The sequence below is a fragment of the Comamonas sp. E6 genome, from assembly GCF_001010305.1.
GTDB lineage: Bacteria > Pseudomonadota > Gammaproteobacteria > Burkholderiales > Burkholderiaceae_C > Comamonas > Comamonas thiooxydans.
The window spans coordinates 1-56514 of sequence record NZ_BBXH01000014.1; the positions used below are offsets into that span (position 1 = coordinate 1).

Annotated in this window: 56 protein-coding genes and 1 tRNA gene; 32 read left to right on the forward strand and 25 right to left on the reverse strand. The window is 60.8% G+C overall.

Translation table 11 applies throughout. The annotated features are described in order from the left end of the window. The 5 genes from CSE6_RS12960 to CSE6_RS12980 all read right to left on the reverse strand — a co-directional run. Positions 1-248, reverse strand: a 248-nt coding sequence (locus CSE6_RS12960) for an aldehyde dehydrogenase family protein (RefSeq protein WP_152668578.1), incomplete at its 3' end; no start/stop codon positions are given. 114 nt (positions 249-362) lie between these two features. Continuing rightward, complete coding sequence (locus CSE6_RS12965; protein ID WP_034396349.1) at positions 363-1292, reverse strand: dihydrodipicolinate synthase family protein; 930 nt, start codon at positions 1290-1292, stop codon at positions 363-365. Between the two features lie 11 nt (positions 1293-1303). Then, a complete protein-coding gene (locus CSE6_RS12970; RefSeq protein WP_034396352.1) occupies positions 1304-2476 on the reverse strand; it encodes an L-rhamnonate dehydratase in 1173 nt (390 codons plus the stop codon). Between the two features lie 60 nt (positions 2477-2536). Continuing rightward, on the reverse strand, positions 2537-3586 hold the full coding sequence (locus CSE6_RS12975) for a 4-hydroxythreonine-4-phosphate dehydrogenase PdxA (RefSeq protein WP_034396355.1): 1050 nt from the start codon (positions 3584-3586) through the stop codon (positions 2537-2539). A gap of 2 nt (positions 3587-3588) precedes the next feature. Continuing rightward, positions 3589-4566 (reverse strand): tripartite tricarboxylate transporter substrate binding protein, encoded by a 978-nt coding sequence (locus tag CSE6_RS12980; protein ID WP_034396358.1) that lies wholly within the window; start codon positions 4564-4566, stop codon positions 3589-3591. Between the two features lie 115 nt (positions 4567-4681). Between CSE6_RS12980 and CSE6_RS12985 the strand changes: the two genes are divergently transcribed. Next, the gene (locus CSE6_RS12985) at positions 4682-5626 is read left to right on the forward strand and encodes a LysR family transcriptional regulator (RefSeq protein WP_034396361.1); all 945 of its coding nucleotides are present in this window, start codon (positions 4682-4684) and stop codon (positions 5624-5626) included. A gap of 159 nt (positions 5627-5785) precedes the next feature. Here CSE6_RS12985 and CSE6_RS12990 read toward each other — a convergent pair whose 3' ends face one another. After that, on the reverse strand, positions 5786-6730 hold the full coding sequence (locus CSE6_RS12990) for a LysR family transcriptional regulator (protein WP_080746069.1): 945 nt from the start codon (positions 6728-6730) through the stop codon (positions 5786-5788). A 127-nt stretch (positions 6731-6857) separates the two neighbouring features. Between CSE6_RS12990 and CSE6_RS12995 the strand changes: the two genes are divergently transcribed. The 3 genes from CSE6_RS12995 (at position 6858) to CSE6_RS13005 (ending at position 10784) form a co-directional block, all read left to right on the forward strand. After that, positions 6858-8432 (forward strand): MFS transporter, encoded by a 1575-nt coding sequence (locus tag CSE6_RS12995; RefSeq protein WP_034396363.1) that lies wholly within the window; start codon positions 6858-6860, stop codon positions 8430-8432. Positions 8433-9050: 618 nt separating this feature from the next. Next, a complete protein-coding gene (locus CSE6_RS13000) occupies positions 9051-9956 on the forward strand; it encodes a 3-hydroxyacyl-CoA dehydrogenase family protein (RefSeq protein WP_238585692.1) in 906 nt (301 codons plus the stop codon). 12 nt (positions 9957-9968) lie between these two features. Continuing rightward, complete coding sequence (locus tag CSE6_RS13005; protein ID WP_080746972.1) at positions 9969-10784, forward strand: 3-keto-5-aminohexanoate cleavage protein; 816 nt, start codon at positions 9969-9971, stop codon at positions 10782-10784. An 8-nt stretch (positions 10785-10792) separates the two neighbouring features. Here the strand turns inward: CSE6_RS13005 and CSE6_RS13010 are convergent, their stop codons facing one another. Next, positions 10793-11425: a GntR family transcriptional regulator gene (locus CSE6_RS13010; protein WP_238585693.1), complete on the reverse strand. Its 633-nt coding sequence runs from the start codon at positions 11423-11425 to the stop codon at positions 10793-10795. 60 nt (positions 11426-11485) lie between these two features. Then, on the reverse strand, positions 11486-13243 hold the full coding sequence (locus CSE6_RS13015) for an IlvD/Edd family dehydratase (protein WP_034378095.1): 1758 nt from the start codon (positions 13241-13243) through the stop codon (positions 11486-11488). A 110-nt stretch (positions 13244-13353) separates the two neighbouring features. Between CSE6_RS13015 and CSE6_RS13020 the strand changes: the two genes are divergently transcribed. The 11 genes from CSE6_RS13020 to CSE6_RS13070 all read left to right on the forward strand — a co-directional run bounded on the left by CSE6_RS13020 (position 13354) and on the right by CSE6_RS13070 (position 24872). After that, the gene (locus CSE6_RS13020; protein ID WP_034353791.1) at positions 13354-14367 is read left to right on the forward strand and encodes a tripartite tricarboxylate transporter substrate binding protein; all 1014 of its coding nucleotides are present in this window, start codon (positions 13354-13356) and stop codon (positions 14365-14367) included. A gap of 53 nt (positions 14368-14420) precedes the next feature. Beyond that, entirely contained in the window at positions 14421-15338 is a 918-nt protein-coding gene (locus tag CSE6_RS13025) for a LysR family transcriptional regulator (RefSeq protein WP_238585694.1), read from the forward strand. A 176-nt stretch (positions 15339-15514) separates the two neighbouring features. Continuing rightward, a complete protein-coding gene (rpoH, locus tag CSE6_RS13030; protein WP_059440710.1) occupies positions 15515-16459 on the forward strand; it encodes an RNA polymerase sigma factor RpoH in 945 nt (314 codons plus the stop codon). A gap of 141 nt (positions 16460-16600) precedes the next feature. Then, positions 16601-17599: a tripartite tricarboxylate transporter substrate binding protein gene (locus CSE6_RS13035; RefSeq protein ID WP_034353799.1), complete on the forward strand. Its 999-nt coding sequence runs from the start codon at positions 16601-16603 to the stop codon at positions 17597-17599. Between the two features lie 248 nt (positions 17600-17847). Beyond that, a complete protein-coding gene (locus CSE6_RS13040; RefSeq protein WP_034396381.1) occupies positions 17848-18591 on the forward strand; it encodes a sterol desaturase family protein in 744 nt (247 codons plus the stop codon). Beyond that, positions 18592-19524, forward strand: coding sequence for a fatty acid desaturase (locus CSE6_RS13045; protein ID WP_034396384.1), 933 nt, complete (start codon positions 18592-18594; stop codon positions 19522-19524). 17 nt (positions 19525-19541) lie between these two features. Next, the gene (locus tag CSE6_RS13050; protein WP_034396387.1) at positions 19542-21476 is read left to right on the forward strand and encodes a StlD/DarB family beta-ketosynthase; all 1935 of its coding nucleotides are present in this window, start codon (positions 19542-19544) and stop codon (positions 21474-21476) included. Between the two features lie 31 nt (positions 21477-21507). Further along, positions 21508-22446: a hypothetical protein gene (locus CSE6_RS13055; protein WP_034396390.1), complete on the forward strand. Its 939-nt coding sequence runs from the start codon at positions 21508-21510 to the stop codon at positions 22444-22446. Positions 22447-22449: 3 nt separating this feature from the next. Next, on the forward strand, positions 22450-23091 hold the full coding sequence (locus tag CSE6_RS13060; RefSeq protein WP_034396393.1) for a DUF4375 domain-containing protein: 642 nt from the start codon (positions 22450-22452) through the stop codon (positions 23089-23091). Beyond that, positions 23088-23678, forward strand: a complete 591-nt coding sequence (locus CSE6_RS13065) for an immunity 22 family protein (RefSeq protein WP_034396396.1) — start codon at positions 23088-23090, stop codon at positions 23676-23678. Before CSE6_RS13060 ends, CSE6_RS13065 begins: the two co-directional genes overlap by 4 nt. Before the next feature lie 30 nt (positions 23679-23708). Then, on the forward strand, positions 23709-24872 hold the full coding sequence (locus CSE6_RS13070; protein ID WP_034396399.1) for a hypothetical protein: 1164 nt from the start codon (positions 23709-23711) through the stop codon (positions 24870-24872). Positions 24873-24877: 5 nt separating this feature from the next. On the opposite strand, the gene CSE6_RS13075 is transcribed toward CSE6_RS13070, so the two are convergent. The 5 genes from CSE6_RS13075 to CSE6_RS13095 form a co-directional block, all read right to left on the reverse strand. After that, positions 24878-26653 carry a bifunctional diguanylate cyclase/phosphodiesterase gene (locus CSE6_RS13075; RefSeq protein ID WP_034378111.1) on the reverse strand — a complete coding sequence of 592 codons (1776 nt, stop codon included), beginning with the start codon at positions 26651-26653 and terminating at the stop codon, positions 24878-24880. A gap of 226 nt (positions 26654-26879) precedes the next feature. Then, positions 26880-27494 (reverse strand): SCO family protein, encoded by a 615-nt coding sequence (locus CSE6_RS13080; protein ID WP_034353824.1) that lies wholly within the window; start codon positions 27492-27494, stop codon positions 26880-26882. Positions 27495-27500: 6 nt separating this feature from the next. After that, positions 27501-28424, reverse strand: a complete 924-nt coding sequence (gene cyoE / locus CSE6_RS13085) for a heme o synthase (protein ID WP_034396402.1) — start codon at positions 28422-28424, stop codon at positions 27501-27503. 75 nt (positions 28425-28499) lie between these two features. After that, positions 28500-29246 carry a hypothetical protein gene (locus CSE6_RS13090; protein ID WP_080746969.1) on the reverse strand — a complete coding sequence of 249 codons (747 nt, stop codon included), beginning with the start codon at positions 29244-29246 and terminating at the stop codon, positions 28500-28502. Beyond that, positions 29182-29994: an SURF1 family protein gene (locus tag CSE6_RS13095; RefSeq protein ID WP_034396405.1), complete on the reverse strand. Its 813-nt coding sequence runs from the start codon at positions 29992-29994 to the stop codon at positions 29182-29184. The genes CSE6_RS13090 and CSE6_RS13095 overlap by 65 nt, the downstream gene beginning before the upstream one ends. Positions 29995-30008: 14 nt before the next feature. Here CSE6_RS13095 and CSE6_RS13100 point away from each other — a divergent pair, with 14 nt between their 5' ends. Further along, positions 30009-30251, forward strand: coding sequence for a twin transmembrane helix small protein (locus CSE6_RS13100; protein WP_034396408.1), 243 nt, complete (start codon positions 30009-30011; stop codon positions 30249-30251). A 130-nt stretch (positions 30252-30381) separates the two neighbouring features. Here the strand turns inward: CSE6_RS13100 and CSE6_RS13105 are convergent, their stop codons facing one another. The 7 genes from CSE6_RS13105 to CSE6_RS13130 form a co-directional block, all read right to left on the reverse strand. Beyond that, positions 30382-31263, reverse strand: a complete 882-nt coding sequence (locus CSE6_RS13105) for a cytochrome c oxidase subunit 3 (protein ID WP_034353834.1) — start codon at positions 31261-31263, stop codon at positions 30382-30384. Between the two features lie 88 nt (positions 31264-31351). Further along, positions 31352-31549: a DUF2970 domain-containing protein gene (locus CSE6_RS13110; protein ID WP_003071276.1), complete on the reverse strand. Its 198-nt coding sequence runs from the start codon at positions 31547-31549 to the stop codon at positions 31352-31354. Next, the gene (locus CSE6_RS13115) at positions 31546-32160 is read right to left on the reverse strand and encodes a cytochrome c oxidase assembly protein (RefSeq protein WP_034353987.1); all 615 of its coding nucleotides are present in this window, start codon (positions 32158-32160) and stop codon (positions 31546-31548) included. The genes CSE6_RS13110 and CSE6_RS13115 overlap by 4 nt, the downstream gene beginning before the upstream one ends. Positions 32161-32195: 35 nt before the next feature. Next, entirely contained in the window at positions 32196-32306 is a 111-nt protein-coding gene (locus CSE6_RS26475; protein WP_211267687.1) for a cytochrome oxidase small assembly protein, read from the reverse strand. 10 nt (positions 32307-32316) lie between these two features. Next, entirely contained in the window at positions 32317-33960 is a 1644-nt protein-coding gene (gene ctaD, locus CSE6_RS13120) for a cytochrome c oxidase subunit I (RefSeq protein ID WP_003071270.1), read from the reverse strand. Between the two features lie 34 nt (positions 33961-33994). Next, positions 33995-35569: a cytochrome c oxidase subunit II gene (gene coxB / locus CSE6_RS13125; RefSeq protein ID WP_034396411.1), complete on the reverse strand. Its 1575-nt coding sequence runs from the start codon at positions 35567-35569 to the stop codon at positions 33995-33997. Positions 35570-36149: 580 nt separating this feature from the next. Further along, positions 36150-37058: a class I SAM-dependent methyltransferase gene (locus CSE6_RS13130; RefSeq protein ID WP_034353990.1), complete on the reverse strand. Its 909-nt coding sequence runs from the start codon at positions 37056-37058 to the stop codon at positions 36150-36152. An 86-nt stretch (positions 37059-37144) separates the two neighbouring features. Here CSE6_RS13130 and CSE6_RS13135 point away from each other — a divergent pair, with 86 nt between their 5' ends. The 3 genes from CSE6_RS13135 (at position 37145) to CSE6_RS13145 (ending at position 38911) form a co-directional block, all read left to right on the forward strand. Continuing rightward, complete coding sequence (locus CSE6_RS13135) at positions 37145-37885, forward strand: ComF family protein (RefSeq protein ID WP_034353845.1); 741 nt, start codon at positions 37145-37147, stop codon at positions 37883-37885. Positions 37886-37955: 70 nt separating this feature from the next. Continuing rightward, positions 37956-38450, forward strand: coding sequence for a tRNA (uridine(34)/cytosine(34)/5-carboxymethylaminomethyluridine(34)-2'-O)-methyltransferase TrmL (gene trmL, locus CSE6_RS13140; protein ID WP_034396414.1), 495 nt, complete (start codon positions 37956-37958; stop codon positions 38448-38450). A gap of 152 nt (positions 38451-38602) precedes the next feature. Next, positions 38603-38911: a DUF4148 domain-containing protein gene (locus CSE6_RS13145; RefSeq protein ID WP_034353851.1), complete on the forward strand. Its 309-nt coding sequence runs from the start codon at positions 38603-38605 to the stop codon at positions 38909-38911. Between the two features lie 103 nt (positions 38912-39014). On the opposite strand, the gene CSE6_RS13150 is transcribed toward CSE6_RS13145, so the two are convergent. Beyond that, positions 39015-39479 carry a MaoC family dehydratase gene (locus CSE6_RS13150; RefSeq protein WP_034353854.1) on the reverse strand — a complete coding sequence of 155 codons (465 nt, stop codon included), beginning with the start codon at positions 39477-39479 and terminating at the stop codon, positions 39015-39017. 133 nt (positions 39480-39612) lie between these two features. Next, positions 39613-40245: a LysE family transporter gene (locus CSE6_RS13155; protein ID WP_034353858.1), complete on the reverse strand. Its 633-nt coding sequence runs from the start codon at positions 40243-40245 to the stop codon at positions 39613-39615. A 204-nt stretch (positions 40246-40449) separates the two neighbouring features. Here CSE6_RS13155 and kefC point away from each other — a divergent pair, with 204 nt between their 5' ends. Together kefC and CSE6_RS13165 are read left to right on the forward strand one after the other, a co-directional pair. After that, a complete protein-coding gene (kefC, locus tag CSE6_RS13160) occupies positions 40450-42342 on the forward strand; it encodes a glutathione-regulated potassium-efflux system protein KefC (protein WP_034396417.1) in 1893 nt (630 codons plus the stop codon). Positions 42343-42358: 16 nt separating this feature from the next. After that, positions 42359-42811, forward strand: a complete 453-nt coding sequence (locus tag CSE6_RS13165; protein WP_034353992.1) for a DUF1841 family protein — start codon at positions 42359-42361, stop codon at positions 42809-42811. 158 nt (positions 42812-42969) lie between these two features. Here the strand turns inward: CSE6_RS13165 and CSE6_RS13170 are convergent, their stop codons facing one another. Next, positions 42970-43632, reverse strand: a complete 663-nt coding sequence (locus CSE6_RS13170; RefSeq protein WP_034363567.1) for a cytochrome c — start codon at positions 43630-43632, stop codon at positions 42970-42972. A gap of 116 nt (positions 43633-43748) precedes the next feature. Here CSE6_RS13170 and CSE6_RS13175 point away from each other — a divergent pair, with 116 nt between their 5' ends. The 7 genes from CSE6_RS13175 to CSE6_RS13205 all read left to right on the forward strand — a co-directional run bounded on the left by CSE6_RS13175 (position 43749) and on the right by CSE6_RS13205 (position 53149). Continuing rightward, the gene (locus CSE6_RS13175; protein WP_003071243.1) at positions 43749-44591 is read left to right on the forward strand and encodes a MoxR family ATPase; all 843 of its coding nucleotides are present in this window, start codon (positions 43749-43751) and stop codon (positions 44589-44591) included. A gap of 30 nt (positions 44592-44621) precedes the next feature. Beyond that, complete coding sequence (locus CSE6_RS13180) at positions 44622-44843, forward strand: hypothetical protein (RefSeq protein ID WP_003071240.1); 222 nt, start codon at positions 44622-44624, stop codon at positions 44841-44843. An 11-nt stretch (positions 44844-44854) separates the two neighbouring features. After that, positions 44855-45457: a GNAT family N-acetyltransferase gene (locus CSE6_RS13185; protein ID WP_034396420.1), complete on the forward strand. Its 603-nt coding sequence runs from the start codon at positions 44855-44857 to the stop codon at positions 45455-45457. Between the two features lie 18 nt (positions 45458-45475). Continuing rightward, positions 45476-46663 (forward strand): VWA domain-containing protein, encoded by a 1188-nt coding sequence (locus CSE6_RS13190; protein WP_034396423.1) that lies wholly within the window; start codon positions 45476-45478, stop codon positions 46661-46663. A 121-nt stretch (positions 46664-46784) separates the two neighbouring features. Beyond that, the gene (locus CSE6_RS13195) at positions 46785-48575 is read left to right on the forward strand and encodes an autotransporter assembly complex family protein (protein ID WP_080746072.1); all 1791 of its coding nucleotides are present in this window, start codon (positions 46785-46787) and stop codon (positions 48573-48575) included. Positions 48576-48577: 2 nt separating this feature from the next. Next, entirely contained in the window at positions 48578-52816 is a 4239-nt protein-coding gene (locus tag CSE6_RS13200) for a translocation/assembly module TamB domain-containing protein (RefSeq protein ID WP_059440711.1), read from the forward strand. A 57-nt stretch (positions 52817-52873) separates the two neighbouring features. Then, positions 52874-53149 carry a hypothetical protein gene (locus tag CSE6_RS13205; RefSeq protein WP_034396429.1) on the forward strand — a complete coding sequence of 92 codons (276 nt, stop codon included), beginning with the start codon at positions 52874-52876 and terminating at the stop codon, positions 53147-53149. Positions 53150-53187: 38 nt separating this feature from the next. On the opposite strand, the gene CSE6_RS13210 is transcribed toward CSE6_RS13205, so the two are convergent. Further along, on the reverse strand, positions 53188-53463 hold the full coding sequence (locus tag CSE6_RS13210) for a metal/formaldehyde-sensitive transcriptional repressor (protein ID WP_003071225.1): 276 nt from the start codon (positions 53461-53463) through the stop codon (positions 53188-53190). 71 nt (positions 53464-53534) lie between these two features. Here CSE6_RS13210 and dmeF point away from each other — a divergent pair, with 71 nt between their 5' ends. From dmeF to CSE6_RS13230, 4 genes are all read left to right on the forward strand, one after another. After that, entirely contained in the window at positions 53535-54488 is a 954-nt protein-coding gene (gene dmeF / locus CSE6_RS13215; RefSeq protein ID WP_034396432.1) for a CDF family Co(II)/Ni(II) efflux transporter DmeF, read from the forward strand. Positions 54489-54539: 51 nt separating this feature from the next. After that, positions 54540-54614: transfer RNA gene (locus CSE6_RS13220), tRNA-Arg, on the forward strand. Between the two features lie 252 nt (positions 54615-54866). Beyond that, positions 54867-55106, forward strand: a complete 240-nt coding sequence (locus CSE6_RS13225) for a type II toxin-antitoxin system HicA family toxin (protein ID WP_370545705.1) — start codon at positions 54867-54869, stop codon at positions 55104-55106. Between the two features lie 65 nt (positions 55107-55171). Continuing rightward, entirely contained in the window at positions 55172-55600 is a 429-nt protein-coding gene (locus CSE6_RS13230; protein WP_059440752.1) for a type II toxin-antitoxin system HicB family antitoxin, read from the forward strand. Positions 55601-55711: 111 nt separating this feature from the next. On the opposite strand, the gene CSE6_RS13235 is transcribed toward CSE6_RS13230, so the two are convergent. Beyond that, positions 55712-56464, reverse strand: coding sequence for a DUF3800 domain-containing protein (locus CSE6_RS13235; protein WP_083994734.1), 753 nt, complete (start codon positions 56462-56464; stop codon positions 55712-55714). Between the last annotated feature and the right edge of the window lie 50 nt (positions 56465-56514).

Here is a 56514-nt window from a genome sequence, read left to right on the forward strand (position 1 = left end):
CCCAGCTCGGCCTTGCGCGCCAGGATCTCCGTGCCTATCTTGTCCAGGGCGTCGGAGCGCGCCTGTATGCCCGAGGTGGACCAGGCAGGAAACGCGGCAGCGGCAGCAGCCACGGCGGCCTGCACATCGGATGCACCACCCTGGGCATACGCGCCGATCAGATCGGACAGATCGCTGGGATTGGTGTTGGGGGAATAACTGTCAGCAGCCGTCCACTGGCCGTTGATCAGGTTGAGATGTGGGGTCATGGATATGCTCTTGATAGAGAAGCTTGTTGCGCCTGTTATTCATAGATCTCAGCATGAAAAGCATCTGAGTTCCTGAATCAAAAAGCGTAACCAGCTCCTGTATTCATAGTCGACTCAACGGGCCCAGCGCAGCACCAGCGGATCCAGCCGGCGTGCGATGTCGATGAGCTGGCGGCGCACCTCGGGGTGCATGGGCGGCCAGGGCGAGCGCGGCGCATCGCAGGCGATCACGCCGCCTTCCTTCATCAGCGCCTTGGCGGCCAGAAAACCGGCCTGGCGGTTCTCGTGGTTGATCAGCGGCAGCCAGCGCTGGTACTCGGCAAAGGCCTTGTCCTTGTCGCCAGCGCGGTGCGCCTCGATGATGGGGCGGATGCCATCGGCGAAGCCGCCGCCGGTCATGGCGCCTGTCGCGCCGGCCTCCAGGTCGGCCAGCAGGGTGATGGCTTCCTCGCCGTCCCAGGGGCCTTCGATGGCTTCGCCGCCCAGCGCGATCAGCTCGCGCAGCTTGCCCGCCGCACCCGCAGTTTCCATCTTGAAGTAGCTGACCTGCTCGATCTCCCTGGCCATGCGGGCCAGAAAGGCGGGCGACAGTGGCGTGCCCGCGGCCGGCGCATCCTGAACCATGATGGGGATGTCGATGGCGTCGGACACGCCCTGGTAGAAGACCTGCACCTGGGCTTCGCCAAAGCGGAAGGTGGCGCCGTGGTAAGGCGGCATGACCATGACCATGGCGGCGCCCATGTCCTGTGCGCGGCGGCTGCGCTCGGCGCAGATTCTGGTACTGGTGTGCGTGGTGGTCACGATCACGGGCACACGGCCGCCCACATGCTCCAGTGCCGTGCGCGTGAGGGTTTCGCGCTCCTCGTCCGAGACCAGGAACTGCTCGGAGAAGTTGGCCAGGATGCACAGGCCGTCGACGCCCGAGTCGGTCATGAAGTCCAGGCAGCGCTTCTGGCTGGCGAGGTCCAGCCTGCCGTCCTCGTGGAAGGTGGTGGGCACGACGGGGAAAATGCCCCGGTAACGGGGATTGGAGAGTCCGGGCATGCTGCGGCTCCTTACTCGATGATGTGGAACTGGTCGAGGTACTCGGTCTTGAGCGTGAGGCCCAGGCCTGGCACGTCGTCGCGCAGCTGCAAAAAGCCGTTGTCGGCCACCGGTTCGCCGTCGAAGATGTACCAGAACAGCTCGTTGCCGACTTCCACGTCGAAGATGGGGAAGTACTCGGCCATGGGCGAGGCCAGCGTACTCATGGTGAGGTGATAGTTGTGCATCTGGCCCGCATGCGGGATCACAGGCACGGAATAGGCCTCGCACAAGGCATTGATCTTGTGCGCCGCCGTGATGCCGCCCACACGGTTGGTGTCGTACTGCACGACGGAGACGGCCTTCCTGTCCAGCAGTTGCTTGAAGCCGTAGAGCGAAAACTCGTGCTCGCCGCCCGAGATGGGGATGATGTTCATGGCGTTGAGCTCGGCGTAGCCGTCGATGTCGTCGGCGATCACGGGCTCTTCCAGCCAGCGCGGCTCGAACCTGGCCAGCTTGGGCAGCATGCGCTTGGCGTACTCCAGGTTCCAGCCCATATAGCACTCCAGCATCAGGTCGGTGTCGTAGCCGATGACCTCGCGGATGGCCTCGACGGACTTGAGGTTCTCGCGCACACCGTCCTGCAGATGGGCGGGCCCGTAGCCGAAGCGCATCTTGAAGGCCTTGAAGCCCTGATCCAGGAATTTCTGTGCTTCGTCCTGCATGTCTTTCAGGTCGGTGCGGTAGAGCTTGCTGTAGTAGCAGGGAATCTTTTCCTTGGTGCGCCCGCCCAGCAGCTTGAACACGGGCTTGTTAACGCTCTTGCCCAGGATGTCCCAGATGGCCAGGTCCACGGCAGAGATGGCGGCCATGGTCACGCCCTTGCGGCCCCAGGCATGGGTGGCACGGTACATGCGCTGCCACAGGTATTCGTAGTCCCAGGGGTCCTGGCCGATGACCAGGGGCGCCAGGTACTCGTCGATGATGGCCTTGGCGACCTTGGGCGCCAGGGCCACGTTGCCCAGACCGATGATGCCGTCATCGGTTTCGATCTCGACCACGGTCCACGAATGAAAGCGGAAGGTGCTCATGGACTCGGTGTTGGAGTACACCAGATCCATGGCGTTGGAGCAGAAGTTGCCCTGGGGCGGAACGGTCTTGCCCTTCCATTCATAGACACGGGCGCGGACGGACTTGATCTTCATACAGACCTCGAAAGAAAAGAGTGAGTAGGACAGGCGGCCCAGGCCGCCCGGGAAACGGGCTCAGACGGCTGGGGCAGCCTGGCGATCACGGTGGGCGGCCCCCATGCGTGCGGCAATCTGCAGCGCCTGCAAGGTGGCCTCCACATTGGCCTTGCCCTGGCCTGCGATGTCGTAGGCCGTGCCGTGGGCCGGCGTGGTGATGGGAATCGGCAGACCACCCTGCACCGTCACCCCACGTGAGAAGCCCAGCAGCTTGATCGCTATCTGGCCCTGGTCGTGGTACATGGTCACGATGGCCTGGTACTCGCCGGCCTGGGCCTTGAGGAAGATGGTGTCGGCCGGAAACGGGCCGTGGAACGGCGCATCGCTGGGCCAGTCGCGCGCCTGCAGCGCCTGCACGGCGGGCGCGATGATGTCGATTTCCTCGCGGCCGCAGGTGCCGCCGTCGCCGTTATGCGGATTGAAGCCGGCAATCGCCACCTTGGGAGCAGCCAGGCCGCTGGCGCGCAAGGCCTTGTAGATCAGCTCGGCCGCCTGGGTTATGCGCTCCACGCTCAGGTAGCTGGCCACATCCTTGAGCGGCACGTGCGAGGAAATGCGCGAGGTCCAGAGATCACCCAGCGTGTTGAACTCGCAGAAGTAGCCGGTCACGCCCAGGTACTCGGCAAAGTGGTGCAGCTCGTCCTCGTGGCGCAGACCGCCCAGCTTCATGGCCTGCTTGTTCAAGGGCGCAAAGCAGATGGCGTCGATATCGCCGGCCAGGGCCGCATCCATGCATTGGTCAAGCACCTGAAGCACCGAGCGGCCGCCTGCCGCCCCCACCTGCCCCGGCACCACATCGGCCTGAGCGACCGTGTCCACGGCCACAAAGGCCGGCAGCCGCGTATCGGCACGCTCGCGCGCATCGGACAGGCCGGCCAGCGGAACGGTTGCAACCTGCAGGCCGGCGATGCGCTGGCCCTGCTCCCAGAGCCAGGGATCGCCGATCAGCACCAGGTTCGCCTGCTCGGTGGCTTGCGGCCTGGCCAGCAAACGCGCAACAAGCTCGGCGCCGATGCCGGAGGGATCGCCCAGAGTCAGGGCGACAACGGGAAGAGAAGCCTTGCTCATGCTCAGTCCAGCTTGATGTTGTTCTTGCGAATGATGTCGCCGAAGCGCTTGTACTCGGCGAGGTGAAAATTGCCGAAGTCGGCCTGGGGCATGGGCCGCAGCTCGGCACCCACGGCTTCGAGACGGGTCTTGGTCTCGGGCATGGCGATGACCTTGTTGACCTCGTCATGCACTTTCTGCTGAACCGCCTTGGGCGTGGAAGCGGGCATGTAGATGCCGTACCAGGCGCTGATTTCCACGTCGCGCAGACCCGCTTCGGCCATGGTCGGCACCTGGGGCAACTGGGGGTTGCGCTGGGGCGAAGTGACCGCCAGGGCACGAAGCTTGCCGGCCTTGATCTGGCCTATGACCGAGGGCATGGTGTCGAAGCTCATCTGCACCTGGCCGCTGACCAGATCGACCAGGGCCGCGGCGCTGCCCTTGTAGGGTACATGGGTGATCTGAATGCCTGCGGCATCCTTGAACACCTCGGCAGCGATATGCTGGGTGCTGCCCGTTCCACTGCTGGCGAAATTGATCTGATTGGGATTCTTCCTGGCCATGGCCACCAGCTCCGCCACCGTGTTGGCGGCAACGGAGTTGCCCACCACCAGCACATTGGGCACGGAGCCGACAAAGGCCACGGGAACCAGATCCCGGTTGTTGTCGTACCCCAGCTTGAGCAGATGCGGTGCGATGGCATGGGCTGTGACCACGCCCATGACCATGGTGTGGCCGTCCGTGGCCTTGGCCGTCATGTCCACGGCCAGTGTGTTGGAGACGCCGGGCCGGTTCTCCACGATCACCGGCTGCTTGAGCAGCGGCCCCAGCCTGTCGGCCACGGCGCGGGCCATGGCATCGGTGCCGCCTCCGGGCGCAGACCCCACCAGCATGCGCACGGGCTTGACGGGCCAGTTCGCAGAGTCCTGGGCCTGGACCTGCCAGGGCAGCGCGGCGGCGCCGCACACAGCGGCTATGGAAAGTAGATGACGTCTTTGCACATTTGTCTCCTTGGCTTTTTTATTTCATCGCAGCCCGATGCTAGGGAAGGCGCTGATATGCGTAAATTGAAAGTTATTGATTAATCGATAACCTGAAGCAATAAGAAGCCATGCCATGGGATCGATAGACAAGCGCGACAACACGCCACAGTTGCTGAACCGGCTGCGCATGCGCCAGGTGGCCTTGATACTGGCCATCGACGAGCGCCAGACCTTGCGCGCGGCAGCGGCCGAGCTCGGCCTGACCCAGCCTGCCGCCACCAAGATGCTGCAGGAGCTCGAAGACGCCCTGGGTCAGCCCCTGTTCGAGCGCGTGGGCCGCCGGCTGCAGCGCAATGCGGCCGGAGAGCGGGTGCTGGAATATTTCCGTTCGCTGCGCGGCAATATCGAGGCCCTGAATCGCGAACTGGGCGAGCTGCGCCAGGGAAGCTCGGGACGGCTGGCCGTGGGCAGCATCATGGCCGCGTCACCCGGGCGGCTCACCCAGGCCTTGCTGGAGCTGAAAAAGCAGCTGCCCCTGCTGGAGCTGGAAGTGGCCGTGGACACCAGCGATCGCTTGCTGGCGCAGCTGCGTGAGGGAGTGCTGGAGGTGGTCGTCGGGCGCATGACGAATGAAGCGGGCCGCGATTGCCGCTTTTGCCCGATCGACGACGAGCAGCTGGCCTTCATCGTGTGCGAGGGACATCCGCTGCTGTCGCTGCAGCGGCCCGGTCTGCAGGCTTTGCAGGGACATGGCTGGGTCATGCAGCCGCCTGGCAGCCCCATGCGCAGCTTGATCGAACAAGAGTTCCGCGAGCACAGTCTGCCGCTGCCGCGCGGTCTGATCGAAACCGGCTCCATACTCACCACCATCAATCTGGTGCGAAACTCGAACATGGTGGGCGTGATTCCACGCACGGTGGCGGACCTTCATGCCACCCACGGCATGCTGCATATCCTGCCGTATCGGACCAAGCACAGTCTGGAGGCCTACGGCAGCCTGGTGCGCAAGGACAGGCCCATCAGCCGCTCGGCACAGATGTTCCTGGATCTGCTGCACCATCAACGTACGGTTGCCTGAACAGCGTCTGGCATTCGCTCGAAGTCGATCTTTGCGCACTAGTCAGGTCAGCCCAAATTTAGCCCGGAGTGCTAAAAACCGTCCACCTCCACTTTTCCAAATGCCTTGAGCCTTGAGCCTCAAGCGCAGGCATTGCACGGTGGCGGAAACGCACAAACCTTACCGGGAATGGACCGCATCCTCAGGATTCAGCAAAGCCGGAATCTCGGCCACCAGCGCGTCGATGGCCACCCGCAACTTGCAACGTAATTGCCGTGCCTGTGGCCAGAGTGCATGGATCTCATAGGAGCGTGCCCGATAGTCGGGCAGGATATGTACCAGCTCTCCACGCTTGGCATAGCTGCTCAGCAGCCAGCAAGGGACCCAGGCAATGCCATAGCCCGCCACAGCAGCAGCGGCAATGGCCTGTATATCGTCCATGCTGATCTGGGAGTGCACCTGCAGGCGGTAGTCCGAGCTGCCGCCTCGCCCAGCAACTGGCGAAACATTCCACGGGGCGACGACACCCGAGTGCGAGTAACTGATGACCGCATGACCATCGAGCTCCTCCAGTTTGCCGGGCGTGCCGTGGCGTGCCAGATAGGCCGGGGAAGCTCCGATGCTGATGTGCTGCGTGCCCAGCAGGCGCGCAGACAAGGTGCCGCTGTCTTGCAGCGGGCCTATGCGTATGGCCAGGTCAAATCCCTCCTCGATCAGATCGACTGTACGGTCGCCAAACGACAGATCGATGCTCAGCTGCGGATACAGACGCGTCAGATTCAGCAGTATTGGCGCCACGCACAGCTGCCCAAAGCCTTCTGGCACGCTGACCCGTAGGCGCCCGATGGGCTCCATGCGGCCACTGTCCAGATCCGCCTCGGCTGCATCCAGCTCCTTGAGTGCACGGGTGCAGCGCTCGTAGTAGATCTGTCCTTCCGCAGTCAGGGTCTGGGTACGCGTATTGCGCTGCAGTAGCCTCGAGCCCAGACGTGCCTCCAGCCTGGCAACGGCCTTGCCCACGGCAGAGCGCGTCACGCCAAGCCGCTTGGCAGCAGCAGTGAAGCCGCCCGCTTCCACCACCTGCACAAAGGTGGAGACTCCTTCCAGAGGGTCTTGCACAGTCATGTCGATTGGATCCTTCAGCTCCCCAATGATGGGAAATCAACGCGTAAATTTAAGAATTTTATTCCCATAGACTCGCGTTGAACGTTCTGCGCCAGAACGCAGTTTCCCTTTTCTGGAGTGCGCAACCATGTCCTCGAATGATGTTGATCTCTTGAACACCAGCAGCCTGGAGCCGGCACCGACCCGGCGCAATCGCATTGCGCTGCTATCGGTCTGTCTGGCCTCACTGATGTTCAGCCTTGAAATCTCCAGCGTGCCTGTCATCTTGCCCACGCTGGAGTCCGTTCTGCACAGCGACTTCAAAGACATTCAATGGATCATGAATGCCTACACCATCGCCTGCGTCTCGGTACTCATGGCCACCGGGACACTGGCAGACCGGTTTGGCCGCAAGCGGGTCTTTCTGATCTCCATAGCCCTCTTTGCGTTTTCATCGCTGCTGTGCGGCCTGGCATGGAACACACCGATGCTGATTGCCAGCCGCGTGTTCCAGGGGGCCAGCGGCGGCGCCATGCTGATCTGCCTGGTAGCCGTCCTCTCGCATCAATTTCCGCAAGGCGCCGAGCGCAGCCGCGCCTTCAGCACCTGGGGAGTCATGCTCGGCATAGGCTTGGGCTTCGGCCCGCTGATTGGCGGCATGATCGTGGCCCTATCGGACTGGCGCTGGGTGTTCTGGGTACACGTGCTGATCGCCACGCTGACTTTCTTTCTGGCTGCCATCGCCGTGCAGGAATCGCATGACCCCAAGGCCGGCGCGCTGGATATTGCGGGCATCGTCACGCTGTCCCTCGCAGTATTCGGCCTGGCCTTCTTTGTGACGCAGGGCTCCGATACCGGTTTTGGAAGCATGTCTGCGCTGGCCGCCATGGCTGTGGGTCTGCTGAGTTTTGCAACCTTTGTGTGGGTGGAACTGCGTGCCCAGCATCCCATGTTCGACTTCTCCGTCTTTCGGGTGCGCAATTTCTCCGGTGCGTTGATGGGCTCCATGGGCATGAACTTCAGCTTCTGGGCGTTCATCATCTACTTGCCCATCTATTTTCAGAGTGCGCTAGGTCAGGATGTCACGGCCGCCGGCGTCTCGCTGCTAGCCTACACCCTTCCCACGCTGGTGTTCCCGGTGGTTGGAGAACGCATCGCCATGCGCTATGGCCCGCGTATCGCCATTCCGCTGGGGTTATTCGCCATCGGTCTTGGATTCATGCTGATGCTCGCTGGCAGCCAGCTCGCCAACAGCCACTGGCTTTACGTGCTGCCGGGCTGCCTGATTGCCGGCGCAGGGCTGGGCATCACCAACACCCCAGTGACCAATACCACCACGGCAGCGGTCTCCAGCGCACGCGCCGGCATGGCGTCCGGCATCGACATGAGTGCCCGCATGATTACGCTGTCGATCAATATCGCGCTGATGGGTTTCCTGCTGGTGCACGGCGTGCAGCAGCACCTGCAAACCGCATTGCGTGAACCCGTAGATGCTGCTGCGCTGCGCGAGATGGCCAACGGCATTGTCTCTGGCAACCTGCAAGCCCTGTACGCCCTGCAAGCAGGCGCTGACGCAGCCACTTCGCCGCAGGCACTGACAGACATTGCCCGCGAGGCGCTGGTACACAGCTTTGGCGGCGTAATGCTCTATGCCGCCATCGCCGTGTGGCTGCTGGCACTGGGCAGCTTTGTGATCTTTTCGGATCGCAGGCCAGCCCGGTGACTTTTATGGTGCTCCATGCCGATGGGCAAGAATCTGCTCGCTGATCTGCAACTTGGCAGCCTGCATTGCCATGGACATCGATTTCCTTGCTCTATAGCAAGCTGCAGGCCTCGACAAGCTCGCCGATATTGGCGGCCGTGCCACTGCTGTGTGCTCCAGGCCAGGATCAGCATCCATGCCGAAGTACCACTGCTTGCCTCTCCCGCTCTGGTGCATCTCTTCACCATGCACCTTGTTTCCATTCTTGGTGAATGTCAGTGCAGCACTCCAGGTAGCGTCCACGTTGGTGCCAGTGAGCGGCATGGCTGCCCAATGCGTTGCCGCGGCAAATTCATAGCACGCTCCAAGTCGATCAAAGACTGCGGTGCTTTTGCACCGCCTGCGATTTGCTGAATCGTGTCGACGGCTCCTCACGGATAGAAGAGTCACATCGCAATATATTTAAAAATCAGGATATTTATCCCAATAAATTTGTTTAACAAATTTATTGAAACCATCCAGACTTCCTCCAAGACTCATAGAACCTGGAGACATCCGTTGGAGCAAAAGATTTTCAGTGCGCCTGGGCACTTTTTCCGTCCCTCGCGTTCACATGCTGTGGTTATTGGCGGCGGAACGATGGGAGCCGATGTCGCGGTCGTCCTTTGCCGAGGTGCTTGCAAAACGACTGTTGTCGAGTCCAATCCCGACCGTGCTGCCAAAGTCCCTGGACTGGTCCATCACGGCTTGACCCAGCTGGATGCGAGGCAGCAGCTTGCCCACCTGTCCGTCGTCTCGTCATTGGACGACCTCGACTGGAGTTCTGTGGATCTTGTGATCGAATGCATCCCGGAGCGCCTGGACATCAAGCAAGCGCTTTTCAAGCAACTCGAGCAGCGAGCCCGCAAGAATGCATTGCTGGCCAGCAACAGCTCGAGCTTCCCCATCACCGCAATTGCACAAGGCCTGCAAACACAGGAACGCATGCTGGGGCTGCATTTCTTCATGCCTGCGCACCTGACGCCTCTTGTCGAAGTGGTGTGCGGCGAGGCATCCCGCATGGAATGTGCAGAGAACCTTCATGCTTTCATGCGCCAGTGCGGCATGGTGCCGGTGCTGGTCAAGAAGGACTTGCCAGGCTTTTTGGCAAACCGTCTTCAGCACGCGCTGGCTCGCGAGGCTTTTGCACTGATTGAAGCGGGCATTGCTTCAGCCGAAGACGTGGATTCAGCCGTGCGCTTTGGCTTCGGTTTTCGCTTTCTTGCAGCGGGCCCCGTGCTTCAACGCGACCATGCGGGTCTGGAAGTCCACTGCGCCGCCGGTGCGACGATGTATCCATCGCTGGCGGACAACAAGGAGCCAAGCCCATGTCTTTCGCAAAGAGTGGCTGAAGGCAAGTTCGGCATGAAGTCCGGTGAAGGATTTTTCAAGTGGACTCCTGAGAGCATCGCGCAAGAGAAACAGCGCTATCAGAAGACGCTGCTGGCAGGTCTCGAACTTCTCAAGAGCGAATTGCCTTCCGTGGGCGACGCTGCCGAACAATAAGAGGAACGCATGATGAATACACCTCTGATCATCACCGTTGCACCCAACGGAGCCTACAAGACCAGGGAGCAGCACCCTGAGGTTCCATTGACTGCGGCCGATCTGGCAAAGACCGCCAAGGAATGCCTGGACTCCGGGGCGTCCATGATTCATATGCATGTACGCAAGCCTGACGGCAAGCATTTCCTCGATGCCCACGCCTACACCGAAGCCACTGCTGCTGTGCGCAAAGCGGTCGGCCAGGAGCTGGTGGTTCAGGTCACCACTGAAGCGGCTCAGGTCTACCAGCCCCACGAGCAGATGCGGGTCGCACGGGAAACGGCGCCGGAAGCGATCTCTGTCGGCTTGCGCGAAATACTCAAACCTGAAGTTCCCGAAGCGGATATCCAATCCTTCTTCACATGGCTCAAGCAGAGCAATGTGATGACCCAGATCATCCTGTATGACGTGGCGGACGTGCAGGCCTGGCAGGGCCTGCTTGCAAGCGGCGTCATCCCGGCAAACAAATGGTTTCTGCTGTTTGTACTTGGCCGCTACTCTGCCGGTCAGACCTCTTCGCCCATCGATCTGCTGCCATTCCTGAATGCCCATGACGATGCCCATCCATGGGCGATGTGCGCCTTCGGCCCGCAGGAAAACGCATGCGCGATGGCTGCTGCAAGTCTTGGAGGCCATGCGCGCGTCGGCTTCGAGAACAACCTGTTCCTGAAGAGCGGCGAGCCGGCAGCAAGCAATGCAGCCTTGGTCGACCAGGTTTGCCAGGGGGCCGCAGCGCTGGGCCGCCCTCTGGCCACGGCTCACGATATTCGAGGCATGTTCCTGAACTGATCAGCACTTCAAGGCAGCAGCGCCTCTTGTGCCTTCAAGTAGTGATCTCTTGGAGGCACAAGATGGTCTGCCGTCAGGCGGATCAGACGCTCCCTCGCCCCCTCCCCTTCCGCAAGCACCGCCAGCAGCTCGTGATGCTCCTTTTGGGATTGCAGCTGACGCTCTCTGGACATCAGCGTTCCAAATCGAATTGCATGCGTTTGGCGCGCGAAGTCTTCGATGGATTGCGACAGAAAAACATTGCCGCATTGAGCAAACAAAAGCCGATGAAACTCCTGGTTGGTCCGAAAAATGCCGCGCGGGTCCTGTTGCAGGATAGCTGCGTCATGCCCGGTCTGAATGCGCCTGAGCTGCTCCAGAGCATCACGGTCCAGAGGCAGCGCAATTCTGCGCATAGCCTCCAGCTCGAGCAGCTCTCTCATTTCGTAGAGATGAATGACTTCATCTCTGCTGAAAGCCTTCACCATGGAGCCAATGTTGCGCCTGCGCTCAAGCAGGCCAGCGCTTTCGAGCTGAGCCAAAGCGTCTCGCACCACATGGCGTTTGGCTGCGAACCGTTCCATCAGATCATCTTCGACAAGACGCACTCTGGGAGCCAAGAGGCCCAGAACAATGTCTTCCTCCAATGTCGCGGCAATCACGGATGCACCGTCCTCGGATGGACGGCGCTCCTTGGCAAAAGCGCCCGTCGGCATATGAACTTAACTCCTTGGAATCGAACCCTTGCGCTGCGTCGCGGTCAAGAAATCAAAGTCTGCGCCACGATCAGCCTGCAAAACAGTTTTCTTGAACAGATGCGCGTAACCACGCTCTGCCACAGGAACTTGAACAGGCTTGGCATTCTGACGCATAGCCAGCTCTTCATCGCTGACCAGCCATTCAATACAGCGCTCGCGCACCGACAGGCGAATTCTGTCTCCGGTTTGCACCCAGGCCAAGGGGCCACCAATCGCTGCCTCTGGCGTCACATGCAGGACGATGGTGCCGAAAGCGGTGCCGCTCATACGGCCATCAGAAACGCGCACCATGTCTTTCACGCCTTGAGCGGCGAGTTTCTTGGGAATGGGCAGGTAACCCGCTTCCGGCATCGCCGCTGCTTTGGGGCCGATATTCTTGAGCACCAGCACATCCTCGGCCCGCACATCAAGCTCGGGCGAGTCGATACGCGCAGCCAGATCCTCCGCATTCTCGAAGACAACGGCACGGCCCTCATGCTCCATCAGCTCGGGGTTCGCTGCGGACTGCTTGATGATGGCGCCTGCCGGGGCAAGATTGCCGTGCAGCACGGCAATGCCTCCCTGCGGATACAAAGGGGCATCCAAAGTCTTGACCACATGCTGCTTGAAGCCTGGGCCAGCCGCCTCCAGCTCCTCGCCCAGGGTGCGCCCCGTCACGGTCAGAGCATCCAGATGCAGCAGGGGCTTGAGCTCTCGAAGCAGGGTATGCATGCCGCCGGCTGCATGGAAGTCCTCCATGTAGTGGTCGCCGGACGGCTTGAGGTCGAGCAACACGGGAGTATTGCGGCTCATGACGTCCAAAGCCTTGAGATCCAGCTCGTAGCCCAGGCGACCCGCGATCGCGGCCAGATGCACGATGGCATTGGTCGAGCCGCCCATGGCCAACAACACCCGCATGGCATTTTCGAAGGCAGCAGGCGTGAGAATCTTGTCAATGCTCAATCCTGCACGCGCCATGTGCACGGCCACCTCACCGGATCGCTCCGCAATTCGAATGCGGTCGGCAGTAACCGCTGGAGGAGTTGCACTGCCAGGAATGCCAATCCCCAGAGCCTCTGCAATGCAGGCCATCGTGCTGGCAGTGCCCGCCACCGAGCAGGTGCCCACGCTGGCGACGAGCTGATTGTTGACGTCGGAAATTTCCTCAGCATCAATTTCTTCGGCACGAAATTTTCCCCAGTAGCGCCGGCAATCGGTGCACGCACCCACTCTTTCGCTTCGATGCGATCCCGTGAGCATGGAGCCGGTGACCAGTTGCACTGCCGGCAGTCCGACCGAAGCAGCGCCCATCAGCTGAGCCGGCACTGTCTTGTCACACCCCCCGATCAGCACGACCGCATCCATGGGTTGCGCTCGCAGCATCTCCTCCGTATCCATGGACATGAGGTTGCGCAGGTACATGCTGGTCGGCTGGGAAAAGCTCTCGTGCAGCGAGATGGTCGGGAAGTCCATGGGCAGGCCGCCTGCCATCAGGATGCCGCGCTTCACCGCCTCAATCAATTGCGGCATGTTTCCGTGACAAGGGTTGTAAGAGCTGCCTGTGTTCGAGATACCAATCACAGGTCTGTCCAGCGCCTTGTCGGTATAGCCCGCCCCCTTGATGAAGGCCTTTCGCAAAAAGAGAGAGAAACCGCGATCACCGTAGTTGGTGAGTCCTTTGGAAATGCCGCTCGAAGCGGCTTCCGGATGAATCGTGGCTTGCTGGTCTGGCTTGTTCGTCATGGGAGGGTTAACCACTGTTGATGCACTGATTATTAATAATATTATTGATTAAAAGAAAAATCGAGCGCTCAAACAAGAAAGCGCATACCTGAAAACCCTAAGGAGACTTCATGAAACCCACAGAACTCGTTAATCCGGGCATGCGCCGCCGCAATCTCATTAACCTGGTTGCAACCGCCCTCGTCGCATCTGGTGCATCGGGAGCAGCCTGTGCGCAAACTGACTACCCCACCAAACCCGTGAGGCTGGTGGTTCCCTATGCGCCGGGCGGAGCGACAGATGTCATCGGCCGCGTTCTTGCCAAGCAGCTTTCAGACGCACTCGGGCAGCAGTTCGTCGTCGACAATCGCGCCGGAGCAGGCGGTAGCCTTGGTGCAGGTCAAGTCGCCAAATCACCTGCTGATGGCTACACCTTGCTGATGGGTGCATTCACAAGCCACACCATCAATGCAGCGCTAACGCCTGCTGCGACTCCTTTTGACATCCATAAGAGCTTCTCTCATATCTCCGTCGTAGGTACCGTTCCGCTGGTATTTGTGGTCAACCCCAATGTTCAGGCGAAGTCCGTCAAGGAGCTGGTAGCGCTTGCCAAGGCCAGCCCCGGCAGCGTCACGTTTGCATCCGCAGGCAATGGCTCGCCTCAGCATCTCTCGATCGAGATGTTCAAGCGTCAGACACAGGTTGAAGTCGTTCATGTGCCCTACAAAGGCAGCGGACCCGCTCTTTCCGATCTGCTCGGCGGTCAGGTCAACGCCATGATTGACACCGTTCCTGCCGCACAAAGCCAGATCAAGGCAGGCAAGCTCCGGGCCCTGGCCACAACGACCAAAGAACGCGTTGCCTCGATTCCGGACATCGCTACTGCCGTGGAAGCTGGATTTCCAGACATGCAGGTCAGCTCCATGTTTGCACTTTCGGCACCTGCAGGAACTCCAGGTGCAGTCATTCAGAAGATCAATTCAGCGCTGAAAGTGATTCTGTCCAAGCAGGATGTCAAGGACTCCATGCTCGCCCAGGGCACTATTGCTACCTACAGCACGCCGGACGAGTCGGCCAAGATCATCAACGCCGAGTACGCCAAGTGGGCCCGATTGATCAAAGACAGCGACATCAAGGCTGAATAAGCGAAGATAACGGAGCTCCAGGACGCTGCAGCTCCGCTACCTATACTGCTGTGGTGGAAGCCAATCTATCAACCAAAGACCTGAGAGCGGTAGTAGCCCTGAGCCAAACCAAGAGCTTTGGTCAAGCCGCCCTCCTGGTTCACCTCTCCCAATCTGCGCTGTCGGCCCTGATTGCGCGTGTGGAAGCCCAGATCGGAGCAAAACTGTTTGAGCGCACCACTCGCGCTGTCGAGCTGACCGATGCGGGGCATGTTTTTATTGCCCATGCCCAGGAGATCTTGCGAGATACGCAGCGAGCCCTACGGGCCGTGACGGACACCGTCCAGCTCAGAACGGGATCGGTGACTGTTGCAGCACTTCCTTCTTTGGCCGCCTCGCTGCTGCCAAAGGTCTTTGCCGAATTCACGCGGATTCATCCCGGGGTACGCTTGTCCTTGCTTGATACCTTATCGGGCCCTGCGTTTGATCTCGTTCGTGATGGCAAGGTCGACTTTGCACTCACTGCAGCAGATCCCAAGCAAGAAGACCTCGCCTATGAGCAATTGATGGAGGACCAGTTCTTTCTCATCTGTCCCGATGACCATCCTCTATCCAAGCAGGCAGGTCCCGTCCCGATCGAGAACACCCTGGACTATCCGCATGTCTCCATGCCCAGTTCTGCCAGCGTCCGCCAGTACATTGATGCGGATCTGCACTCAAAAGGGCTCTATTTCGCTCCCGTCTTTGAAGTTGACCATATTGCAACCATAGGAGCTCTGGTCAGTGCGGGCCTGGGCATCAGCGCACTACCTGAAACAGCCGTATCGCTGTTGCAAGCTGGCCGCCTTGTGCAGATTCCTTTGTCGTCCCCCGGAATTCAACGTCCTTTGGGCATGGTGATGCGCCGCCACGCACCTCGAAGCTCGGCGGCCAAGGCATTGGAGGCGTTAATCAGAGCGAGCCTGCACAACCTGGCCTCTCATTCAAGCTAGTGCACTACTGCAGATGCCGGGAAAGAGAGAGGTCGAAGGGAATGTAAAAAATTCTCCACGAATCGACACGAGCCGCCTGAACCGTCAAAAACCAACAAAAGCTGTGGGAACTTTGTCTTTAGCACTCTCTCTAACGGAGTGCTAATATGAAGATCATGGAAGAAAGGAAACCTGCAATGAAAACTGCCTCCGGCTCCATTGCTACTGCCTTGGCGCCCGCGAACCCCTGGGCGCTGGTACCTCCGCTGGGCAACCTGGATGCCTATATCTCGGCGGTCAATCGTATGCCAATGCTCACCCTTGAGGAAGAGCAGGACTACGCTCGCAAGCTCAAAGAACACAATGATCTGGACGCCGCCGGGCGTCTGGTGATGTCCCACCTGCGTCTGGTCGTCTCCATCTCGCGCCAGTACCTGGGCTATGGTCTGCCTCACGGCGACCTGATTCAGGAAGGCAATGTGGGCCTGATGAAGGCTGTCAAACGCTTCGACCCCGATCAGGGCGTGCGTCTGGTCAGCTACGCCATGCACTGGATCAAGGCGGAAATCCACGAGTACATTCTGAAGAACTGGCGCATGGTCAAGGTCGCCACGACCAAGGCCCAACGCAAGCTGTTCTTCAATCTGCGCTCGATGAAGCATGACCTGAAGTCCGATGCCGCCATGGCGGACGAAGAGCTGGCCCTGCGCGAGACGCTGACCTCGAACGAAATTGACGCGGTTGCTGCAAAGCTCAACGTCAAGCGTGAGGAAGTCATCGAGATGGAAACCCGTCTGGCCGGTGGCGATGTGCTGCTGGATCCCTCTCCCAGCGACGACGGAGAGCAGGCCTTTGGCCCCATCGCCTACCTGGCTGATGCCAGCCACGAGCCTACCGCCATGCTTGAATCGCGTCAGCGCGATCATCTGGCGACCGATGGTCTGGTCCTGGCCCTGGAGGGCCTGGATGACCGCAGCCGCCGCATCGTTGAAGAGCGCTGGCTCAAGGTCAATGACGACGGCTCTGGCGGCATGACGCTGCATGAGCTGGCTGCCGAATACGGTGTGAGCGCCGAGCGCATTCGCCAAATTGAGGTAGCCGCCATGAAAAAGATGAAAAAAGCGCTGGCCGAGTTTGCGTAAACGCCAACTTGCGCAGCAAGGCTTAAAAAGGCTGAAATGCTGAACCTCAAACCCGGATAATTTCCGGGTTTTTTATTTGTCGAAAGACATGCTGCACTCATGGGCAGCCATCAACCATCAAGAATTCACAAGAGACCTGCCATGCCTATTCGCACTTCGCGCCTCCTGAAGAACCTGTCCCGCCGCAGCCTGGTTGCAGCAGGAGTCGCCATGGTGGCGACAGCAATGGCTCCGGCCACCATGGCAGCCGACAACTGGCCCGACAAGCCCCTGCATCTGATCGTGGGCTTCCCCGCAGGCTCCTCGCCCGATCTGACGGCCCGCGCATTGGCCGAGCCATTGGAGAAGAAGCTGGGTCAGACCATCATCGTGGAGAACCGCGTGGGGGCCGGCGGCAATATCGCCGGCGAATATGTCGCCAAGGCTGATGGCTACACCTTCAGCGTGATGATCAACGGCAATATGACCATTGCCAAGATGCTCAACCCTGCCGTGCGCTATGACCCCATCAAGGACCTGCAGCCCGTGAGCCTGATCGGCGTGGCTCCGCTGGTGCTGGTAGCCCCCGCGTCGGCCCCACAAGGCAAAGCCTTCATGGAAGCGGCCGCCAAGGCTGGCGACAAATGGAGCTATGGCTCGCCCGGTGTCGGTACCGTGGGCCATCTGGGCATGGAACTGCTCAAGAGCCGCTCGGCCATCAAGGCCGTGCACGTGCCCTATACCGGCTACCCCCAAGTGTTCAACGGCATTCAGGGCGGCGATTTGAAGCTGTCCATGCTCCCTCCGGCACTGGCAATGGCACAGATTCAGGCCGGCAAGCTGCACGGCATTGGCGTGACCTCTGCGGCACGCAGCCCGCTGGCTCCCGGCCTTCCCAGCCTCAAAGAGCTCGGCGTCAACAACTTTGATCTGGAAATCTGGAACGCCGTGGCTGCTCCCAGATCCATGCCCAAGGCCCATGTGGACAAGCTGGCAGCCGCCGTCAGCGAGATCGTGCGTACGCCCGAGATGCGCCAGAAGCTGTCCATGCAAGGCTGGCAAGCCGTGGGCAGCTCGCCCGAGGGCCTGAGCAACCGCATCCAGCAGGATGTGAAGGCGCTGGGCACCATCATTCGCGAGCAGGGAATCACGGCGCAGTAAACACGCCCCCTGAGCCGCTTTGCGGCTTCCCCCGAGGAGGACGACAGCCTCGCTGCGCGGCGGCGCTTGCTCGCTGTCACGCAAATGAAGTGCGCCTGTTTCCCTCCATCCCACACGCTGAAGCGACTCCGGGTATCAACGAGAGCTACTGCGGCGTCCTTTATCATGCGCCCGACAGGCATGGGTTTACGCTATGCCGTCGGGCGCATTGTTGTATCTAGGGCAGCGCCACCGCTTTTGGAGCCTTCATGGACGCTGGTACCTGGTTCACGCAGCTCAATGCCTGGCAAGTCATGGCATTGGGCCTGGTTTTTTTCGGGGGTATTTATCTGCTGGGCGGCCTGCTCATGGCAGCACTGACAGCGGCCCTCGCGCGCGCGGGTATAGGCAAGCCGCTCGATACGCGCCCGCTCAAGCCCGATCAGCTAAAGCGTGAATGGCGCCAGTCCTTTCATTCCATACTGATCTTCGGCACAGGCATGATCGTTCCATGGGGCTTTCTGCAACTAGGCTGGGCCCAGCTCTCGCCCACCGCCAGCGCCGGGCGCATCGCTGTGGAGATCTTTGCGCTGCTGATCTGGAACGATGTGCACTTCTGGATCAACCACCGCCTGCTGCACACGCGCCGCCTGGTGCGCTATCACGGCGACCATCACCGCTCCGTGGTGACCACACCCTGGTCCACCTACAGCTTCCACCCCATCGAGGCACTGATGCTGGGCAACATCATCTTGCTGCCCATGCTGGTGCATGACTTTTATTTCTGGTCGCTGGCCTCGGTGCCGGTGTTGAGCCTGATCCTGAATCTGATCGGCCATTCCAACTACGATTTTTTCCCTTCAGTCCCCGACACCCATCCACTGGCCGCCAGCCGCCGTCACCATCTGCACCACGCGCGCCCGGCAGGCAACTATGGCTTTGCGCTGGCCTTCATGGACCAGCTCATGCGCACGCGGGTCGCAGACAACACCCCCAAAAGCTCCAGTCACTGAATGAGCAGGCACCCAGGCCAGCGCCGATATCCAGTCCTGCGCCACTGGCGGGACTGGCAATCCGTCTTCTACATGCTCCTGCTGCCGCTGCTCGTGTGGTGGCAATGGAGGCATGGCTTCAGCTTCATTCTCTACGGCATCGAGCTGTTTCTGACATTGGGAATAGGCGTGATTCACCACAACCACACCCATGTGCGCATGTGGTGGGGACGCTGGACCAACCGCTTCACCGATTACTGGCTGACCCTGCTTCAAGGCCACCCCACCTTTGTGTTCTGGCCCGCCCATGTGGCCAATCACCATCGATTTCGCCATGGACCGCGCGATCTGGCACGCACCTACCGGCCAGAATGGGGCGGCGATACCAATCATCTGTGGGGCTATCTGATTCACCCGGTGCAGGCGGCTTTTGTGCTGTATCCGCTGTTCTTTCGCTGGCTGAACAATCTGCACCGTCACTGGCCTGGCGCCTTTCGCTACTGCATGGGGCAATACGCGCTGTGGCTGGGAAGCTGGGGCTTCTTTCTCTGGCTGGACTGGCAAAAGGCGTTGATCTTCATCATCGTTCCCCAGTTGCACGGCCTGCACTGGCTGCTGGCTACCAACTACCTGCAACATGCCCACGCCGATGGAAGGCCGCTGAGCAGAGCACAGCGCAATACTCCAGGTATCGAGCTGAACTACGCGCGCAACTTTGAAGGCCTGGTCAACCCCCTGCTTTTTAATATTGGCCTGCACACCGCGCACCATGAATGCCCGCATGCCCACTGGTCCGAACTGAGCGGACTGCATGAGCGCATTTACCGTCAACGGGTCACACCTGCATTGAACGAAGGTGGCCTGCTGCCTTATATGGGACGCGTGTTTGTATTGGGTCTGGTCTGGCCCGCGGCAAGAACCCAGCCGCAGATGCCGCCCGACGCTGTGAAGTAAAAACCTGTTGAGGATCTATGCCTGTTGCCTATTCCAACGTCTATCTGCAATCTGCCGGCATGTTTCTGCCTGGTGCCCCTGTGGACAATGCTGGCATGGATGCGTTTGTCGCACCGCTGAACCGCATCTCCGAGCGCATCAAGCGCCGCATCCTGGCCGAGAACGGCATCCAGACCCGTCATTACGCCATTGATGGTGAAGGCCAGACGGTATTCAGCAACGCCCAGATGGCAGCCGGAGCCATCGAGGAGACTCTGGCCCTGGCTGGCAAAAAGCTCCGCGATATCGGCTTTCTGTCCAGCGGCTCCTCAGGGGGGGACGCGCTGATGCCCGGCTTTGCCAGCATGATTCAGGGCGAAATGGCCGCCCCGCCCATGGAAACGCTTTCTGTGCATGGGGTCTGCGCCGCCAGTGTGGGCGCCATGCAGGCCGCAGCCATGGCCGTGGAAAGCGGCGCCCATGCGCTGGCCCTGTCGGTGGCCAGCGAAATGCCCTCGCGCCTTTTCAAGCGTTCGCGCTTTGCAGCCCAGGGCTATGACACCGATTTCGACGCCCACTTTCTGCGCTGGATGCTGTCCGACGGCGCGGGCGCCGTGCTGCTGGGCGGCCCCAAGGCCCTGCCCCAGGCCAACGGACTGCGCCTCAAGCTCAAGTGGACGCACCAGCGCAGCTTTGCCGGCGACTACCCTGTGTGCATGCAGCTTGGCATGACGGCCGATCGCGGCAAAAGCCATCTGGACTTCCCTGCCTGGAGCGATGCCGAGGCCGCAGGCGCTCTGGCACTGCGCCAGGACATTCGCCTGCTGCCACATCTGTTCGATGTCTGCATTCACGAATATGCAGCCCTGGCCCACCAGGGCTGGGTGCCCGAGCGCGGCATAGACCACTTTCTCTGCCACTATTCGTCGGAGCGCTTCATTCCCGTGGTCGACGAGCTGCTGGGCAAGGCCCAGCTCAGCATTCCACGCGAGCGCTGGTGGAGCAATCTGGCCTGGCGCGGCAACACGGGTGCCGCCTCCATCTTCATCATGCTGTCGGAGTTTCTGCAAAAGCAGGGCCAGAGCCTGAAAGCAGGCGACACCGTACTCTGCTTCATCCCCGAGTCGGGCCGCTTCACCGCAGGCTACATGCTATGGGAAGTAGAGCTGGATGCGATTACCGAGCAAGCTCCAGAGGCCAGTTTCCCTTGGAAATCTGCACAGTCAGCGGCGCTGCCGGATGATGCTCTTCCCGATGTATCCACCATCGCTGCCCCCCATGACCCGGCCGCTGCGCCATCGCAGCTGGCGCCACTGCTGACCGAGCTCGCCAGCATCTGGCAGGACTACCGCAGCAATGTCTGGCGCACGCCCCTGCTCCAGCGCATGCGCACACGCCAGTTGCAGATCACCGACTATCTGCGCTGGATGAGCCACTGGATTCCCCAGGTGCGCGAAGGCAGTCTGTGGATGCGCGAAGGCGCGGCCTCGCTGACCGGTGACTACGCCACGCTGGCCTCGCTGATCGACCTGCATGCTGGTGAGGAGCAGAACGACTTCAAGATTCTGCACAGCGACTATCTGAAGGCCGGCGGCACCGAGACCGACATCAACCGCCTGCGCCGCAACCCCGGCGGCGAAGCGCTCAATGCCTATCTGCACAGCCTGGCTGCCACGCCCAACCCGATCGGCCTGCTGGGCGCCATCTACATCATCGAAGGCACGGGCCAGCGCATCGTTCCCAGCCTGCTGCCCCTGCTACGCCAGAGCCTGCCGCTGCCGCCCGATGCCTTCCGCTTTCTCGAATACCACGGTGCCAACGACGAGAACCACCTGGAGCGCTGGCTGCTGGCCGTGCAGATGGCGCTGGAGCTGGACAGCGAAGGCACGGCCCAGCAGGCCATACTGCAGACCGCACGCAACACGGCCGCCATGTACCTGATGCAGTTCCAACATGTGCTGACCGAGCGATAACCAGAAACAGCAAGAAGCACCGGGAGGATTCATGAAGAACGAGTTCAACGACCATGTCTGGGACGAGCGCGACCCCAGCCCCTGGCTGGCGCTCTACCTCGACCAGAGCACGCCTTTGCCCGATGACGTCAAGGCCGCCTGGCTACGCGACTGCAGCAGCAGCTCGCGCCAGTTCTTTCTGCCGGCCATGCGGCCGCTGGCGCGGCTGTCCATGATCATCATTCAGGCGCTGAAGATCTTTCTGCCCAAGCGCTGGTCGCACTCCATGCTGCTGCACCGCCTGCTGGCCTTCGGCATGAAGAAGTTTCTCTCGCCAGAGGCCAACTGGCTCATCATGCGCCACTTTCATCTGGGCTCCCAGGTACTAGCCTTCGTCGCCGCCAATGCCCCGACCAAGGTCAGCACCGCGCCATTGATGCCCATGGAAATCGACGATGTAAAGGACGAGCTGTTTCTCAAGCACGACCTCAACCTCTTCAACTTCGTGATTCGCCTGAACAAGGCACTGCGCGAGAACGGGCAAGAACTGGTGCCCGTGGCTGAGCCCGATTTCTCCATGATCCGCGAGCCCGATCTCAGGCTCGAAGACATGCCGCGCGGGCGCTTCAACGTCATCGACCTGCAAAGCGCCATCGAGCTGTACACGCCCATCTACCAGTTGCTGCTGACCGACAACGACTTCTGGCGCGCCAGCAACTCGCTGCAGCTCGACGAAACCGTTGCCATTTACTGCGCCAAAATTCTGGCCTCGCCCGAGCATCTGGTGCTGCTCAACAACAAGCATCCCATGGTGCCGCTGTCCACCCTGTATGCGGCCTACCGCCTGGTGCTGCACGGCCTGTCCACCGAGATGCTGCACTCGCTGCTGACACGCATGGCCAACGGCGAGCACCCTGTCCCCGCGCGCGAGCTGGCCAAGATGCACCAGGCCGCCGAGACGGTGATGGATCAGACCGCCGCACAAAGCTGAACCATGAACCCACAAAGCAACCGCATCACAGGCGTTCGCATCGACGAGCAGACCATCTGGCTTGCACTGGCCGACGGACGTGAACTGGCCGAGCCCATCAAGCGGCATATCCGCCTGGAAAGCGCCGCGCCCGAGCAACGCCTAGCATGGGCGCTGACCGATGAGGATCACGGTCTGAACTGGCCGGCACTGTGGCAGCCCTCTGCTGCAGGCATGGTCAGCGTCTGGGACCTGGATCAGGACAGTCTCTACAACCAGGCCATGGGCGCGCTGCTCGCCGCCCAATGGGACATCACCCGGATATCCCCGGTCCAGCATGAGCTGGTGGCTCTATGGCGCATGGAAGCCGATATCAACAACGGCGGCTTTCTGCAGTTTCTGGGCAACTGGGGGCTGGCCAACCATCAGCTCACCCTGCAGGCTCTGCAGGCCATAGGCGCGCCCATCACGCGCCAGTGTCTGCAGGACATGTTTGCGGTGCTCAAGCGCTTCGAAGAGGGCCCAGAAAATGTGGACTACTCCGATCTGCCAGCACTGCTGACGGATGCCGAGCATGAGCAGTTGCAGGAGCTCGAAGAAGCCTTCTGGGACTACCCGGAGCCCCTGAACAAGCTGGTGGTCATGCACTACGGACCCGTCCAATGAAATCTGAAAACAAATCCGGCAAGACCTATTCGCTGGCATTTCGCAAGGCTCTGGTGGACGAAGCGCTGAACCGCACACCCGGCGGCGGGTTTCCGGAGCTGGAAAAGCGCCACCGTCTCAAGCCTGGAACCCTGTTCGACTGGGTCGAGGAGCTGGGTCCGACACCGCCGCCCGCGCCTTTTTCCGCATTGCATTTCTGGATCGGCAATACGCCGCTGGGCGAGGCGGAGTTTGGCCGCTACTTCGACTATGCAGACAGCTACTGGGATCTGGAAGTCGAAGATATCGAAAGCAGCAGCGAAGATGTCACGGGCTGCGGCTTCTGCCGGGATCTGGGCAGGAAGTTTCTGTTCGACGAAGACCTGCTGCTGATGATCTGGCTTCCCGAGCCTGTTCCTGTCTCTGCCTTGGTGAGCCACAGCACTCTGGACTCCGACACATCGCTCGCGCTCATCGTGCAGGCCTGCGAGGCCCAGGGCATTCACACGGCCAACGCCATGTTTGTCTATGCCGACCCCACCGAGCAGATCACCGATCCGGAAAAGCTCTACAACGGACTGAGCTACATCGGTCTTTTTGACGACTGACGCAGCTCAGACTCTTTTTTCATCTTCTTCATGCAAGACTTGATTGCCCAGATTTCGCAGCAATGGCTGCAGCTGCCGGATTGCCAGGCCGAACACAAGGACGCTGCCAGAACACGCATTACCAGCAACGTGGCAGCCGGCTTCATGGATGTCGAATTCTTTGTGCACCACGGTGGCAACGGCGCTTTCTCGGCCACCCGCTATGAGGAGGCCATGCAGTTGGACGCGGAGCACAGGCTGCATGCCTGGATCACGCTGCGCGATGCGGCCAGTGAAGTCATACACCATGAAGTCAGCTGCAACCCCGGGCGCTTTGCACAGCTGCTGCATGAATGGCGTGCAGCGCCTGATGCAGCACCGGCACAGGTCACCATCCAGGCCATGGCCCGCAGTCCATATACCGACGAGACCGAAGCCTGTGTACCTGCGATGGATCAGGATCTGAACCTCGGCATGCTGGACACGCTTGCCGATGCCGGGCCGGCGCTCGAACAGCTGCAGGCCGATGTGGCGGCCATCGACCCCGTGCGCCTGCTTCAATCCTGGCCGCGCGATGATCGCGGACGACTTGCGGCGCGCACCACCGCCATACTCGCGGCCTATGGCCCTGCCACCCGCAAACGCCAGCCCTGCCTGATGGTTCGATCGGTCATGCAGTCAAAGATGCCCCACTGGCAATTGCTTCTGTCGTCCGAGTTTCTCTACAACTGCCGCCATCAATGGAGTGATGCCCGCTGGCTGTGGTCGCCATCAGAGGCCCCCAAGGACTCGGCTCTGGAGCGCAAGGCACGCAATCTGATGGCACAGGGCAAGGTCAGCGAGGCCTGCGCCCTGTATGGCATCGAGCTGCACGAACGCGTGCGAAGACTTGCCGCCGGTCAGTCATTCCAGCGCTTCTCGCCCGCGCCAGAGCCCTGGGCGCAAGAGCTGCGAGCCGCTCTTCTGCAACTGGCTCCGTGGCGTCTCACGGCAGGCCTGCAACGCATACAGGAGCACCTGATTCAGGCCAACCGCAAGCCGCCCAAGCCCGGCAGCTGGGAGCGCAAGCTGTTCTGGTTCTCGGGCCAGCGCCAACAGGCGCGTTGGGGCCCCGGAGTGCGCTTCGACGAAGATGGCAAGCCGGTGCTGGACCTGATCGTCACCGCATCCAACGAGCATTTTCCCGAGCCTGACTGGAAGCAGCAGCCACGCTAATCCCGTCAAACCACTGCCAGCCAGTCCCGCACCTGCTCGGCGGGCATGGCGCGCGAATGCAGCCAACCCTGGAAAAACTCGCAGCCGATGTCGCGCAGCAGCTGCAGCTGATCGAGTTCTTCGACACCTTCGGCAACGACCTCCAGATCCAGCGCATGGGCCATATGCACAATGCCGCCCATCAGCCGGTCCCGACAAGGCGAGGGAAACAGAAACTCCCGCCCCAGCTTGACGCGCTGCAGCGGCAGATATTGCAGATAGGCCAATGACGAATGGCCGGTGCCGAAATCATCCAGCGCAATCGTTACTCCCAGCCGCGCCAGAGCCTGCAGCACTTCGCTCCCCTGAGCGGGATTGATCATGGCCTGGGATTCGGTTACCTCCAGCTCCAGCCATTGCGGCGGTACCTGATAGCGCTGCAGACAGCTGCTGACCTGCTCGACCAGATTCACCTGCCGCAGTTGATAGGCAGAAAGATTGACCGCTACCCGCAACGGCGTACCTGCCTTGAGCCACAAAGCGATCTGCTTGCAGGCTGCGTCGAGCACATAGTTGCCCAGAGCCACGATCTGGCCCGAGGCCTCGGCCACCGGGATAAAGCGCGCCGGACTGACATTGCCCAGCAAGGGATCATGCCAGCGCAGCAAGGCCTCCACAGCCACCACTGCGGCACTCTCGACCTTGACCTGAGGCTGGTAATGCAGTTGCAAGCCACCATAGCTGAGCGCCATGCGCAGGCGCTCGGCCAGTTGCACGCGTTCGGCCATTTCCTTGCCCATGGCGGGTTCGAAAAACACCGCATGGCCGCGCCCCTGGCCCTTGGCGCTGTACATGGCCATATCGGCGAAGCGCATCAGGTCGTCGCCGGTCTGCGCATCGTCGGGATAAAGGGCAATGCCCACGCTGGCACCAAAATCCAGCGCCAGCCCGTCATGCTTGAAGGGGATGGAGAGCGCCGCCAGTATCTGCTCGCTCCAGAAGCGGGCCCGGGCCGCATTCTCACCCACCAGCAGCACCATGAATTCGTCGCCACCCAGGCGTGCCAGCACGCCCTCGCTGCGCAGCTGGGACTTCAGCCGCCTGGCGACCTCCCGCAGCAGCTGATCGCCTGCGGCATGGCCGTAGCCGTCATTGATGGCCTTGAAGTTGTCGAGATCAAGTTGCAGCAGGGCCAGTGCTTCGCCGTCGGCCTGCGCCAGCTTGAGTTGCTCCTGCAGCTCCTGGCCGAATTGCCAGCGATTGTTGAGGCCGGTCAAGGTGTCCTTGGTAGCCTGGAACTTCAGGCGTTGCTGCATCTGATGCAGCTCCGTCACATCGCGCACAAAGGCTATGGCCAGACCTTTGTCGTCATCGCCAAAATAGCCAAGAGCAATGTCCACCGGCACGGCATTGCCCTGCTTGCGCTGCAGCCACAGCACGCCGCCCAGCCCCATGGGCCGGCGCGATGGCTGGGCGAAGTAGCTGCGCAGGTAATGGCCATGCCCGGCCTGAAACTCGGGCGGCAGCAGCATGTCCAGCGCCTGCCCTTCGAGCTCGCCGCGCCCGTAGCCTGAAATGGCCTGCATGGCGGCATTGGCCGTCACGATGTTACCGTTGCGGTCCACCAGCAAAATGCCGTCCGGAGCGGCATCCAGCGCCTGCTGCTCACGCCGGCTCAGCATGACGGAAAGACTCACCCCCTCCTGCCAGGCCGACATGGCCAGCCGCAGCCGGCGCTGGCAATCCGCCAGCGCTGGTTCAGACACCGGTTTGAGCATTGAAGAAAAAGGGCACTCGGCCATACACGGACTCCAGATATCCACTCTGGCGTCCCTGCGTGCAGCCACTTCCCATGCTGCATCAACGGCCTACATGCCCAACTCTAGACGAGTCGGATCGAGCCTTGCCAAGTGTTTGAAGTCGCTCACTATGCGCGCGACATCGCATGCTCTCCTTGCGCTATATCAAACACCAACATGTAACAATAAATTTCAAAACCCGAGGCCAATGCCGCCGATGGCGACCGCTTCAGCCCAGCAGTGCCTTCACGTCCTGAGTCAGCAACTGCGGCCCCGCGCCGTAGCGCTCGTACACGCGCAAGCGGCCCTGGGGATCGAAAAGATAGGTACCGGCCGAATGATCGAGGGTGTAAGTTCCGTCAACCTTGCCTGGCACCTTCTTGAAGAAAATCTTGAAATCCTTGGCCACGGCAGCAATCTCCTCTACCGTACCGCTGAGCCCCACAAAGCTCTCATCGAAGTTGGCCAGATAGGCCTTGAGCACCTCAGGCGTATCACGCTCGGGGTCCAGCGACACAAACACGGCCTGCAGCTTGTCGCCATCGGCTCCCAGCGCCTGCTTGACTTCAAGCAACTCCTGCAGCGTGGTGGGGCAGACATCGGGGCACTGGGTGTAGCCGAAGAACACGGCAACCACCTTGCCCGAGAAGTCCTTGAGACTGCGTTTTTTTCCGTGGACATCGGTGAGCGGAATGTCCTTGGCGTAGTCTGCACCCGTCACATCCACGCCCTGAAACTTGGGCTTGCTATCGTCCTTGCAGCCAGTCAATGTCAATGTGGCCGCACCGGCCAGTGTTGCGGCGCCTAAAGCGCCGAGTACGCGCAGCGCACCTCGTTTATCCATGATCGGTCAGGCCAGGTAATGATCCACCAGCAGCGCGGCAAACAGCAGGCTCAGATGGATCAGGGAAAAGCGGAAGGTCTTGCGTGCCAGCGCATCCGAGTAGTTGCGCAGCAGTGCCCAACCATAACCGCAAAAGCCCAACCCCAGAATCACTGCGGCAAAAAGGTAGAGATAGCCGCTCATGCCCACCACAAAAGGCAGCAGACAGCCGGCGAACAGCACCAGGGTATAGAGAAACACCTGCAGCCGCGTGAAGGCATTGCCATGCGTGACCGGCAGCATGGGCAGACCGGCGCGGCGGTAATCCTCCACTCGGTACAGCGCCAGCGCCCAGAAATGCGGCGGCGTCCAGAGAAAGATGATGAGAAAAAGCAGCAGGGCTTCATGCCCTACCTGTCCAGTCATCGCCGCCCAGCCCAGAACGGGCGGCATGGCACCCGATGCCCCGCCGATGACAATGTTCTGCGGCGTCAGAGGTTTGAGCACCAGGGTATAGATCACTGCGTAAGCAATGAAGGTGGCCAGTGTCAGCCACAGCGTGAGAGCATTCACGGCCAGCAGCAAGATGGCGGAACCTGCGGCGCACAGCAAGGCCGAAAACAGCAAGGCCTGGGAATGCGAGAGCTCGCCGCGTGCCGTGGGCCGCCAGGCCGTGCGCTTCATGCGCGCATCGATGCTGCGCTCGACCAGGCAGTTGAAGGCCGCTGCCGCCGCAGCCACCAGCCAGATGCCTGTGCAGGCCGCCAGCATGCGCCCCCAGTCCTGCCAGCCGGGAACGCCCGGCACTGCCAGCACCATGCCGATGAAGGCGCAGAAGACGATGAGCTGCACCACCTTGGGCTTGGTCAGCGCGTGGTACTGCGCCCAGCGCGAAGCAGCAGTTCCCGCCGCCGAAGCAGCGCCTTTCAACTCCGAGATTTCTACCTGCATGCGGCCCTCCTCGCTGACTGTGATTCAGATGGCTGGCAGTGCCTTGCGAAAGCAGGCTAAAGCCGGTTTCAACACCTATTTGCGTGCTGCATCGGCCGTAGCCCGTCCGGCCTCGTCCCATGAGGCAGAGGCGCGCAGCAGCCGCTCCAGATCGCGCTTGGCCTTGCCGGCCGTGGCTTTGTCCATGCTTGCAGGAAAGCGCATCATCCAGTGGCCCTGCGGATCGACCACATACAGATGCTCGCCCAGCGCGTGCCCCGCCTCGGGCTTGAGCCAGTTGCCGATGACTGCAGCGGGCACACGCAGCGTTGTGGCTTGCTCGGCAGCAGGCAGGATTTTTTCAGGCACAGGCTGCTGGTCGCTGATGAGCCAGACCCAGTCCAGCCGGTCTTTTTCACGGCCCAGGGTTTCACGCAGCTGACGCTGCAGATAGAGATGATCCTGACAGCGTTGCCCACAGTTCCCAGCACTGGTGCTGAGCAGCAACCACTGGCCCTTGAGGCTGCTCAGATTCACGCTGCGGCCGTCCAGCGTCTGCCCCTGCACTTCGGGCAGGCCGGGCTGCTCGGCAATCAGCTCGCCATAACTGCGCTGCTGCGAGGGACGCAACACGTAATAGGTGAAGTAGGAGGCCAGCACCGGCGCCGCACAGACCAGCAGCACAGCCAGCATCTTCCAGCGACCGCTTCGCGCCTGCATCTGCCGTGCCTGGCTCTGTGCGGGATCGGGCAGGCCGTGGACCGCAAAGCTCAGCGGTTCATCCCTCGGGCTGCGCTGCGCGGCGGCCGGGGTAAAAGCGTCGGACGAGTTGAAACCAGACATAGAGCAACACCACCAAGACACTGAGTCCGAACCACTGAAAGGCATAGCCGTAGTGCTTTTGCACACCGGCATTGATCTGCGGCCAGTCGCGCAGCAAACCTTCGCTGGCGCTGCCGCTTTGCACCACGCTCAGAGCCAGCAGCGGCAAGCCACCTTGCTGCGCCCACAGGGCAATGTCTGCATTCTGTCGGATGCGCGACTTTTGCTCATCAGGGTCTGCCCCTCCATGGGCCGCTTCCAGCTCCATCAGTCTGGACGGCGGTGCCTCCAGCCGGCCCTCTATGCTGACCAGGCCTGAAGGCGTCTGCACCTCGGGCAGGAGCGCGCGGTCCATGAAGTTGCGTGGTGCCCAGCCACGCTGCACAACGACGACCCTGTGCCCGTGAGGCGCACTCAGTCTGAAAGGCGTGAGCACATAGAAGCCGGCTCTGCCCTGCATCTGTCGGTTGTCGAGAAAGATGGTCTGCTCGGCCAGCCACTGGCCCTGCAGTTGCACGGGTCGATGCAGCAGCGTCGCCTGTTGCGCTTGGCCGATGGATTCGGATGCCAGCGGCACTTCTGCTGCCAGCTGTGCGTTATGCCAGGGCTCCAGCGCCTGCTGGCGCGTGATGGCATCGAAAACAGCCTGCTTCTGCGCTGCCCGGCCCAGCTGCCAAAAGCCCAGCGATGCAGTGACGGCCACGCAGGCCAGGGCCGCCAGGGAGATCAGGAGAAACCGCCAGAGGTCTGGAAATCGGGAAATGCGCACCAGATAATCCGTTCATGAAATTCGTGATCATTCTCGCTTTTCTCGCCATCTTGGCGAGCCTTGGCAGTGCGCTGTTCTTCATGATGCGCAGGGGCGACGGCGGCGAAAGCTCGGAGGCCGACGATGCCGAACGCAGCCGCAAGATGTTTCGCGCCCTGGCCCTTCGCGTGGCTTTGTCGATTGCGCTGTTTCTCTGCGTTCTGCTGGCGGCCAAGATGGGGTGGATACAGCCCACGGGCTGGCAGCCCGGGCAATAGCCGGTTTGCCTGAGCGCTTTTGTCGCTCTCAAAATAAAAGCACCTTGCGCTTTCCATTCATTGATTTCAGCACTATTTGATACTGAAATCAATTCAGGACTTACGCAAGGCGCTTCTGTTTTTGATGGTCTTACATCCAGTACACGAGGATGTAGAGAAAGACCCAGACCACGTCCACAAAGTGCCAGTACCAGGCCGCACCTTCGAAGCCGAAGTGGTGCTTGTCGGTAAAGTCGCCCTTCATCAGGCGGATGGTGATGAAGAACAGCATCAGCATGCCCACCAGCACGTGAAAGCCGTGAAAGCCCGTCAGCATGTAGAAGGTCGAACCGAAAACACCGGAGTTGAGCTTGAGGTTGTAGTCGTTGTAGAGATGGTGGTACTCGTAGCCCTGCACGCAGAGGAAGACAAAGCCCAGAATCACCGTCATCCACATGAAGCTGATGCAGCGCGCGCGGTTGTTGATCTGCAGCGCATGGTGGGCGATGGTCAGCGTCACGCCCGAGCTCAGCAGCAGCGCCGTGTTGATGGTGGGCAGCCAGAACGGGCCCACGGTCTTGAAGGGCTCGACAATATTCGCGGGCGACGCCGTGGCACCGGGGGCAACGCTGGGCCACACGGCCTGAAAGTTGGGCCACAGCAGCTCGTTGGCCAGGCTGCCCAGCGCTGGCACCGAGTGCGCGCGAGCCCACCACAGCGCAGTGAAGAAGGCTCCGAAAAACATCACCTCAGAGAAGATGAACCAGCTCATGCTCCAGCGGTAGGACAGGTCGATCTTGCGGCTGTTGAGTCCGGCCTCGCTTTCGCGCGCTGCATCGCGGAACCAGACGAACAGCACGGCCAGCCACCAGACCAGACCGACGAACAGGGAATACATTCCCCATTCGTGACCATTGATCCAGGTGCCTGCGCCCAGAATCACAAAGAACAGACCGATGGCCGCCATCACGGGATGGCTGGATTCGGCTGGCACATAGTAGTAAGGGGTTGCGCCCTGCGGGGTTGCACTCATCACTCGGCTCCTGACTCTGTTGATCGTTGTTTTGACCGACGCTCCACTATCACTTGCACTGCATTCGCCACACCTGTTTCAGCCAAGGCTAAACGACCAGGTTGACGATCCATATCAACGCTAATACCAAGGCAAAAATCGCCACCAGCCCCACGGCAATCACATGCAGCGGCGTGATGCTGGCGAAATCCTTCTCGTACTCCTTGCCCTTGCGCACGCCCAGCATGGCCCAGGCGACGGCAACAATGCTGCGCCAGAATCCGGTCTTCTTGACGTCCTGAGTCATGAACTGCCTCCGGGCGTGACGACCGCAGCCGTGCTGGCATCGGGCGCTGCCGGGGTCTTGCCGCCGACCTCGAAGAATGTGTAGGACAGCGTGATGGTCTTCACATCCTTGGAGATGCGCGGATCGATGACGAAGGCCACCGGCCATTCACGCTTCTCGCCGGGCTCCAGCGTGTACTGCGAAAAGCAGAAGCACTCCAGCTTGTTGAAGAAGGCCGTGGCCTGGCGCGGCGCATAGCTGGGGATGGCCTGGGCGGCCATGCGCCGGTTCTGCACGTTCTGGAACTCGTACATCACCGTGGCCAGCTCGCCGGGGTGAACCTGCACCGAACGCATGGCCGGCTTGAAGTCCCAAGGACCGCGAGCATTGGCATCGAACTCCACGGTGATGGTGCGGCTGGTGTCGATCTGGCTGTTGGGCGGAAGCTTCACGTCGCGGCCCGCCACGCCGGCGCCGGGCACCTGCTTTTCGGACAGCGACAGGATGTTGATGCCCGTCAGCTCGCAGATATGCTTGTAGATGGGTATCAGCACATAGCCAAACGCAAACATGCCCAGGGCAACGATCGCCAGCTTGCCCACCATCTTCGCGTTTTCCTTGGCTATGCTCACCTCAAGCTCCTCCACTCGGTTGCCATCGGGCTGCCTCAATGCAGCCAGGCCATCTTCACCACAAAGCCGATAAAGAACACGGCAGCCGTGGAGGCCAGGATCAGCCCCAGCCTCAGGTTGTTCTTGCGTTGCTCCTGTGTCGTCATACGCGCCTCCTCAGGCTATCACCTTGGTCGCGGTTTCATCGAGCTTGGGTGGCGTCTCGAAGGTGTGGAACGGAGCCGGAGAAGGCACTTCCCATTCCAGGCCCTCGGCCGCTTCCCAGGGTTTTTGCGGTGCCTTCTCGCCATGACCGCGCATGGCGGGCCAGACGACGAACAGGAAGAAGTACACCTGCATCAGACCGAAGCCAAAGCCGCCGATGGAGGCAATCATGTTGAAGTCGGCGAACTGCATGGGGTAGTCGGCATAGCGACGCGGCATGCCGGCCAGACCCAGGAAGTGCATGGGGAAGAAGGTGATGTTGAAGAAGATCAGCGAGCCCCAGAAGTGGATGCGGCCGCGCGTTTCGGAATACATCACGCCCGTCCACTTGGGCGACCAGTAGTAATAGCCGGCAAACATGGAGAACAGCGAACCTGCCACCAGCACATAGTGGAAGTGGGCCACCACGTAATAGGTGTCCTGCAGCTGGATGTCGATGGGCGCCATGGACAGGATCAGTCCCGTGAAGCCCCCCATGGTGAACACGAAGATGAAGCCTACGGCGAACAGCATCGGGGTTTCAAAGCTCATGGAGCCGCGCCACATGGTGGCCGTCCAGTTGAACACCTTCACGGCCGTGGGCACGGAGATCAGCATGGTCGCGTACATGAAGAACAGCTGACCCGTGACCGGCATGCCAGTGGTGAACATATGGTGCGCCCAGACGATGAAGGACAGGATGGCAATCGCCGCCACGGCATAGACCATGGAGGTGTAGCCAAACAGCTTCTTGCGGCTGAAGGCGGGCACGATCTGGCTGACGATGCCGAAGGCCGGCAAGATCATGATGTAGACCTCGGGGTGGCCGAAGAACCAGAAGATATGCTGGTACATCACCGGATCGCCGCCACCCGCAGGATTGAAGAAGCTGGTGCCGAAGTGGCGGTCGGTCAGCGTCATGGTGATGGCGCCGGCCAGCACCGGCATCACGGCGATCAGCAGGTAGGCGGTAATCAGCCAGGTCCAGGCAAACAGCGGCATCTTCATCAGCGTCATGCCGGGCGCGCGCATGTTCAGGATGGTGACGATGATGTTGATCGCGCCCATGATGGAGCTGGCACCCATGATGTGCATGGCAAAGATGCTGGTGTCCATGGAAGGGCCCATCTGCAGCGTCAGCGGCGCATACAGCGTCCAGCCGGCCGCAGGCGCACCGCCGGGCATGAAGAACGAGCCCACCAGCATGATGCCGGCAGGAATCAGCAGCCAGAAGCTGAAGTTGTTCATGCGCGCAAACGCCATGTCGGACGCACCGATCTGCAGCGGCAGCATCCAGTTCGCGAAGCCCACAAAGGCCGGCATGATGGCGCCGAACACCATGATCAGACCGTGCATGGTGGTGAGCTGGTTGAACAGCTCGGGGTTGACGATCTGCAAACCGGGCTCGAACAGCTCGGCACGGATCAGCATGGCCAGAATGCCTCCCACCATCAGCATGGTGAAGGAGAACAGCAGGTACATCGTTCCGATGTCCTTGTGATTGGTGGCAAACAGCCAGCGGCGCCAGCCAGAGGGCATGGCGTGGTGATGGTCGTCGTGCCCATGGTCGTGACCATGGCCCTCATGGGTGTGGACGGGAGGAACTACGGCGCTCATATTCTTTTCTCCAATCGGTCTCTATACCCGGGGCTTACTTCGCGGCCGTGATGTCAACACGGCGTGCCTGCTGGTCCGATCCTGCCGCAGCCGTGATGGTCTCGGGCTTGCGCAGCTCGATGCGGTCACCGGCAATGCCGCTGTCCTCCAGCAGCTTGGCCACGGCCTTGGCTCGCTCCTTGGCCAGCTCCGCGTTCTTGTCGGCGTTGCCGGTGGAGTCCACAAAGCCCGACAGAGCAATCTTGCCGTCCTTGTGGGCACTCCAGTACTCGGCCGCCTTCTTCACCGCAGCCTGAGCCTTGTCGTCCAGAACGCTCTTGCCGGTCTCGAAAAAGACTTGATAAGGGCCGGCGTCGCTGGCGGCAGCGGCTGCACCTTGCGCAGGGGCTGCAGAGTCAGCCGCAGGAGCTGCGGGTGCAGCACTGCCTCCGCCTTCAGGGAATTTGCCGCCACGCGCTGCCACGAACTGGGCGGGCTGCACCAGCTGACCGGTCTGGTTGCTCCAGTGGTTCTTGGCAAAGGTCACCACTGCGGCCAGTTCGGTGTCGCTTAGCTGCTTCCAGGCCGGCATGGCACCGTTGGCGCGGCCTTCGAGCACGGCGTGCATCATGTCGGCCGTGGGGCCCAGGACCACGGGACTGCCATCCAGCGGCTTGATGGGACCGGCTCCCTTGCCATTGGCCTGGTGGCAGGCAGCGCAGTTGGCGGCATAGACTTTTTCGCCACGTGCCACCAGATCGGCCAGCACCCAGACCTTGTTCGGGTCATCGGCCTTGGCGGCCAGCTTCTTCTTCTCTCCGGCCACCCAGGCGCTGTAGGCTTCGGCAGACAGCACCTTCACATGGATGGGCATGTAGGCATGCTCCTTGCCGCACAGCTCGGCACACTGGCCGTAGTAATCGCCGGTCTTCTCGGCCTTGAACCAGGTATCGCGCACAAAGCCGGGAATCGCGTCCTGCTTGATGCCAAAGGCCGGCACCATGAAGGAGTGGATCACATCGTTGGCCGTGGTGATGATGCGCACCTTCTTGCCCACGGGCACGACCAGCGGGTTGTCGACCCTGAGCAGGTAGTCGTTGGGCGCATTGCTCACATCGCCGCTGTTGGACATCTGGCGCTGGGCGTTATCCAGCGTGGAAACAAAGCCCAGGCCTTCGCCCTCGCCGCTCAGATAGTCATAACCCCATTTCCACTGATAGCCGGTGGCCTTGATGGTGAGGTCGGCATTGGTCGTGTCCTTCTGTGCCACCAGCACCTTGGTGGCGGGCAGCGCCATCAGAATCACGATGATGAAGGGAGCCACCGTCCAGGCCACTTCCACCTTGACCGATTCATGGAAGTTCGCGGCCTTGGCCCCCTGGGATTTGCGGTGCTTCCAGATAGAGTAGAACATCACCCCGAACACCGCGATAAAGATCACCGTGCAGATGATGAGCATCATCCAGTGCAGCCAGTGCTGCTCCACGGCAATGCGTGTCACAGGCGGATGCAGATTGAGCTGGTTGACGGCAGGGCCTCCCGGCAGATCCTGCGCCGCATAGGCCATGGAACTACCCCACGCCGCCAAGGCCAAACTCCAGGGAACCAGCTTGGTGGAAATGTTTTTCATCGTTTTCACTTACCTCTAAGCCTCAGTTGTCCACTCGCTCACACCGCTTCGTGCCGCTGCCGGCCAGAAGGCTGTGACACTCACACTACCTCGCGAACTTCAACGCAGCATGCCCCAGAATTTGATAGCACTGTCTGCGCGCATTCACTAATGCATGTACCGGAAACCCATGCCAATCGACCTTGCGTAGGCAGGCCTGACCGGACTTGAAACTCGTACTGGCAAGCGCATCTCACGGCAAGTGCCGGACATGGCTGAAACTGGCCTGGCAGCCAAGACAGAAGGGAAGAAGATGGAACGCCCCTGCACCGCGACAACCGCCGGGCACAGGGATGCGTCAGCGCAGCAAAAGGCTGGCTTGTGGTGATGATGAAATGCGAAAACCGGCCGCTGTCGAACCCGCTGGCCAGTCCCCTTGGCAAAGCGAAACACCCGATATCTCCCCTGGCGGCTTGGGCCGCACTGTCTGGTTTCCTTCAGGCAGGAGAGAAGCCCGAAGGATTGCTACTATCCATGAAATAACTTGGGGAAATTGTAGGCAGCTTTGTGTCGAATCAATGACCGGAAAACGACAGATGTGCTATCGCAAACCCGTGTTGCGGGGCTGCTTGAGCATGGCCTTCATGTCTTCCAGCGACACGGCGCTGTTGGCTTCCAGACGCAGCTTGGGCTGCGGTTTGTAGGCATGGCCATAAACGATCTCGAAGGTCAGCGAGAGCTGTCCATCGGGCTGCTTGTCGGCCCAGCGCTCCGCCATTTTCTGCAGCAGCTCGGCCTTCCAGCCACGGCCGCGCAGACCGGCAAAACGCCCTGGGTGCAGATTTCGGCCCAGTTCGCGCAGTTCCTGCAACAGACGCTGCGGCGTGGCAAAGGTCAGGGTGATGCGCTCCATGTCCATCACCGGCTCGGCAAAGCCGGAATGCACCAGCATGTCACCCCAGTCATGCATATCGGTAAACGTATGACCTGCCGGCCCCCAACCGAGTTCGGCGTAGAGCCTGTGCAGCTGCTGCACGGTATCCGGCCCGAGGCAGGAGAACATGACATAGCCATCGACCTTGAGTGCCTTGTGCCAGCCCTCGATCAGAGTCTGCGGATCGGCTGCCGTATGCAGCAGCATATTGGCCCAGAGCATGTCCATGCTGGCATCTGCGGGCGCTCCCATCTGCACGGCAGCCCCCTTCCAGCGCGAGAGCTGCCACCAGCGGCTGCCGAGCTTGTCCTGGGCCACGGCCTCGCGGCGGGCTACGGGTTCATAGATCGTGCATTCGGCCTGCGGATAGCGCTCGCGCAGCAGATGGTGAGCCTGCATGCCACCTCGCACCGGCTCCCAGTGGCACCATTGCTCAGGCGGCTTCACTATCCAGTCCAGTCGCTGCTGCATGCGACTGGCCACCTCTTCGTGCAACCACGGGGATTCGGCCGGAGCGGCCATTTGCCAATGGTTTGCAGCTGCAGAATCAATTGTTGGAGGCAGGACGTGGGACATGGGCAGACAAAAGCAGGCAGAGAGTCGAGCGAGCCGCTCACCAACTGCCGGAGTGAAGATCAATGCGGCGCGAGTATATTGATTCCATGCCCGACCTTCATGCGACATGGCTTTCACACCTGCGCCGCCAGCAGCAGCGATGGCTGGATGCCTTGCCCAGCCAGTGCGCAGTCTGTGGACGCTGGCCGGGGCCGCGTATCTGCCGCGACTGCCATGCACGCTGGGCCCAGCATAAGCACCGCTGCCACAGCTGTGCCCTGCCGCTGCCGGCTCTGGTCAGCCTCTGCGGCAACTGCCTCAAGCAACCACCCCGACTCAAGCGCTGCACCGCCGCGCTGGACTATGCCTACCCCTGGCAAAACCTCATCACACGCTACAAATTTCAGGCCGATCTGGGGTTGGCGCGCAGCCTGGGCAGGCTGATGGCCAGTCACCCTGAAGTCAGGGAGCAGTTGCGGGCCTGCGATGCCTTGCTGCCCATGCCGGCCTCCGCACAGCGCGTGCGCGAGCGCGGCTTTGACCACAGCCTGTTGCTGGCACGCTCCCTCTCGGAGCAATACGACAGGCCTTTGCCCTTGCTGAGCGAGACTGTGCAGCGCCAACATCTGGAGTTGCCCCAACATGCCTCCAGCCGGGAACAAAGACTGCGCCAGCTGCGCGGCATTTTCAGCCTCACCCCGGCTCGACAGGCTCTGGTGAAAGGACGGGAGATTTTGCTGCTCGACGACGTGATGACCACCGGCGCCACGCTGGATGCACTGGCCGGCTGCCTGCTATCGGCCGGCGCGGCATCGGTCAGCGCCGTCGTGCTGGCACGCACGCCTTGACCCATATCCGCCAGTCTGGAACTGCGGAGGCGGCAGCGTGGGTAAAAGCCGGGCTGCACAATAGCGCCCCATGTTTCATATCGTTCTTGTGGCGCCCGAAATCCCTCCCAACACGGGCAATGTCATCCGTCTGGCCGCCAATACAGGTTGCAGCCTGCATCTGATCGAGCCGCTGGGCTTTTCCATGGAAGACCGGCATATGCGCCGCGCCGGACTGGACTATCACGAGTACGCCAATGTGGCCCGCCACGCCAATTGGGACGCCTTCCTCGAAACCTGTCAGCCGCAGCGCGAGCGCATGTTCGCCATGACCACGCATAGCAGCAGCCCGGCCCATGCCATGGAATTCAAAGCTGGCGACTGGCTGGTCTTTGGCTCTGAAAGCAAGGGCCTGCCACCCGAGGTGCGCGTCCAGTTCCCCAACGAGCAGCGACTGCGCCTGCCCATGCTGGCATCTCAGCGCAGCCTGAACCTATCCAATGCCGTGGCCGTGACAGTGTTCGAAGCCTGGCGCCAGCAGGGCTTCGCGGGAGCTGCCCTTGCAGAGCCCAAGACAGCTCTTTAAGTTCCCGCTTATTGTCTCTATTTTCGGAACAATAAGTTGCGCAACAAGGGGTTTTTCTCGCAATTAGATCGTCCTAAAGTACGACTCATGGACTTGCAGCCGACCGACGATATCCGCCAGGACTGCAGGCCCGACGTACCAAAGGACGAATCATGAAATACGCCAACCGCTTTGCCATCGTTGCCGCCCTGGCCATGTCCGCCGCCGCTGCACAGGCTGCAAGCTTTGACTTCACCGGCGATCACTACCCTCCCGAAGTTGCAAGTCAATCCACCCTGACCCGTGCCCAGGTCAATGCCCAGGTGCAGGACGCCATGGCCAAGGGCCAGCTGCAACTCGTTGGCGATGCCTATCTGCCCCTGTCCCAGCAACAGCAATCCAGCAACCTCAGCCGTGAGCAAGTGCGCCAGGAAACCATTGCCGCAGGCAAGGCCGGTTTGCTGGACAACTATGGCGAATGACGGACTCTGCGCAGCACCCTGCTTTGCGAGGTGCGGCTCAATAACAAAGCCCCAAGGCGCAAGCCAAGGGGCTTTTTTCATGGCTTGAAAATTACACCGCGAATCAGGCCGCCGCACCAAAGCTGCGCGCCAGCGACTCAGCCACGCACACAGGCTTGTCGCTGCCCTCGCGCTCCACCGTCACCAGCCAGGTCATCTGGACGCCGGCCGGCTCGATGCGCTCCGCCGCCTGCAATGTCATGCGGGCCCGCAAGCGGCTGTTGACAGGCACCGGGGCCATGAAGCGCACACGGTTGAGCCCGTAGTTCACTCCCATCTTGGCGCCTTCGATCTTGAAAGTGCCTTCGAAGAACTGAGGCAGCAGGGACAGCGTGAGAAAGCCATGGGCAATCGGCGCGCCGAACGGCCCCTGAGCCGCACGCTCGGGGTCGGTATGGATCCACTGCTGATCGCCCGTGGCATCGGCAAACATTTGAATCTGGGCCTGTGTGATGGTGATCCAGTCGCTGACGGCGACTTCCTGCCCAATCGAGGCCAGCACTTCGGAGTAGGAGCGAAAGGTTTTCATACCCCCCAATGTAGAAGCCCCCTGCCCTGTGCCATGTCTGACGCGGGACAAGGGGCTTACCCTAGATTATTCGATCAAATATGCCGCTGGCTCAATCTATTCATACGCTTGCAGCTACGCTTTTTAAAGCGGATCAGGCTTCGCTGGAGCGCTGAACAAAAAACAGGCCTGTGCCTACGGCCATCAGCAGGCCGCCGAACACGCGGTTCTGGTTGCGCATGGCGCGTGCGCTGCGCATCAGGCCGCGCAAGGCGCTGGCGCCTGCGGCATAGCCGTGCATCACCGTGGTGTCCACCGCCAGCATGGTCACGGCCAAAATCGCCAGTTGCGGAGCCAGAGGACGGCTGGTGGTCATGAACTGGGGCAGCACGGCCACCATGAAGATGATGCCCTTGGGATTGGTGGCATTGGTCAGAAAGCCCATCAGTACGCGCTTTTTGAGACTGGCCTCGGGCACGGCCTCTTGCGCTGCCAGCGGCGAGCCGCCGGAGCGCCACTGGCTGATGCCCAGATAGATGAGATAGCCGGCACCCACGATCTTGACGGCATTGAAGGCCAACTCGGACGCCATGAGCAGCGAGCCCACACCGGCACCTGCTATCAACAAGATGAGCAGCAGCCCGAGCTGCAGACCCATGATGGTGGCGCTGGTCTTGCGCACGCCGTAGGACAGGCCATGACTCATGGACAGCACAGCCCCCGACCCTGGCGAAACCGCGATGATCCAGGAGGCCACAAAAAAAGCAAACCAGGTGTGCAGATCCATACTCACTCCAAACGCCGATCTAAAGCGCCAGTCACAAAGCGCCTATCTTAAAAGTTGCGCTGTCAACTTGCAGACGCATGGTTGACCTGACGCTATAAGCACCAGGTAAACATTCGTGCCATTTTTCTTTCTGTCAAAAATCTGACGCTTGGCTGCGGGTGCCAAAATGGAATCCCTCTAGGGTTAACACCACATAACATTCCCATGGAACACGGCTCTCCCATCTGGCTGACTTACGGCTTCATCTATCTTACGGCGGCGGTTCTGGCCGTCCCCATCGCCAGAGCCCTGGGCCTGGGAGCCATCATCGGCTACCTGGGCGCAGGCATTGCCATGGGTCCCTGGGGTTTTGCCCTCGTGCGCAATGTGGACGACATCCTGCACTTTGCCGAGTTCGGCGTGGTGCTGATGCTGTTCGTGATCGGACTTGAGCTGCAGCCCAAGCGCCTCTGGGAGCTGCGGCGACCGATCTTCGGCTGGGGCATGGCGCAAATGGCGGTCTGCACCGGCATTCTGTTTCTGGCCGCATGGGCCTTTGGTCTGTCGTGGCGCGTCAGCCTGATTGCGGGCATGGGCCTGGCCTTGTCGTCCACCGCTGTCTGCCTGCAGATCATGGCCGAGCGCAATCTGATGCGTACTCCCAGCGGACAGGCAGCCTTCTCCATCCTGCTGTTCCAGGACGTGGCGGCCATCCCCATCCTGGCGTTGATTCCGATTCTGGGTGCTTACAAGGCTGCCCATGGCAGCCACGGGGACAGCCATGTCTGGCTGGCCATTCTCAAGACCGTGGGCACGATTGGCGCCGTCATCATCGGTGGCCGATTGCTGCTGCAACCTCTGCTGCGCTGGATTGCGCGCAGCAAGACTCCCGAGATCTTCACCGCCACTTCCTTGTTGTTGGTCGTAGGCATCGCCATGCTGATGACACAGGTGGGCCTGTCCATGGCGCTGGGCGCCTTCCTGGCCGGCGTGCTGCTGGCCGACAGCGAATACCGCAGCGAGCTGGAAACCAATATCGAGCCGTTCAAAGGACTGCTGCTGGGCCTGTTCTTCATGGCCGTGGGCATGAGCATCGACTTTGGCGTCATCCTCCAGTCTCCCTGGGCCATGGCCGCCATGGTTACGGGCTTTATTGCACTGAAGGCAGTGATGATCTTCGGCTTGGCCAAATTCATGCAGATTCCCTGGCGCGAACGCCCGGTGTTCACGCTGATGCTGGCGCAAGGCGGCGAATTCGCCTTTGTGGTGTTCCAGACAGCCGCGCAGTACAAGGTGTTTCGCCACAGCGTCTCGTCCATGCTGGTCGCGGCCGTGGCTCTGTCGATGCTGCTGGGCCCGCTGCTGCTGGTGCTGCTGGACAAACTGCTGCTGCGCCGCTTTTCCACCATCAGTGACGAGGAATGCGGCATGGAGAAGGCCCAGGAAATCTCCGAGCCTCAGGACTCGCCCATCATCATTGCCGGCTTCGGCCGCTACGGCCAGATCGTGGCTCGCGTGTTGCTGGCCCAGGGCATACGCCCCACCATCCTGGACCACAGCGTGGAAATGCTGGAGGCCGCGCAGATCTATGGCCACCGGGTGTTTTACGGCGATGCCACTCGCATGGACCTGCTGCGCATTGCGGGCGCAGCCAAGGCTCATGTACTGGTGATTGCCGTCGACACTCCCGAGCAGTCCCTCAAGATAGCCAGCCAGGTACGCAAGCATTTCCCCAATCTGGAGATCGTGGCCCGCACCCGGGATCTCAATCACTGGTTCCAACTGCGCGACCTGGGTGTGGAGCATGCCCAGCGTGAAGTGTTCGAGTCCAGCCTGATCTCGGCCCAGTCGGTGCTGGAACTGTTAGGTCAGAGTCCGGCCGAGGCCAAACGCATCACGGCACGCTTCAGGGAGCACAATCTGGCTCTGGCCGAGCGCATGTACCCGCATTACAAGGACAAGAACCAGCTGATTGCGGTGGCCAAGCAGGGCCGCCAGCAACTGGTGGAGCAAATGGCCAAGGAACGTGCCGATCTCCTGGCTGACAACGCAGAAACACCAGATACCGCCCTGGCCAGCGAGCAAGACCACAGTCCGGCTGATGCCCGGCAGCCGTGATACGCTGCGCGCCATCATGTTCAACCCCAGTCAAGCCGACGTACGGCGATTTTTTTGCGGTGTGCGCGCCAAGATGATCAGCGGCGCGCCCATGGAGGCCATCGAGACGCTGGCCAGCCTGTGGATAGACGAGCACCCCGAGTATTTCGATGAGCTCTCCGACATGGATGCCGCCGTGGCGCGCAACTATGACTCAGAGCCCGAGCGCACCAACCCGTTTCTGCACCTGTCCATGCATCTGTCCATCAGCGAGCAGTGCAGCGTGGACTCGCCACGAGGCATCCGCCAGGCGGTTGAGTTGCTGGCCAAGAAGCGTGATCTGCATGACGCCCATCACGCCGCCATGGAATGCCTGGGCCAGATGCTCTGGGAAAGCCAGCGCTCGGGACGCCCGCCTGATGGCGAAGCCTATGTCGCCGGAGTGCAGCGTCTGGCCACCACCGACGGCAGTTTCAAAAGTACCCCCTGATGCGCTGCACAGCCTCCGGCGGGGAGATGACACAATCGCTGCAGGAGGGCTCCAGCTCTGCATCCTCCAAGCCCCGGGTACCGGGCCCCTGAGCTGCATCCCGTTGAGAAAAAGCAAAAGCCCGTCTTCACGGGCTTTTGCTTTTTCTGAAACAAGGTCTATTTCTGGCCCAGGCGGAAGTGCGGCTGCGCCACTACCTGCATCTCGCTGTCCAGGCTACCGATGTACTTGGCGAGTTGCTGCAGCTCGTCGTTCTTGAACTGCTTGGCAATGCCGGCCATCACGCCATTGCTGCGTCCGATGAGCGGATTGCCATCGGTTTTATATGACTGCAAGGCGCGAAAAACATAGTCCGAATACTGCCCTGCCACCTTGGGATAGGACGGGTCAATCGGCTTTGAAAAGCCTTCACCGTGACAGGAGAAGCAGGCGCCTTTTTGCAGCAGCGCCGTGACAGCAGGGTTCGCCTCCTTGGCCTTGCCGTCCTTGGCCTTGCCATGACCTGCATAGAAGGCCGCCACATCGGCCATGTCCTGCTCGCTCAGTGAGTCGGCAATGCCACGCATGGTGGGGTGTTTTCGTTCGCCTTTTTTATAGGCATTCAGAGCCGAGACGATATAGGCCTCGTTCTGCCCGCCGATCATCGGCACCTTGTAAACCTCAGGGAAGCTGGCCTGATAACCGGTGATGCCATGACAGCCTATGCACATGGCGATCTTGCCCTCGCCAGCCTTTGCATCGCCCTTGACAGCCTGGGCGTTTGCCGCGCCGGTCACTGATGCGACAACTACTGCCAATACCGTGGTCCAAGTTTTTATCATTTTGCGCGCACAATCCTTCAAGAGTTCAGACGGGTGCTCAAATGCCTTGCTGCAGTGCAAACGATTATGGCAGTGAGAATTTCGCACGCTTATCAATACTTACGCTGATACCGCCCATGAAGTTTCAAGGTTCCGACAAATACGTAGCCACGCAAGATCTGATGCTGGCCGTCAACGCTGCCGCTACCCTGCAGCGCCCTCTGCTCATCAAGGGCGAGCCCGGCACGGGCAAGACCATGCTGGCCGAGGAAGTGGCCCAGGCGCTGGACATGCCGCTGTTGCAGTGGCATATCAAGTCCACCACCAAGGCACAGCAAGGCCTGTATGAGTACGACGCCGTGAGCCGCCTGCGCGATTCGCAGTTGGGAGATGAACGCGTCAAGGACATTCACAACTACATCGTCAAGGGCGTGCTCTGGCAGGCTTTCACGGCGGAACGCCCCGTGGCCCTGCTGATCGACGAGATCGACAAGGCCGACATCGAGTTCCCCAACGACTTGCTGCGCGAAATCGATCGCATGGAGTTCTATTGCTACGAAACGCACGAGATGATCCGCGCCAAGCACCGCCCGCTGGTGTTCATCACCTCGAACAACGAAAAAGAGCTTCCTGACGCATTTTTGCGCCGCTGCTTTTTCCACTACATCAAGTTCCCGGATGCCGACACCATGCGCCAGATCGTGAACGTGCATTTCCCAAAGCTGCAGGGTGAGTTGCTGAATGCCGCCATGAAGGTCTTCTACGATGTGCGCAATCTGCCCGGCCTCAAGAAAAAGCCTTCGACCAGCGAGCTGATCGACTGGCTCAAGCTGCTGGTCGCCGAGGAAATTCCTGCATCGGCTCTGCAATCCGAGGAGGGCAAGGTCAGCGTACCGCCCCTGGTTGGCGCGCTGCTCAAGAACGAGCAGGATATGAGCCTGTTTGAAAAGCTGGTCTTCATGAACCAGCGCAACCGCTAACCTTCCTTAAGAACCGAGGAGACACAGCCCATGAGCACCGCACAACAACTGCTGCTGGAAGGCGGCTCCGACGCCATCGGCTTTGTGGGCGGAGCCCTGCTGGGCTGGGGCCTGTCCCATGTGCTGGGCCTTGACCTGTTTGCCCAGGGCTATGGTGCGGGCAGCATTGCCGCCATTGCCATGGTGGGGCTGGGCGGAGGCCTGGGGCTCAAGCTGGCCCGACTCTGGCGCAGCAAGCGCAATCCACTTTGAGTGAGCAAGCCATGACTTTTGTAGAACCTGTGACCTTGCGCGACCGCGGCGTGCGACTGGAGCCGCTGGATCTGAGCCATGAGCCTGGACTGGCAGCGGCCGCTGCCGATGGAGAGCTGTGGAAGATTCGAGTGACTTCCGTGCCCGAACCTGGCGAGGTGCGCAGCTATATCGAAACCGCGCTGCTGGGCCGCGACCAGGGCCACCGCTTTGCGTTCGCCGTGCTCGACGATGCCAGCGGCAAGGTGCTGGGCACGACCAGTTATCACGACATCGTGCCAGCCATTCGCCGTGTGGAGATTGGCTACACCTGGTATGCCAAAAGCGTGCAGCGCACCCATGTCAACACTTCGGCCAAGCTGCTGCTGCTGGCCCATGCCTTCGGTACGCTGGGCTGCCATGTGGTGGGCTGGCGCACGGACAACTTCAACTTCGCCAGCCAGCGCGCCATTGAGCGCCTGGGCGCCAGGAAAGATGGCGTGATTCGCGGCCATGCGCTGCGCCGCGACGGCACGATTCGCGATACCGTGATGTACAGCATGCGCAGTGGCGAATGGCCTGAAGCCCGTGCACAACTGCTCTATCTTCTGGAGCAGCATGCACCCGCTGCATAAGCGCTGGAGACATTTTTCATGCTGATCGACTTCTTCTACACCCTGCGTGCCGCCAAACTGCCTGTGTCGGTCAAGGAGTTTCTGGCCCTGCTGGAGGCACTGGACGCGGGCATCATCGGCCCCAAGAGCGAGGATCGCTGGAGCCTGGATGATTTCTATCACCTGGGCCGAACCATTCTGGTCAAGGACGAGAAGCACTACGACAAGTACGACCGCGCTTTTTCCGCCTATTTCAAGGGGGTTGAAATGCTGGCCGACTTGACCAAGGAAGTTCCGCAGGACTGGTTGCAAAAGCTTCTGGAGCGCGAGCTCAGCCCCGAGGACAAGGCCAAGATCGAAGCCATGGGCTGGGACGAGCTGATGGAGACGCTCAAGAAGCGCCTGGAGGAGCAAAAGGAGCGCCACGAGGGCGGCAACAAATGGATCGGGACGGGCGGCACCAGCCCCTTCGGCCACGGCGGCTACAACCCGGCGGGCATACGCATTGGCGGGCCGGGCCGCAACAAGAGCGCCGTCAAGGTCTGGGAGCAGCGAGCCTACCGCGACTATGACGACACCCAGGAACTAGGCACGCGCAACATCAAGGTCGCGCTGCGCCGCCTGCGCAAGTTTGCGCGCCAGGGCAGCGAACTGGAACTGGATCTGCCGGACACCATCCGCTCCACGGCAGCCAATGCGGGTTATCTCGACATCAAGATGATTCCCGAGCGGCATAACAATGTGAAAGTGCTGCTGCTCATGGACGTGGGCGGTACCATGGACGAGCATATCCAGCGCGTGGAGGAGCTGTTCTCGGCCGTGAAGAGCGAGCTCAAGCATCTGGAGTTCTATTACTTCCACAACTGTGTCTACGACTTCATGTGGAAGAACAACCGCCGCCGCTTTGCCGAGAAATTCCCGACCTGGGACATCATTCGCAAGTACAACAAGGACTACAAGCTGATCTTTGTCGGCGACGCGACCATGAGCCCCTATGAAATCCTGCAGCCCGGCGGCTCGGTCGAGTACATGAACGAGGAACCCGGTGCCGAGTGGCTGCAGCGCCTGACGAACGCCTTCCCGCACTTTGCCTGGATCAATCCGGAGCCACAGGGCGTATGGCAGTACCGCCAGAGCATCAGCATCATCCAGCAGTTGATGGGAGACCGCATGTACCCTTTGTCGCTCAAAGGCTTGGAAGACGCCATGCGCATGCTGTCAAAATAGGGGCATGCCCCAGACCTTGCCCTTGAAAAAGCCGGCCTTGAGGCCGGCTTTGCTTTTGGGAGCCGCCTTGCTCCTCAGCGGCTGCAGCCTGCTTTCCCCCAAAGACAAAGAAGCCGAAGCCATGGGCATCGACACCAGTGGTCCCCCCGCCTTCACGCTGGAAGTCGATGCCCCAAAACAAGTCCGTGCGCTGCTGGAGCAGCATCTTGAACTCAAGCGTTTTCGCCACCAGCCCGATCTGCAGCGCCGCGAGCTGACGCGCCTGCTGGGCGCGACCGATGCCAACGTACGCGAGCTGATAGGCACCTTGGGCTATTTCAGCCCCACGGTGACCGTGGAGCTGACCGATACCCCCGAGGAAGAAGCACCGCGCAAAGTAGTGGTCAAGGTCGATCCGGGCCCGCCCACCATCATTGAAAAATCCGAGGTGCGGTTTACCGGCGTCAATGCCAGCGACGAGCTGGGGACTTCTCAGCGCCTGCAGATCGAGGAAACCTGGCCGCTGCAGAGCGGCGAGCAATTCTCGCAATCGGCCTGGAGCAGCGCCAAGAGCGGTGGTCTCAAGGAACTGCAAAAGCGCCGTTATCCGCTGGCCCGCATAGATACCAGTCTGGCCGATGTGGATGCCGACACCAACAAGGCCCAGGTCAGCGTGAGTTACGACCCCGGCCCGGCCTATACATTCGGTCCTCTGCAGATTGATGGTGCCGAGCGCTACGACCCGGTGCGCACGGCCCGTATTGCGCGCCTTCCGGAAGGTCAGGAATATGACTTGCAAAGCATGCTCGATGCGCAGCAGCGCCTGGTCAGCAGCGGCTATTACGACTCGGTATTTCTTTCGCTGGCCGATTCGCCGCAACAGGCCGCTACCGAAGCTGAGCGCGACGAGCAGCGCAAGAATCAGGGTGCTGCCATCACCTCGCCCGTGATTGCCAAGGTGCGCGAGGCCAAGCTGCAGAAATGGGTGTTCGGTGCGGGTCTGAGCACGGACACCGGACCTCGTCTGTCCATCGATCACACTTACAACAAGGTTCCCGGTCTGAACTGGCGCGCCGTCAGCAAGCTGCAGCTGGACAGTAAGAACCCGCTGATCTCCACTCAGTTGGTCGGCCTGCCCGGTGAAGACCTCTGGCGCTGGTTTGCCAGCGGCAAGCTCGAGCGTGCGCCAGCAGGCGACTTCAACACCAATAGTGCGCAGATGCGCTTTGGTCGCTCCAAGGCAGAAGACCGCATAGAGCGCAATTTGTACCTGCAGTACGACTACGCCAAGACCCAGGGAGCAGGTGCTCCGCCCGGCGCCTCCTCGCTGCTGGCCAACTATGGCTGGACGGCCCGCTATTTCGACAACAACCTGCTGCCTACCTCGGGCTTCGGTCTGGCCCTGGAAGCCGGTGCCGGCACCACGCTGACGCCGCAGCGCTCGCCGTTCGGGCGCCTCACGGGCCGCTGGCTCAGCCTGATCCCGCTGGGTGAGCGCGATGAGGAAACCAGGCGCCACAGCCGCCTGCAGCTCAAGGCAGGAATCGGTGCCGTCATGGCCAAGAAAGATGTGGATCTGCCCACCACCATCATGTTTCTGACGGGTGGCGACAACACGGTGCGCGGCTATGGCTATCAGTCGATTGGCGCACGCACCGACAACGGCCGCGTGATTGCCGGCCGCTATCTGGCCATGGGCAGCGTGGAATGGCAGCGGCCCATCACCATCAAGGGCAACACCCAGGACTTCGAGCACGCCGTCTTCATCGATGCCGGCACCGTTGGCGACGACATCAACCGCCTCTACACCCGCGTCGGTTTTGGCACCGGCATTCGCTGGAAAAGCCCGGTTGGTCCAATTCAAGCAGATCTCGCCTGGGGCGCACAGGAGCAGCAGTTGCGCCTGCACCTGCGTCTGGGCTTCACGTTTTAAGCATGGCAGAACAAGACACACACCCTATCGCCAAGACCTTACTCCCCAAGCGCCGCCGCTGGCTACGCGCACTGGGCTGGACTATTGCAGCGACCCTGCTCGCCCTGGTGCTGGCGCTTTGCAGCCTGCTATGGTGGATTGGCAAGGATGACTCCCTCAACCAGACGCTGCAGCGCGTGGCCAGCTGGCTGCCCGCAGACCAGTCCCTGGTCGCCAAAGAGGTCACGGGCAGTGTCAAGAACGGTGGCCACATTGGCTGGCTGCAATGGCAAAGCCCGACCATGAAGGTCGAGGTCAGGGAAGCTCAGATCGGCTGGCAGTTCAGGCCTTTGCTGCTGTCGCGCACACTCAAGCTGGGTGAGGTTCACATTGCCGAGTTGCGCATTGCCAGCACCCCGGACCCCGAAAAACCCGCCAGCGAACCGCTGCAGTCGCTGACCCTTCCAGTGAAGATAGAGCTGCCCTTCAAGGTCGATCAGATCATCTGGCAAGGCTCGCCTGAAGCCGTGGTGCAGGACCTTCGCGGTCGCTATGAATACACGGGCACACATCACGAACTCAAAGTCAGCAGTCTGCGCTTTGCCCAGGGCGCCTACCAAGCACAGCTGAAATTGCAGGGCGCCGCCCCCATGTCCTTGCAGGCCGAGGCAACAGGCGATGTGCAAGTGCCCAACCCGCTGGACAACAGCGATGATGCTGCCAACACCATAGCCGTGCAAGCCAGGGTGACCGCCGAAGGCACGCTGGCCACCGAAGCGGCCAGGCTGGAGATCAAGGCCAATGCCAGCGCAGAGACCTCCGGCTCAGGCGCAGACACTCAAGCAAAAACAGCTCTCGACCCCAAACTCAAAGGCAACCCGCAGCCCTCAGTCTCGGCGTCCGGGCCAGCAGCAGATACCGCCCCCATGCAGGCGGATGTGGAGGCCAGCATCATGCCCTGGCGCAGCCAGCCGCTGCTGGCAGCCAAGGCCAGACTCCGCAATCTCGATGTCTCGGCCTTCTGGCCTCAAGGGCCACGCACCCTGTTGACCGGCCAATTGCAGGCTGGCCCCGACGAAACGGTAGCTCCAGCTACGAACCTGGAGGCTCAGCCCTGGAACCTGAACACCAGTTTCAGCAACGCACTGCCCGGCCCCTGGGACAAGCAGCGCCTGCCCGTGGCCGAGCTAACAGCCCGAATCGATTTCGATGGCCAGCAATGGCAGGTGGATGACTCCCGTATCCAGATCGGCAAGGGCCATATCGCACTCGGCGGTCAGTTCACTCCGAGTACCCGGTTGTTCGAAGGCCTGGCCACGGTGGAACAGCTCAACCCGGCCGATCTCTACAGCACGCTGGAAGCCTCGCCCTTGCAGGGCCGGATCAGTGCCAAGGCCGTGCAGGCCGATGTCGACAGCAGCGATCCAGCAGCCAACAAGATAGTGTTTGACGCCAATCTGCAGGCGGCAAGCGGCAAGCGCGACAGCCCGGCGCTGCGCATTCAGACCCTGGCTGCCAGCGGCCAGTGGCAGGCCCCGCTGCTGCAGCTGGAAAAGCTGCAGATGGAAGCCCTGCAGGCCAGTGTCGATGCCCGGTCCGTGGAGTTCAATACCGAAACCCAGCAGGCCAAGGCTCGACTCAAGGCTACGGCGCCCGGTGCGCAGCTGAACTTTGACGGGCAGATGAGTCCTGCCAGCGGCACTGTCCAGAGCCAGCTGCAGCTCAGCTCCATGGGCACGCTCACGCAATGGTTGCGCAAGCTGCCGAGCGTCAAGGATCCGCTGGGCGGTGCTCAACTCGATGGCAGCGCAGATTTGCAACTGGCTCTAAAGGGCGGTTGGGAAAATCTGCTCAAGCGCTTGAGCGCCCCCCATGATGCGGCCATTCCCGCAAGCGGCTTGCAGATTCAGGCCAAGCTGCGCGCCGAGAAGATTCGTTATCTGCCTGCCGGCACCGCAGTCGATCAGGGTGCCGTCTTGCCTGCGCTTGCACTGAACATTGACGGCAGCCCCGAAAATGCCAGGATCGGTCTGACCGTACAAGCCCAGCAAGCTGGCAAGAGCATACAGATCGACACCGCTTTGCAGGCCGGCCTGACAGGCGGCAAGGCCATGGCACCGCTGGACTGGCAGGCCAGTCTGGAAAAGCTGCAGGCCCAGCTCACACCCGACAAGAACAAGCCCGGCCCCTGGGTGGTGCAGTTGCAAGCCGCTGCGCCCGTGCAGATCAGGCAGCGAACCAGCGGCAGCACGGTGCTGAGCACCGTCTATCAGTTCAGCGCCGGCAAGCTGCAGATCACGCCCCCGAAGTTGGGCATCAGACGTACCAGCAGCGAGCCACTGGCGCCTGTCCAGCTGGCATGGGATGAGGGCTCCGTCACCCGTACCGGCAGCGGCCAATGGGGGCTGCGCAGCGCAGGTCAGGCCCTTGGAGTTCCGCTGGCATGGGTCGATGCATTCAGCCTGGGCGATGACGAGCCACCGCTGGAAGCAGCCGGCATTTCCGGCGACCTGAGCTTCAACGCGCGCTGGAACCTGGACACATTGGGCAAGGATCTCAAGGCCGATCTCACGGTCGAGCGCGCCGCAGGCGATCTGCGTCTGGCAGTGGACGATGGCTCCAGCACTACCGTCATCCAGACTACCGGCCCCACCGCCAAACGCGCCGGCGGGACACGTACGCGCCAGATCGGCGGCGCAGGCATGCGCTCGCGCATCAAGGACGTACGCCTCAACGTACAGGCACAGGGTAGTCAGGTCAACGCCAAGCTACTCTGGGAGAGCGAGCGTGCAGGCAACCTCAGCGCCGACCTGCGCACCCAGCTCAGCTATCAGCAAGACGGCTGGACGCTGCCCGCCACGGCGCCTCTGTCCGGTCAGTTGCACGCCAATATGCCAGATATGGGACTGTGGGCCCTTTTTGCGCCACCGGGCTGGCGCATTCAGGGCACGCTGGCGGCGGACGCCAGCATTAGCGGCACCTTGCAGGACCCCAAGTGGCAGGGCGATATCAAGGCCGATGGGCTCAATATCGTGTCTCTGCTCGATGGCATGGACCTGCGTGACGGCATTCTGCGCGCCAAGCTGCAAGGCACCAGGCTGGACATCACCGAACTGCGCCTCAAGGGCGGAAAGGGTAGTCAAGCGCGCATTCTGGGATATAGCGGCAATCTGACCCGTGCACCCGAAGACGGCGGCCAGCTCACCGGCACGGGATATGCCCAGTTCACACCGCCGGGTACAGGGAGCGAATCAGGCCTGAGCATGAATCTGCAGGCCAAGGCCAGCAAGCTGCAGGTGCTTGTGCGCGCCGACCGTCAGGTCAGCGTCTCCGGCGATCTGCAAGCCAGGCTGGAGCAAGGCCAGTTCACGCTGCGCGGCGACCTGACGGTCGACAGAGCCTCCATCATCCTGCCCGAGGAGTCCGCACCGTCGCTGGACAAGGATGTGGTGGTGCGCTCGGCGGCATCGCGCAAGGCCGAAGAGGAAGAGCGCCAGCGCGCCGAGCAACAGGCCCGCAAGGATCAGGCCCGCGCCACGCCGCGCAAGGTGCCCGACATTCTCGTCAAGCTCGACATGGGCCGTGACTTTGCGCTGCAAGGCTTTGGCATCACCACGCGACTGCTGGGCCAGCTTGAAGTGCGAGGAGCCAGCTACATCGGCGGCCCGCCCAGCGTGACCGGAGAAATCCGTACCGAGCAAGGCCGCTACCGCGCCTGGGGACAGTCGCTGAATGTGGAAACCGGGCTGATCCGCTTCAATGGCCCCTACAACAACCCCTCGCTGGACATACTGGCGCTGCGCCCGAATATTGCCGTCAAGGCCGGTGTGCAGGTGCTGGGCACGGCCAGTGCGCCACGCGTGCTGCTGTACTCTGATCCGGCCCTGCCCGACGCGGAAAAGCTCTCCTGGGTAGTCATGGGCCGCGATCCCGCCTCCGGCGGGGCCAGCAGCGCCCTGCTTCAGCAGGCCGCCATGGCCTTGCTGGCTGGTGGCAACAGCTCCAGCGGCAAGATTGCTGGCAGCCTGGGGCTCGATGAAGTCGGCTTCAAGGGCGGCGGGGACGGCACGGATGCAGCGGGCGCTGCGCTGACCATGGGCAAGCGCATCTCGGACAAGCTCTATCTGACCTACGAGCAGAGCCTGTCGGGAGCCATGGGCATCATCTACATCTTCTACGACCTGTCGCGCAGCGTCACCTTGCGCGCCCAGACCGGCATGACCAGCGCCATGGACATCGTCTATACCGTTCGCAAGGACTAAGCATGAAAACTGCCTTCATCCCCTTGCTGGCATGCGACAGAAGCCATTAATCCTGCCATGCCACGCAACCGCACTGCGCTTGAGCAAGCAGCGGGCAAGCTCATACTCCGCATCCAGCAGGAATGGATGCAGGAACTGGGTGGGCCTGCGGCCGCAGACAGCGAGCAAGTCATGAACCGCGCTCATGACTTGCTTGTGGCCGCGTCGGCCAGTCGGTTCGACCAGGGGCTGCTGCAGCAGTCGATTGAAGAATTTCTGGGCAGGGAATGGCTACGCAGGCATCCTGGCGTGCAGCCATTCGTCAATGCTCTGGCCGAGCAACTGCAGTCCTGATCCATCTATACAGGCCCTCAGCGGCCTGCTGCCACGCCTTATTTGACGTAGGAACGCAGCACCTTCACGACCAGTTCCAGGTCCTGTTCACGCTGCTCGGCCGTCGCGGCCTCGGCGCCCAGATGCTCGCGCACATGGCCTTCGAGCAGCTCCAGCATCAAGCCGTTGACGGCCCCGCGCACAGCCGCCAGTTGCTGCAGCACCACGGCACATTCCTGCCCCTCTTCCAGAGCCCGCTCCAGTGCCTGCGTCTGCCCCTTGATGCGGCGAATGCGCGCGAGCAACGGTTTTTGATTCGAAACGGTATGCGACATATGCAGGAATTGTAGTCCTCCTGCCGGCATGGAAAATATACTGGGGTAGAGTATATGAAAACACGCCAATCATGACCTCATACACCGCCTCCCCTCTGACCCGACAACACTCCCACAACTTTGACCAAGGCAATCCGCTGGGTGAAAAAAACGCCAAGCTGGCCATGCTGCTGACGCTGGCCATGATGGTGCTGGAAATCACCGCCGGCTATTACTTCAATTCCATGGCCCTGCTGGCAGACGGCTGGCATATGAGTTCACACGCGCTGGCGCTGGGCCTGTCCGTCAGCGCCTATGCTGCTGCGCGCAAGCTGGCCAATGACAGACGTTTCAGCTTCGGTACCTGGAAGATAGAAATCCTGGCGGGCTACACCAGCGCCATCTGCCTGCTGCTGGTTGCCGGCCTGATGGCCTTTGAATCCGTACAACGCCTGCTCTCGCCTGCCGCCATTCACTATCAGCAAGCCATAGGCGTGGCAACTTTTGGCCTGCTGGTCAACCTGGCCTGCGCCTGGCTGCTCAAGGACGGGCACCACCATCACCACGGCCATGAGCACCACCACGACCATCACCATAGACACGACCATGCACATGGCGACCTGAACCTGCGCTCCGCCTATCTGCACGTAATTGCAGACGCAGCCACATCAGTCATGGCCATCGCAGCGTTGCTGGGCGGCATGCTCCTGGGCTTTGCCTGGCTGGATTCGGTCATGGGCCTGGTCGGCTCCGTGATGGTGGCAATGTGGGCCTTAGGCTTGCTGCGCGATAGCAGCCGCGTGCTGCTTGATGCCGAAATGGATGCTCCCGTCGTGGAAGAAGTACGTGAAGCCATTGCACAAGGTCCGCAACCCGTCAACATCACCGACCTGCATGTCTGGCGCGTGGGCAAGAACCACTATGCCTGCATCATCGCAGTCGAGGGCGCAGCCACGGTCACACCCGACTACATTCGCCAGTTGCTGTCGGTACATGAAGAACTCACCCACGTCTCTGTCGAAGTCAACAGTACAGAGCTGACATAAATAAGTCGGTTGGAATCCGCAGGCTGGCAACACGGGTAGAATCCAGCGTCCCTCCCCGTAGTTCAATGGATAGAACGGTCGCCTCCTAAGCGACAGATACAGGTTCGATTCCTGTCGGGGGGACCATTTTTTATTAAAAAAATCAACGTCTTGCGAGCTTCTCAAGTGACTCGGGGACATTGCGGGGACACAGATCCCAGCAAGGCAACTGCGACAACCAAAAGGCCTCGGCATCATCAAGTGCCGGGGCTTTTTCATTTCTGAGCCAGCCCAACCTCCTGCACCACCGCCCGGCAGGCTACCCGCTCGAGCCTGAGCATGCGTGGCTCCGAATCACGCCAAGAGTGCGGCCTACCCGGGAAAAATAAATAAACAAAAATGCTTGCATCATCTAAGCATTTTTGTTTATACTTGCGCCATCGCAACAAAAGAAAGGTGGTCGTGAAAATCAGCGAATTCAAGCGGTGGCTTGAAGCGCAGGGGGTCAGAGTCGAGAACGGTACGAATCACTGGAGGCTGTACCACAACGGCAAAGTAAGCACCCTGCCAAGACACCCAAGTAAAGAGCTGAAGGAAGGCACAAGACGCGCAATCCTGAAGCAACTAGGAATCAACTAAGGAGGCAGGCCCGAAGGGGCCTAGCCTGAATTCCTGAGCTTCACGACCACTAGATGGGACACAACATGCAAAAGTACCCTGCCCGCTTCGATCCCGCCGACGAAGGGGGCTACACCGTCACGTTTCGGGATATTCCTGAAGCGATCACCCAGGGCGATGACCTGGCAGAGGCAGAAGCTATGGCGCGGGACGCACTGGTCTCGGCCATGGAGTTCTATTTCGAGGCCGGTCGAGAAGTGCCCGCACCCAGCAAAGCTCTCAAGGGTGAACACATCGTCGAATTGCCGCCGAGCGTTGCCGCCAAGGTTGCCTTGTTGAATGCTCGCTTGGCCACGGGCGCCCGACCGGCTGATGTGGCGCGCACTATGGGGTGCAAGGCGCAGGAGATGACGCGCGTCTTTGACCTGCACCACCCCACGAAAATCGACACCTTGGCAGCAGCCCTGGCGGCCATGGGATACGAACTGGAGTTGAGTATCCGGCGAATCAAATGACAGGAGGAAGGCATGCGGCAGAAGCGCCGCACGCCACGTTACTCCGCAAAGATTGCAAGAGTTCTGCTCGCGACCGCTGGACGCACGGATATTGCGCTTTGCAAACGAAAATCAGACCGCCGAAGCAACAGCAGGAGCAGGAGCAACAGCAGGAGTGGCCTCAGAGAATTTCACGTACAGCCCGTGCACCACACCCCCTTCGCGATCAAAACAATGGGCAATCGACTTAAATAGCACATCATCTCCATGCGCATATTTACGGTGCACGGCATACGCCGCCAAGTCTGCCAGTTGAATCAAGCGCGAAGCCTTTGAATCCAGAAAAACTGGAACTTCAGCGAAATTTCGTGTGCGACCGAAGGCATGACCGGAGTACTTGAATTCTCTCGCTAGAGTTTGCAAGCGTATCTCTGTGGTCGATTTGTCAAACAACATCATTCCGCGTTGATTTGAGTTGTGCTTCAAATGCAACCGTTTCAGAAAGTTGTCGAAGCGCATCGTCAACAGCTCAAATGCATACTCAACAGGATCTTGCCCATGGAGTGCAGATTTCTCTAGCACTACCGCGAAAAGGTTGACGCCATTGTTTTTTTCGTCGCTGATTCCCTCCTTGAGGGCATCAGCGATCGCCTTCATTCGATCGCCAAACGGCTTGGATCGCCATACGCCACGCCCGGCCCGCATAGGAGAACCATGAAGCTCAAGTTCATGGTGATGATCGGCGTCAAACCTTTTTGCAATAGCATTCAACTTTTGCTCAATCCAGTGTGTCCTGCGCTCAAACACAGAAACGCCAACAAGAATAAAGAATGGTTGGTTCTGATCTGCAACAGATCCAGACTCATCTACATACAAAAGATGCATGCCAGCTCCAAGGCAAAAAAAAAGACGCCTAAAGCTGGCGCCTTTTAGAA

Bases quoted from the DNA above. Each gene is read 5' to 3' on its own strand.
- CSE6_RS12965 (WP_034396349.1), bottom strand. From the start codon at position 1,292: ATGCCCGGACTCTCCAATCCCCGTTACCGGGGCATTTTCCCCGTCGTG.
- CSE6_RS12970 (WP_034396352.1), bottom strand. From the start codon at position 2,476: ATGAAGATCAAGTCCGTCCGCGCCCGTGTCTATGAATGGAAGGGCAAG.
- CSE6_RS12975 (WP_034396355.1), bottom strand. From the start codon at position 3,586: ATGAGCAAGGCTTCTCTTCCCGTTGTCGCCCTGACTCTGGGCGATCCC.
- CSE6_RS12985 (WP_034396361.1), top strand. From the start codon at position 4,682: ATGGGATCGATAGACAAGCGCGACAACACGCCACAGTTGCTGAACCGG.
- CSE6_RS12990 (WP_080746069.1), bottom strand. From the start codon at position 6,730: ATGACTGTGCAAGACCCTCTGGAAGGAGTCTCCACCTTTGTGCAGGTG.
- CSE6_RS12995 (WP_034396363.1), top strand. From the start codon at position 6,858: ATGTCCTCGAATGATGTTGATCTCTTGAACACCAGCAGCCTGGAGCCG.
- CSE6_RS13000 (WP_238585692.1), top strand. From the start codon at position 9,051: ATGGGAGCCGATGTCGCGGTCGTCCTTTGCCGAGGTGCTTGCAAAACG.
- CSE6_RS13005 (WP_080746972.1), top strand. From the start codon at position 9,969: ATGAATACACCTCTGATCATCACCGTTGCACCCAACGGAGCCTACAAG.
- CSE6_RS13015 (WP_034378095.1), bottom strand. From the start codon at position 13,243: ATGACGAACAAGCCAGACCAGCAAGCCACGATTCATCCGGAAGCCGCT.
- CSE6_RS13020 (WP_034353791.1), top strand. From the start codon at position 13,354: ATGAAACCCACAGAACTCGTTAATCCGGGCATGCGCCGCCGCAATCTC.
- rpoH (WP_059440710.1), top strand. From the start codon at position 15,515: ATGAAAACTGCCTCCGGCTCCATTGCTACTGCCTTGGCGCCCGCGAAC.
- CSE6_RS13035 (WP_034353799.1), top strand. From the start codon at position 16,601: ATGCCTATTCGCACTTCGCGCCTCCTGAAGAACCTGTCCCGCCGCAGC.
- CSE6_RS13040 (WP_034396381.1), top strand. From the start codon at position 17,848: ATGGACGCTGGTACCTGGTTCACGCAGCTCAATGCCTGGCAAGTCATG.
- CSE6_RS13045 (WP_034396384.1), top strand. From the start codon at position 18,592: ATGAGCAGGCACCCAGGCCAGCGCCGATATCCAGTCCTGCGCCACTGG.
- CSE6_RS13050 (WP_034396387.1), top strand. From the start codon at position 19,542: ATGCCTGTTGCCTATTCCAACGTCTATCTGCAATCTGCCGGCATGTTT.
- CSE6_RS13055 (WP_034396390.1), top strand. From the start codon at position 21,508: ATGAAGAACGAGTTCAACGACCATGTCTGGGACGAGCGCGACCCCAGC.
- CSE6_RS13060 (WP_034396393.1), top strand. From the start codon at position 22,450: ATGAACCCACAAAGCAACCGCATCACAGGCGTTCGCATCGACGAGCAG.
- CSE6_RS13065 (WP_034396396.1), top strand. From the start codon at position 23,088: ATGAAATCTGAAAACAAATCCGGCAAGACCTATTCGCTGGCATTTCGC.
- CSE6_RS13070 (WP_034396399.1), top strand. From the start codon at position 23,709: ATGCAAGACTTGATTGCCCAGATTTCGCAGCAATGGCTGCAGCTGCCG.
- CSE6_RS13075 (WP_034378111.1), bottom strand. From the start codon at position 26,653: ATGGCCGAGTGCCCTTTTTCTTCAATGCTCAAACCGGTGTCTGAACCA.
- CSE6_RS13080 (WP_034353824.1), bottom strand. From the start codon at position 27,494: ATGGATAAACGAGGTGCGCTGCGCGTACTCGGCGCTTTAGGCGCCGCA.
- cyoE (WP_034396402.1), bottom strand. From the start codon at position 28,424: ATGCAGGTAGAAATCTCGGAGTTGAAAGGCGCTGCTTCGGCGGCGGGA.
- CSE6_RS13090 (WP_080746969.1), bottom strand. From the start codon at position 29,246: ATGTCTGGTTTCAACTCGTCCGACGCTTTTACCCCGGCCGCCGCGCAG.
- CSE6_RS13100 (WP_034396408.1), top strand. From the start codon at position 30,009: ATGAAATTCGTGATCATTCTCGCTTTTCTCGCCATCTTGGCGAGCCTT.
- CSE6_RS13105 (WP_034353834.1), bottom strand. From the start codon at position 31,263: ATGAGTGCAACCCCGCAGGGCGCAACCCCTTACTACTATGTGCCAGCC.
- CSE6_RS13110 (WP_003071276.1), bottom strand. From the start codon at position 31,549: ATGACTCAGGACGTCAAGAAGACCGGATTCTGGCGCAGCATTGTTGCC.
- CSE6_RS26475 (WP_211267687.1), bottom strand. From the start codon at position 32,306: ATGACGACACAGGAGCAACGCAAGAACAACCTGAGGCTGGGGCTGATC.
- ctaD (WP_003071270.1), bottom strand. From the start codon at position 33,960: ATGAGCGCCGTAGTTCCTCCCGTCCACACCCATGAGGGCCATGGTCAC.
- coxB (WP_034396411.1), bottom strand. From the start codon at position 35,569: ATGAAAAACATTTCCACCAAGCTGGTTCCCTGGAGTTTGGCCTTGGCG.
- CSE6_RS13130 (WP_034353990.1), bottom strand. From the start codon at position 37,058: ATGTCCCACGTCCTGCCTCCAACAATTGATTCTGCAGCTGCAAACCAT.
- CSE6_RS13135 (WP_034353845.1), top strand. From the start codon at position 37,145: ATGCCCGACCTTCATGCGACATGGCTTTCACACCTGCGCCGCCAGCAG.
- trmL (WP_034396414.1), top strand. From the start codon at position 37,956: ATGTTTCATATCGTTCTTGTGGCGCCCGAAATCCCTCCCAACACGGGC.
- CSE6_RS13145 (WP_034353851.1), top strand. From the start codon at position 38,603: ATGAAATACGCCAACCGCTTTGCCATCGTTGCCGCCCTGGCCATGTCC.
- CSE6_RS13150 (WP_034353854.1), bottom strand. From the start codon at position 39,479: ATGAAAACCTTTCGCTCCTACTCCGAAGTGCTGGCCTCGATTGGGCAG.
- CSE6_RS13155 (WP_034353858.1), bottom strand. From the start codon at position 40,245: ATGGATCTGCACACCTGGTTTGCTTTTTTTGTGGCCTCCTGGATCATC.
- kefC (WP_034396417.1), top strand. From the start codon at position 40,450: ATGGAACACGGCTCTCCCATCTGGCTGACTTACGGCTTCATCTATCTT.
- CSE6_RS13165 (WP_034353992.1), top strand. From the start codon at position 42,359: ATGTTCAACCCCAGTCAAGCCGACGTACGGCGATTTTTTTGCGGTGTG.
- CSE6_RS13170 (WP_034363567.1), bottom strand. From the start codon at position 43,632: ATGATAAAAACTTGGACCACGGTATTGGCAGTAGTTGTCGCATCAGTG.
- CSE6_RS13175 (WP_003071243.1), top strand. From the start codon at position 43,749: ATGAAGTTTCAAGGTTCCGACAAATACGTAGCCACGCAAGATCTGATG.
- CSE6_RS13180 (WP_003071240.1), top strand. From the start codon at position 44,622: ATGAGCACCGCACAACAACTGCTGCTGGAAGGCGGCTCCGACGCCATC.
- CSE6_RS13185 (WP_034396420.1), top strand. From the start codon at position 44,855: ATGACTTTTGTAGAACCTGTGACCTTGCGCGACCGCGGCGTGCGACTG.
- CSE6_RS13190 (WP_034396423.1), top strand. From the start codon at position 45,476: ATGCTGATCGACTTCTTCTACACCCTGCGTGCCGCCAAACTGCCTGTG.
- CSE6_RS13195 (WP_080746072.1), top strand. From the start codon at position 46,785: ATGGGCATCGACACCAGTGGTCCCCCCGCCTTCACGCTGGAAGTCGAT.
- CSE6_RS13200 (WP_059440711.1), top strand. From the start codon at position 48,578: ATGGCAGAACAAGACACACACCCTATCGCCAAGACCTTACTCCCCAAG.
- CSE6_RS13205 (WP_034396429.1), top strand. From the start codon at position 52,874: ATGCCACGCAACCGCACTGCGCTTGAGCAAGCAGCGGGCAAGCTCATA.
- CSE6_RS13210 (WP_003071225.1), bottom strand. From the start codon at position 53,463: ATGTCGCATACCGTTTCGAATCAAAAACCGTTGCTCGCGCGCATTCGC.
- dmeF (WP_034396432.1), top strand. From the start codon at position 53,535: ATGACCTCATACACCGCCTCCCCTCTGACCCGACAACACTCCCACAAC.
- CSE6_RS13225 (WP_370545705.1), top strand. From the start codon at position 54,867: ATGCTTGCATCATCTAAGCATTTTTGTTTATACTTGCGCCATCGCAAC.
- CSE6_RS13230 (WP_059440752.1), top strand. From the start codon at position 55,172: ATGCAAAAGTACCCTGCCCGCTTCGATCCCGCCGACGAAGGGGGCTAC.
- CSE6_RS13235 (WP_083994734.1), bottom strand. From the start codon at position 56,464: ATGCATCTTTTGTATGTAGATGAGTCTGGATCTGTTGCAGATCAGAAC.